The 56,966-nt window shown below is 59.1% G+C and carries 51 protein-coding genes, 1 tRNA gene and 1 pseudogene (2 of these 53 running past the window's edge); 31 read left to right on the forward strand and 22 right to left on the reverse strand.

Translation table 11 applies throughout. The features are described from left to right. The 5 genes from dnaG to CXP40_RS07130 form a co-directional block, all read left to right on the forward strand. Positions 1 to 1,259 carry the 3' portion of a DNA primase gene (gene dnaG, locus CXP40_RS07110; RefSeq protein WP_106733211.1) on the forward strand. 718 nt of this gene lie to the left of the window's left edge, so 1,259 of the gene's 1,977 nt are visible here — the last part of the coding sequence; its start codon lies beyond the left edge, outside the window; its stop codon occupies positions 1,257 to 1,259. 94 nt (positions 1,260 to 1,353) lie between these two features. After that, a complete protein-coding gene (gene rpoD, locus CXP40_RS07115; protein WP_106733212.1) occupies positions 1,354 to 3,201 on the forward strand; it encodes an RNA polymerase sigma factor RpoD in 1,848 nt (615 codons plus the stop codon). A 156-nt stretch (positions 3,202 to 3,357) separates the two neighbouring features. Then, positions 3,358 to 7,092 (forward strand): EAL domain-containing protein, encoded by a 3,735-nt coding sequence (locus CXP40_RS07120; protein ID WP_106733213.1) that lies wholly within the window; start codon positions 3,358 to 3,360, stop codon positions 7,090 to 7,092. Between the two features lie 16 nt (positions 7,093 to 7,108). Further along, positions 7,109 to 7,185: transfer RNA gene (locus CXP40_RS07125), tRNA-Ile, on the forward strand. Between the two features lie 376 nt (positions 7,186 to 7,561). Next, the gene (locus tag CXP40_RS07130; RefSeq protein ID WP_256579259.1) at positions 7,562 to 7,906 is read left to right on the forward strand and encodes a hypothetical protein; all 345 of its coding nucleotides are present in this window, start codon (positions 7,562 to 7,564) and stop codon (positions 7,904 to 7,906) included. A gap of 26 nt (positions 7,907 to 7,932) precedes the next feature. Here the strand turns inward: CXP40_RS07130 and CXP40_RS07135 are convergent, their stop codons facing one another. Then, a complete protein-coding gene (locus tag CXP40_RS07135) occupies positions 7,933 to 8,193 on the reverse strand; it encodes a helix-turn-helix domain-containing protein (protein WP_106733214.1) in 261 nt (86 codons plus the stop codon). Between the two features lie 96 nt (positions 8,194 to 8,289). Between CXP40_RS07135 and CXP40_RS07140 the strand changes: the two genes are divergently transcribed. From CXP40_RS07140 to CXP40_RS07160, 5 genes are all read left to right on the forward strand, one after another. Then, the gene (locus tag CXP40_RS07140) at positions 8,290 to 8,748 is read left to right on the forward strand and encodes a hypothetical protein (protein WP_106733215.1); all 459 of its coding nucleotides are present in this window, start codon (positions 8,290 to 8,292) and stop codon (positions 8,746 to 8,748) included. 4 nt (positions 8,749 to 8,752) lie between these two features. Further along, the gene (locus CXP40_RS07145) at positions 8,753 to 9,478 is read left to right on the forward strand and encodes a phage antirepressor N-terminal domain-containing protein (protein ID WP_177429636.1); all 726 of its coding nucleotides are present in this window, start codon (positions 8,753 to 8,755) and stop codon (positions 9,476 to 9,478) included. 3 nt (positions 9,479 to 9,481) lie between these two features. Next, positions 9,482 to 9,877: a hypothetical protein gene (locus CXP40_RS07150; protein ID WP_256579260.1), complete on the forward strand. Its 396-nt coding sequence runs from the start codon at positions 9,482 to 9,484 to the stop codon at positions 9,875 to 9,877. Between the two features lie 615 nt (positions 9,878 to 10,492). Then, on the forward strand, positions 10,493 to 10,777 hold the full coding sequence (locus tag CXP40_RS23640; RefSeq protein ID WP_148709463.1) for a hypothetical protein: 285 nt from the start codon (positions 10,493 to 10,495) through the stop codon (positions 10,775 to 10,777). A 197-nt stretch (positions 10,778 to 10,974) separates the two neighbouring features. Continuing rightward, a complete protein-coding gene (locus CXP40_RS07160; RefSeq protein WP_114584069.1) occupies positions 10,975 to 11,913 on the forward strand; it encodes a site-specific integrase in 939 nt (312 codons plus the stop codon). Positions 11,914 to 12,359: 446 nt separating this feature from the next. Here CXP40_RS07160 and CXP40_RS07165 read toward each other — a convergent pair. The 8 genes and pseudogenes from CXP40_RS07165 to CXP40_RS07200 all read right to left on the reverse strand — a co-directional run. Next, positions 12,360 to 12,965 (reverse strand): annotated as a pseudogene (locus tag CXP40_RS07165) (IS5-like element ISPst5 family transposase); the annotation flags it as partial. A 144-nt stretch (positions 12,966 to 13,109) separates the two neighbouring features. Then, a complete protein-coding gene (locus CXP40_RS07170; RefSeq protein WP_106733217.1) occupies positions 13,110 to 13,979 on the reverse strand; it encodes a LysR family transcriptional regulator in 870 nt (289 codons plus the stop codon). Next, entirely contained in the window at positions 13,973 to 14,983 is a 1,011-nt protein-coding gene (gene ptxD, locus CXP40_RS07175; RefSeq protein WP_106733218.1) for a phosphonate dehydrogenase PtxD, read from the reverse strand. The genes CXP40_RS07170 and ptxD overlap by 7 nt, the downstream gene beginning before the upstream one ends. Positions 14,984 to 14,991: 8 nt before the next feature. Beyond that, on the reverse strand, positions 14,992 to 15,819 hold the full coding sequence (gene phnE, locus CXP40_RS07180) for a phosphonate ABC transporter, permease protein PhnE (protein WP_003298907.1): 828 nt from the start codon (positions 15,817 to 15,819) through the stop codon (positions 14,992 to 14,994). Between the two features lie 8 nt (positions 15,820 to 15,827). Then, on the reverse strand, positions 15,828 to 16,691 hold the full coding sequence (phnD, locus tag CXP40_RS07185) for a phosphate/phosphite/phosphonate ABC transporter substrate-binding protein (protein WP_003117866.1): 864 nt from the start codon (positions 16,689 to 16,691) through the stop codon (positions 15,828 to 15,830). Then, positions 16,688 to 17,515 (reverse strand): phosphonate ABC transporter ATP-binding protein, encoded by an 828-nt coding sequence (gene phnC, locus CXP40_RS07190; protein ID WP_003117867.1) that lies wholly within the window; start codon positions 17,513 to 17,515, stop codon positions 16,688 to 16,690. The genes phnD and phnC overlap by 4 nt, the downstream gene beginning before the upstream one ends. A 335-nt stretch (positions 17,516 to 17,850) precedes the next feature. Continuing rightward, positions 17,851 to 18,519, reverse strand: a complete 669-nt coding sequence (locus CXP40_RS07195; RefSeq protein WP_106733219.1) for a transmembrane anchor protein — start codon at positions 18,517 to 18,519, stop codon at positions 17,851 to 17,853. Between the two features lie 12 nt (positions 18,520 to 18,531). Further along, on the reverse strand, positions 18,532 to 19,257 hold the full coding sequence (locus tag CXP40_RS07200; RefSeq protein WP_106733220.1) for a HupE/UreJ family protein: 726 nt from the start codon (positions 19,255 to 19,257) through the stop codon (positions 18,532 to 18,534). A 509-nt stretch (positions 19,258 to 19,766) separates the two neighbouring features. Between CXP40_RS07200 and CXP40_RS07205 the strand changes: the two genes are divergently transcribed. The 4 genes from CXP40_RS07205 to CXP40_RS07220 are packed head-to-tail and all read left to right on the forward strand — an operon-like array spanning position 19,767 to position 22,326. Next, positions 19,767 to 20,054 carry a metal-sensing transcriptional repressor gene (locus CXP40_RS07205; RefSeq protein ID WP_059392035.1) on the forward strand — a complete coding sequence of 96 codons (288 nt, stop codon included), beginning with the start codon at positions 19,767 to 19,769 and terminating at the stop codon, positions 20,052 to 20,054. Positions 20,055 to 20,064: 10 nt separating this feature from the next. Beyond that, the gene (locus tag CXP40_RS07210; protein WP_106733221.1) at positions 20,065 to 21,189 is read left to right on the forward strand and encodes a nickel/cobalt efflux protein RcnA; all 1,125 of its coding nucleotides are present in this window, start codon (positions 20,065 to 20,067) and stop codon (positions 21,187 to 21,189) included. 1 nt (position 21,190) lies between these two features. Further along, the gene (locus tag CXP40_RS07215; RefSeq protein WP_084310719.1) at positions 21,191 to 21,631 is read left to right on the forward strand and encodes a YqaA family protein; all 441 of its coding nucleotides are present in this window, start codon (positions 21,191 to 21,193) and stop codon (positions 21,629 to 21,631) included. Then, on the forward strand, positions 21,628 to 22,326 hold the full coding sequence (locus CXP40_RS07220) for a TraX family protein (protein WP_106733222.1): 699 nt from the start codon (positions 21,628 to 21,630) through the stop codon (positions 22,324 to 22,326). Before CXP40_RS07215 ends, CXP40_RS07220 begins: the two co-directional genes overlap by 4 nt. A 74-nt stretch (positions 22,327 to 22,400) precedes the next feature. Here CXP40_RS07220 and CXP40_RS07225 read toward each other — a convergent pair whose 3' ends face one another. Beyond that, complete coding sequence (locus CXP40_RS07225; protein WP_003118388.1) at positions 22,401 to 23,021, reverse strand: tyrosine-type recombinase/integrase; 621 nt, start codon at positions 23,019 to 23,021, stop codon at positions 22,401 to 22,403. 402 nt (positions 23,022 to 23,423) lie between these two features. Here CXP40_RS07225 and CXP40_RS07230 point away from each other — a divergent pair, with 402 nt between their 5' ends. From CXP40_RS07230 to CXP40_RS07245, 4 genes are all read left to right on the forward strand, one after another. Further along, positions 23,424 to 24,611: a dsDNA nuclease domain-containing protein gene (locus CXP40_RS07230; RefSeq protein ID WP_106733223.1), complete on the forward strand. Its 1,188-nt coding sequence runs from the start codon at positions 23,424 to 23,426 to the stop codon at positions 24,609 to 24,611. Further along, positions 24,608 to 25,087: a hypothetical protein gene (locus tag CXP40_RS07235; RefSeq protein WP_106733224.1), complete on the forward strand. Its 480-nt coding sequence runs from the start codon at positions 24,608 to 24,610 to the stop codon at positions 25,085 to 25,087. The genes CXP40_RS07230 and CXP40_RS07235 overlap by 4 nt, the downstream gene beginning before the upstream one ends. Then, positions 25,084 to 26,841, forward strand: a complete 1,758-nt coding sequence (locus CXP40_RS07240; protein WP_106733225.1) for a hypothetical protein — start codon at positions 25,084 to 25,086, stop codon at positions 26,839 to 26,841. Before CXP40_RS07235 ends, CXP40_RS07240 begins: the two co-directional genes overlap by 4 nt. A 442-nt stretch (positions 26,842 to 27,283) precedes the next feature. Then, a complete protein-coding gene (locus tag CXP40_RS07245) occupies positions 27,284 to 28,906 on the forward strand; it encodes a hypothetical protein (RefSeq protein ID WP_106733226.1) in 1,623 nt (540 codons plus the stop codon). Positions 28,907 to 29,124: 218 nt separating this feature from the next. Here CXP40_RS07245 and CXP40_RS07250 read toward each other — a convergent pair whose 3' ends face one another. The 4 genes from CXP40_RS07250 to CXP40_RS07265 form a co-directional block, all read right to left on the reverse strand. Beyond that, positions 29,125 to 30,495 carry a transposase gene (locus CXP40_RS07250; protein WP_092374357.1) on the reverse strand — a complete coding sequence of 457 codons (1,371 nt, stop codon included), beginning with the start codon at positions 30,493 to 30,495 and terminating at the stop codon, positions 29,125 to 29,127. A 159-nt stretch (positions 30,496 to 30,654) separates the two neighbouring features. Continuing rightward, positions 30,655 to 31,281: a hypothetical protein gene (locus tag CXP40_RS07255; protein ID WP_256579261.1), complete on the reverse strand. Its 627-nt coding sequence runs from the start codon at positions 31,279 to 31,281 to the stop codon at positions 30,655 to 30,657. A 253-nt stretch (positions 31,282 to 31,534) separates the two neighbouring features. Continuing rightward, the gene (locus tag CXP40_RS07260) at positions 31,535 to 31,753 is read right to left on the reverse strand and encodes an AlpA family phage regulatory protein (RefSeq protein WP_315972146.1); all 219 of its coding nucleotides are present in this window, start codon (positions 31,751 to 31,753) and stop codon (positions 31,535 to 31,537) included. 206 nt (positions 31,754 to 31,959) lie between these two features. Further along, on the reverse strand, positions 31,960 to 33,306 hold the full coding sequence (locus CXP40_RS07265; RefSeq protein WP_177429637.1) for a site-specific integrase: 1,347 nt from the start codon (positions 33,304 to 33,306) through the stop codon (positions 31,960 to 31,962). Positions 33,307 to 33,883: 577 nt separating this feature from the next. On the opposite strand from CXP40_RS07265, the gene CXP40_RS07270 reads away from it, so the two are divergent. From CXP40_RS07270 to egtD, 8 genes are all read left to right on the forward strand, one after another. Then, positions 33,884 to 34,144 carry a helix-turn-helix transcriptional regulator gene (locus tag CXP40_RS07270; RefSeq protein WP_099525845.1) on the forward strand — a complete coding sequence of 87 codons (261 nt, stop codon included), beginning with the start codon at positions 33,884 to 33,886 and terminating at the stop codon, positions 34,142 to 34,144. 2 nt (positions 34,145 to 34,146) lie between these two features. Continuing rightward, complete coding sequence (locus CXP40_RS07275; RefSeq protein ID WP_106733230.1) at positions 34,147 to 35,481, forward strand: type II toxin-antitoxin system HipA family toxin; 1,335 nt, start codon at positions 34,147 to 34,149, stop codon at positions 35,479 to 35,481. 330 nt (positions 35,482 to 35,811) lie between these two features. Further along, positions 35,812 to 36,582: a nuclease-related domain-containing protein gene (locus CXP40_RS07280; RefSeq protein ID WP_106733231.1), complete on the forward strand. Its 771-nt coding sequence runs from the start codon at positions 35,812 to 35,814 to the stop codon at positions 36,580 to 36,582. A gap of 31 nt (positions 36,583 to 36,613) precedes the next feature. Further along, entirely contained in the window at positions 36,614 to 37,015 is a 402-nt protein-coding gene (locus tag CXP40_RS07285) for a lysozyme inhibitor LprI family protein (protein WP_177429638.1), read from the forward strand. 206 nt (positions 37,016 to 37,221) lie between these two features. Continuing rightward, a complete protein-coding gene (locus CXP40_RS07290; protein WP_106733232.1) occupies positions 37,222 to 38,262 on the forward strand; it encodes a nucleoid-associated protein in 1,041 nt (346 codons plus the stop codon). Next, positions 38,240 to 39,478: a hypothetical protein gene (locus CXP40_RS07295; RefSeq protein ID WP_256579262.1), complete on the forward strand. Its 1,239-nt coding sequence runs from the start codon at positions 38,240 to 38,242 to the stop codon at positions 39,476 to 39,478. Before CXP40_RS07290 ends, CXP40_RS07295 begins: the two co-directional genes overlap by 23 nt. Positions 39,479 to 39,820: 342 nt before the next feature. Further along, positions 39,821 to 41,101 (forward strand): ergothioneine biosynthesis protein EgtB, encoded by a 1,281-nt coding sequence (egtB, locus tag CXP40_RS07300; RefSeq protein WP_106733234.1) that lies wholly within the window; start codon positions 39,821 to 39,823, stop codon positions 41,099 to 41,101. A 2-nt stretch (positions 41,102 to 41,103) separates the two neighbouring features. Continuing rightward, a complete protein-coding gene (gene egtD, locus CXP40_RS07305; protein ID WP_106733235.1) occupies positions 41,104 to 42,066 on the forward strand; it encodes an L-histidine N(alpha)-methyltransferase in 963 nt (320 codons plus the stop codon). Positions 42,067 to 42,298: 232 nt separating this feature from the next. Here egtD and CXP40_RS07310 read toward each other — a convergent pair whose 3' ends face one another. Next, on the reverse strand, positions 42,299 to 42,457 hold the full coding sequence (locus CXP40_RS07310; protein ID WP_003084988.1) for a YqaE/Pmp3 family membrane protein: 159 nt from the start codon (positions 42,455 to 42,457) through the stop codon (positions 42,299 to 42,301). A 160-nt stretch (positions 42,458 to 42,617) separates the two neighbouring features. Between CXP40_RS07310 and CXP40_RS07315 the strand changes: the two genes are divergently transcribed. Next, entirely contained in the window at positions 42,618 to 43,253 is a 636-nt protein-coding gene (locus CXP40_RS07315; RefSeq protein WP_106733236.1) for a response regulator transcription factor, read from the forward strand. A gap of 3 nt (positions 43,254 to 43,256) precedes the next feature. Here the strand turns inward: CXP40_RS07315 and CXP40_RS07320 are convergent, their stop codons facing one another. Continuing rightward, positions 43,257 to 44,888, reverse strand: a complete 1,632-nt coding sequence (locus CXP40_RS07320) for a hybrid sensor histidine kinase/response regulator (RefSeq protein ID WP_106733237.1) — start codon at positions 44,886 to 44,888, stop codon at positions 43,257 to 43,259. A 196-nt stretch (positions 44,889 to 45,084) separates the two neighbouring features. On the opposite strand from CXP40_RS07320, the gene CXP40_RS07325 reads away from it, so the two are divergent. Then, positions 45,085 to 45,453 (forward strand): hypothetical protein, encoded by a 369-nt coding sequence (locus CXP40_RS07325; RefSeq protein ID WP_106733238.1) that lies wholly within the window; start codon positions 45,085 to 45,087, stop codon positions 45,451 to 45,453. Positions 45,454 to 45,460: 7 nt separating this feature from the next. Here CXP40_RS07325 and CXP40_RS07330 read toward each other — a convergent pair whose 3' ends face one another. From CXP40_RS07330 to CXP40_RS07345, 4 genes are all read right to left on the reverse strand, one after another. Continuing rightward, positions 45,461 to 46,561, reverse strand: a complete 1,101-nt coding sequence (locus tag CXP40_RS07330) for a GGDEF domain-containing protein (RefSeq protein WP_106733239.1) — start codon at positions 46,559 to 46,561, stop codon at positions 45,461 to 45,463. Between the two features lie 83 nt (positions 46,562 to 46,644). Continuing rightward, on the reverse strand, positions 46,645 to 47,940 hold the full coding sequence (locus tag CXP40_RS07335) for a TRAP transporter large permease (protein ID WP_106733240.1): 1,296 nt from the start codon (positions 47,938 to 47,940) through the stop codon (positions 46,645 to 46,647). Next, on the reverse strand, positions 47,930 to 48,406 hold the full coding sequence (locus CXP40_RS07340) for a TRAP transporter small permease (protein ID WP_106733241.1): 477 nt from the start codon (positions 48,404 to 48,406) through the stop codon (positions 47,930 to 47,932). The genes CXP40_RS07335 and CXP40_RS07340 overlap by 11 nt, the downstream gene beginning before the upstream one ends. Before the next feature lie 162 nt (positions 48,407 to 48,568). Further along, the gene (locus CXP40_RS07345; RefSeq protein WP_106733242.1) at positions 48,569 to 49,570 is read right to left on the reverse strand and encodes a DctP family TRAP transporter solute-binding subunit; all 1,002 of its coding nucleotides are present in this window, start codon (positions 49,568 to 49,570) and stop codon (positions 48,569 to 48,571) included. Between the two features lie 299 nt (positions 49,571 to 49,869). Here CXP40_RS07345 and CXP40_RS07350 point away from each other — a divergent pair, with 299 nt between their 5' ends. The 3 genes from CXP40_RS07350 (at position 49,870) to CXP40_RS07360 (ending at position 54,930) form a co-directional block, all read left to right on the forward strand. Then, positions 49,870 to 51,330 carry a sigma-54-dependent Fis family transcriptional regulator gene (locus CXP40_RS07350; protein ID WP_106733243.1) on the forward strand — a complete coding sequence of 487 codons (1,461 nt, stop codon included), beginning with the start codon at positions 49,870 to 49,872 and terminating at the stop codon, positions 51,328 to 51,330. 562 nt (positions 51,331 to 51,892) lie between these two features. Then, on the forward strand, positions 51,893 to 53,278 hold the full coding sequence (locus CXP40_RS07355) for a GntP family permease (protein WP_106733244.1): 1,386 nt from the start codon (positions 51,893 to 51,895) through the stop codon (positions 53,276 to 53,278). Between the two features lie 98 nt (positions 53,279 to 53,376). Next, positions 53,377 to 54,930, forward strand: a complete 1,554-nt coding sequence (locus CXP40_RS07360; protein ID WP_106733245.1) for an acyl CoA:acetate/3-ketoacid CoA transferase — start codon at positions 53,377 to 53,379, stop codon at positions 54,928 to 54,930. A 103-nt stretch (positions 54,931 to 55,033) separates the two neighbouring features. On the opposite strand, the gene speB is transcribed toward CXP40_RS07360, so the two are convergent. Both speB and CXP40_RS07370 read right to left on the reverse strand, forming a co-directional pair. Next, positions 55,034 to 55,999, reverse strand: a complete 966-nt coding sequence (gene speB, locus CXP40_RS07365; RefSeq protein ID WP_106733246.1) for an agmatinase — start codon at positions 55,997 to 55,999, stop codon at positions 55,034 to 55,036. Between the two features lie 52 nt (positions 56,000 to 56,051). Next, positions 56,052 to 56,966 carry the 3' portion of an extracellular solute-binding protein gene (locus CXP40_RS07370; RefSeq protein ID WP_106733247.1) on the reverse strand. It continues 159 nt past the right edge of the window, so only the last 915 of its 1,074 coding nucleotides appear in the window; the start codon falls outside the window, past its right edge; the stop codon is at positions 56,052 to 56,054.

Genomic DNA, 56,966 nt, shown 5'->3' on the forward strand with positions numbered 1-56,966 from the left:
TGTTCCACAAGGGCCAGGAACTCTACGGCCTGTACGAGGCACGCAAGCACAACCGCGATCTCGACGAGATCATGGTGGTCGAAGGCTATATGGACGTCATCGCCCTGGCTCAGCAGGGCCTGCGCAATGCCGTGGCGACCCTGGGCACGGCCACCAGCGAAGAACACCTCAAGCGCCTGTTCCGTATCGTGCCCAGCGTACTGTTCTGCTTCGACGGCGACGCCGCTGGCCGCAACGCCGCCTGGCGCGCCCTGGAGTCCACGCTGTCGAGCCTGCAGGACGGCCGCCGCGCGCGTTTTCTGTTCCTGCCCGACGGCGAAGACCCGGATACCCTGGTACGCGCCGAAGGCACCGACGCCTTCCGCGCGCGCATCAACCAGCACGCACAACCGCTGGCCGACTACTTCTTCCAGCAACTGTGCGAAGAAGCCGACCCGCGCTCGCTGGAAGGCAAGGCGCATCTGGTGACCCTGGCCGCACCGCTGATCGACAAGATCCCCGGCAACAACCTGCGCGCCCTGATGCGCCAGCGCCTGAGCGAGATCACCGGCCTTTCCGGTGAAGCACTGAGCCAGGTCGCCAGCGCACCGCGCAGTCATGCGCCGAGCACCACCAGCCAGGCGCCCAGCAGCGACTACCCGGATTACGGCGACATCCCCGACAGCGCCTACTACGACAACCTGCCAGACGTCGGCGGCTACGAGCAGCCCGCCCCGCCTCACCAACAGCACTACGAGCGCAACAACGAAGGCGGCAAAGGCGGCTGGAAGAAAGACGGCGGCGGCAAGTGGAGCAAGAAGGGCAAAGGCGATTTCGCGCCACGTGCCCCGCGCACCGCGGTGAGCGTCGAATCACCGCACCTGATCGCCCTGCGCACACTGCTGCACCATCCGCAGCTTGCGCAAAAAGTCGAAGATGTCAGCCATTTCGCCGACGAAGACGACACCTACGCACAGCTTCTCGTGGCCTTGGTCGGTGCCCTGCAGAAAACGCCCAACCTGCGTTCACTGCAACTGATCGCCCGCTGGCACGGCACCGAGCAAGGCCGTCTGCTGCGGGCACTGGCGGAGAAGGAATGGCTGATCCAGGGCGACAACCTTGAACAGCAGTTTTTCGACACCATTACTACACTTGCAAACAGTCAATCGCAGAGGCGGCGTGAAAAGGCGCTCCGCAGCATCATTCATAAAAGCCCCAGCGAGCTCACCGACGAGGAAAAGACATTGCTCAGAGAGCACTACAGCCTGGCCTCCTCCTAGAGCAGCAAGTCCCCAACTGGCGCCTAAAGCCAAAACCGAGGTATAATCCTCGGCTTGTTTTCAGCCCGCCAAGACCTTCAGTGGATAGGGTGTTATGTCCGTAAAAGCGCAGCAGCAATCTCGTATCAAAGAGTTGATCACCCTGGGTCGTGAGCAGAAGTATCTGACTTACGCAGAGGTCAACGACCACTTGCCTGAGGACATTTCAGATCCTGAGCAGGTGGAAGACATCATCCGCATGATCAATGACATGGGGATCCCGGTACACGAGAGTGCTCCGGATGCAGACGCCCTGATGCTGGCCGATGCCGACACCGACGAGGCTGCAGCCGAAGAAGCCGCTGCCGCCCTCGCCGCTGTCGAGACCGATATCGGCCGCACCACTGACCCAGTGCGCATGTACATGCGTGAAATGGGCACCGTGGAACTGCTGACCCGCGAAGGCGAGATCGAAATCGCCAAACGCATCGAGGAAGGCATCCGCGAAGTCATGAGCGCCATCGCTCACTTCCCCGGCACCGTCGACGGCATCCTCGCCGAGTACACCCGCGTCACCACCGAGGGCGGCCGTCTGGCCGAAGTCCTCAGTGGCTACATCGACCCGGATGACGGCAGCGTGCCTGACGAAGCCGCCGCTCCCGTACCGGTAAAGGATGGCGCCGCCGCTGAAGAAAGCGACGACGACGAGGAAGACGGCGACAGCGACGACGAGGAAGAAGAAGGCGACGGCGGTCCGGACCCGGAAGAAGCCGCACGCCGCTTTGGTGCTGTCTCCGAGCAGCAGGACAAAGTCCAGAAAGCGCTGAAAAAGCACGGCCGTGGCAGCAAGCAGGCCACCGAAGAGCTGGCCACCCTGGCCGAGCTGTTCATGCCGATCAAGCTGGTGCCCAAGCAGTACGACGCCCTGGTCACCCAGGTGCGCGATGCTCTCGACCGTCTGCGTGCGCAAGAGCGCGCCATCATGCAGCTGTGCGTACGTGATGCGCGCATGCCGCGTGCCGACTTCCTGCGCCTGTTCCCGGGCAACGAAATCGACATGGACTGGTCCGCTGGCCTGGCCAAAGGCAAGGCGAAATACGCCGAAGCCCTGGGCAACCTGCAAGCTGACATCCAGCGCTGCCAGCAGAAGCTGGCTGATCTGGAAGCCGAGTGCAGCCTGAGCCTGGCCGAGATCAAGGACATCAACCGTCGCATGTCCATCGGTGAAGCGAAAGCTCGCCGCGCCAAGAAGGAAATGGTCGAGGCCAACCTGCGTCTGGTGATCTCCATCGCCAAGAAGTACACCAACCGCGGCCTGCAATTCCTCGATCTGATCCAGGAAGGCAACATCGGTCTGATGAAGGCGGTGGACAAGTTCGAATACCGTCGCGGCTACAAGTTCTCGACCTACGCCACCTGGTGGATTCGCCAGGCGATCACCCGCTCGATCGCCGACCAGGCGCGCACCATCCGTATTCCGGTGCACATGATCGAGACCATCAACAAGCTCAACCGCATCTCCCGTCAGATGCTGCAGGAAATGGGTCGTGAGCCCACTCCGGAAGAGCTGGGTGAGCGCATGGAAATGCCTGAGGACAAGATCCGCAAGGTATTGAAGATCGCCAAAGAGCCGATCTCCATGGAAACCCCGATTGGCGACGACGAAGATTCGCACCTGGGCGACTTCATCGAGGACAGCACCATGCAGTCCCCGATCGACGTAGCCACGGTCGAAAGCCTCAAGGAAGCCACTCGCGAAGTGCTGGCCGGCCTCACTGCCCGTGAAGCCAAGGTCCTGCGCATGCGCTTCGGTATCGACATGAACACCGACCACACCCTCGAGGAAGTGGGCAAGCAGTTCGATGTCACCCGTGAGCGTATTCGTCAGATCGAAGCCAAGGCGCTGCGCAAACTGCGCCACCCGACGCGAAGCGAGCATCTGCGCTCCTTCCTCGACGAGTGATACCAGAACCCCCGGCCCAGGCCGGGGGTTTTGCTTTCTGGGCAGTGCGCCTAATCACTCGCCAGCCACAGGCAAGCACGGGCACTGCAATCAAACTGCCATCCCGGCAATAGCCGATCTACACTAGAGCGATACTGATCTCGAAACGAGGCTGCTATGCCCCGCTTGCCGGCCATTGTGCTGTTGTGCCTGGCGTATTGGATGACCCCGGCCCTAGCCCTGACACTCAACGAGGACGAGCGCACCTGGCTGGCAGGCCACCCCGAACTACGCCTGGGTGTCGATGCATCCTGGCCCCCCTTCGAATTTCGTGACGAACAGGGCAACTACCACGGTCTGACCGCCAACTACGTGCGGCTGATCGAGGAGCGCCTTGGCGTCGAGCTGCAACCCGTCGAGCCCAGCAACTGGAGCGCGATACTGGAGCGAGCGCGCAGGGGCCAAGTCGACCTGCTTCCCGGCGTGATGTCGACACCCGAACGCCAGGAATACCTGACCTTCACCCGCCCCTACCTGGACTTCCCCATCATCATCCTGGCCCGCACTGGCGGACCACAGCCCAAGCAGCTCAAAGACCTCTACGGCCTCAAAGTCGCCGTCGTCAGCGATTACGCCCCGCACGAACTGCTGCGCCAACAACACCCTGACCTCAACCTGCTGCCCCTGCGCAATACCGCCGCTGCGCTGCAGGCGCTGGCGACCAACGAGGCTGATGCCATGGTCGGCGACCTCGCCTCCAGCGTCTGGAGCCTGCGCCAGCTCAAGCTCGACGGCCTCTATATCAGCGGCGAGACGCCCTATCGCTATCAGCTGGCAATGGCCGTACCCCGTGGGCAGACCATGCTGATCGGCATTCTCGACCGCCTCTTCGCCGAACTCAGCGCCGAAGAAATCGCCGACCTACAGGAACCCTGGGTCGGCAGCGTGCTGGACAAACGCAACGTCTGGCACGAAACCCTGCTCTACAGCCTGCCCGCTGTGCTTGGCCTGCTGGCGATCATCGCCATCATCCTGCGCATCAACCGCCGCCTGAAACGCGAGATGCGCAACCGCGAAGCGCTGGAGCAGGAGCTGCACAACCGCGAGCAGCACTTTCGCGACATGGTCGAAAGCCTCTCGGCCATCACCTGGGAGACCGAGTCCAGCGGGCTCACCTACACCTACGTCTCGCCCCATGCGGAAAAGCTGCTGGGCTATCCCCTGCACGAATGGCTGGAGCCCGGCTTCTGGCAACGCCATCTGCACCCGGACGATCACCAGCGCACCCTGCGCAACTGCCTGGAACAATGCGCAAGTGGTAACGACCACGCCCTGGAGTATCGCCTGCTGGCCGCCGACGGGCGCACGGTGTGGGTGCGCGATATCGTTACCCTGCTGCAGCGCGACGACCGCCAGGTGATTCGCGGTCTGATGGTCGACATCAGCGACGCCAAGCAGACCGAGCAGGCGCTGCGCCTGTCAGAACAGAAGTTCGCTTCGGTGTTCCAGCAATGCCCGGACATCCTGATCATCACCCGCCGTATCGACGGCGTACTGCTGGAGGTCAACAGCACCTTCGTCGAGCAGACGGGGTTCAGCGTCGAGCAATCCATCGGCAAGACCGCCACCGAACTCGACCTGTGGGGCGTGCCCGGCATTGGCCCGAGCCTGCTACTGCGCCTGCAGGACGAAAGCCTGCGCAACCTGGAGATGCCCTTCCGCCGCGCCGACGGCAGCCTGTTCACCGGCCTGCTTTCCGCCAGCCCCTTCGTCCTCGACAACACCCCCGCACTGGTCGTGGTGGTGCGCGACATCAGCCAGCTGAAGACCACCCAGCAAAAGCTGCAGATATCCGAGGAGAAGTTCGCCAAAGCCTTTCACGCCTCGCCTGACGGCCTGCTGATCACCCGCCTGCGTGACGGCCTGCTGGTGGAGGCCAACGAAGGCTTCAGCCGCATCACCGGCTACAGCCTCGAAGAGATAGCCGAACAAAGCACGCTCAGCCTGGGCATCTGGGCCGACCCGAAAGATCGGGAGCGCCTGGTGCAACGCATTCGCGAGCAAGGCAGCGTGCGCGACCTGATCGCCCCGGTGCGCACCAAGAGCGGCCACCTGCGCCTCTGCGAACTCTCCGCGCAGCCGCTGCCCATCGGCGGCGACGAATGCCTGCTGACCATCGCCCGCGACATCACCGAACGCCAGCAGATGCAGGAAGAACTGCAACAAGCCGCCACCGTTTTCGAAAGCACCGCCGAAGGCGTGATGATCACCGACCTCGAGCAGCGCATTACCGCGGTCAACCGTGCGTTCACCCAGATCACCGGTTATAGCGAGGCCGAAGCCCTCGGCCAGCGCCCCAGCCTGCTCGCCTCCGGGCAGCACGACCAGGCCTTCTACGCCGCCATGTGGCACAGCCTGGCGGCCAACGGTCACTGGCAGGGGGAAATCTGGAACCGGCGCAAGAACGGCGAGCTGTACCCCGAATGGCTGACCATCAGCGCCGTGCGCAACAGCGATAACCAGACCACCCACTTCGTCGGTGTGTTCGCCGACATCTCCAGCCTCAAGCACGCTCAGGCACGCCTCGACCACCAGGCCCACCATGACCCGCTGACCGGCCTGCCCAACCGCCTGCTGTTCGAGAATCGCCTGCGCAGTGCGCTGGATGGCTCACGCGCCGACGACCAACTGGGCGCCGTGCTGTTTCTCGACCTCGACCGCTTCAAGCAGATCAACGACAGCCTCGGCCACCCGGTCGGCGACCAGTTGCTCAAGGCCATCGCCGCGCGCCTGAAACTGCAGCTGCGCGATATCGACACCGTGGCCCGTCTCGGCGGCGACGAATTCATCATCCTGCTGCCCGGCCTGCAACAGCCGCAGGACGCCGAACAGGTCGCGCAGAAACTGCTCGAATGCTTCGGTGCGCCGTTCCAGCTCGACAACCACGAGTTCTTCATCAGCGCCAGCATCGGCATCAGCCTCTACCCCAAGGACGGCCTCGACGTCGCCACCCTGGTGAAGAACGCCGACGCGGCCATGTACCAATCCAAAGCCAAGGGCCGTAACCGCAGCGAGTTCTATACCCGCTCGCTGACCTTCCAGGTCAACGAACGCATGGCCATGGAACAGGAACTGCGCCGCGCCCTGGAACGCGACGAACTGTGCCTGTACTACCAACCCAAGTTCTGCCTGCGCAGCCAGAGCCTGGTCGGTGCCGAAGCACTGGTGCGCTGGCCGCACCCGGTGTTCGGCGACATCCCGCCGGATCGCTTCATTCCCGTCGCCGAAGAAAGCGGGCTGATCCTGCCGCTGGGCGATTGGGTGCTGGAGCAAGCCTGCCGCCAACTGCAGGACTGGCAGGAAAGTGGCCGCGGCTTCGGCACCCTCTCGGTCAACCTCGCCGGCGCCCAACTGCACCAGCCCAGCCTGCTGCCGCGTATCAGCGCCCTGCTACAGCGCTACAACCTGGCACCGGAGCTGCTGCAACTGGAGATCACCGAAAACTTCATCATGAACCAGGCCGGCGAAGCGCTGGATATCCTCCACCGCCTCAAACAGCTCGGCGTGCAACTGGCCATCGACGACTTCGGCACCGGCTACTCCTCGCTCAGCTACCTCAAGCGCCTGCCGCTGGACGTGCTAAAGATCGACCAGTCCTTCGTCCGTGGCCTGCCGGACGACCCACACGACCTGGCGATCACCCGCGCCATCATCGCCCTGGGCAACAGCATGCAACTGACGGTGATCGCCGAAGGCGTGGAAACCAAAGCGCAGGAACTCTGCCTGGCCGCCGAAGGCTGCCTGCAGATCCAGGGCTACGTGGTCAGTTGCCCGCTTTCTGCCGAGGCCTTCACCCGGAAATTTCTCCCGCCAGGTCAAGCGGTTGGCGCTGGCGAGAACGCGCCGGTATAATCCGCCGGCCTTCTGGGGGCCTATAGCTCAGTTGGTTAGAGCAGAGGACTCATAATCCTTTGGTCCACGGTTCGAGTCCGTGTGGGCCCACCAAATAAAACAACGACTTAGGTCAGCCACTGCGCTGGCCTTTTGTCGTTTTGGGGGGGCGGATAAAAAATTTGCGTACCGTTTTGCGTACCGTTTCATTTTTGCTGTTTTGGAACGCAGCAAAACGGCCCTTTCGCAGATTGACACTCAGACGGCACTCCAATAGGTTTGTGCTCCCCTTCTAAAGGGGCCGGAATTGGCGTTTCGGTCTGAGACAGGGCTAAGCAAGGCTTAGCTCTGAGCATGGCTGTGTCTTTATGGGCGGGCCGTGCGGGGCATCTTCGGATGCGCCGGCCCTCAGACCGGTACGCCAACCCGTGCGGTCTGCTCACCCAGTTGGCGTTGGGTGGCAGAACTATTCCGTTCTGAGGATCACACCATGAATGAAACCAACACCTCCCCTACCGAGACCACCAAGTCTTTTTCCGGCAGCAGTCATGCCGATACCGGCACAATCGATGGCTTCACCCCGCTGCATAGCAGTGACCCTCTCTGCGTTATCGGCTACCCCAGCAATACAGCTGCACCCGATCTTTACGATGCAGCAACGCATCGTCACTCCGCCGTCCTCGGGGTGCTTTGTCTACTCAGCACCGCACCAGACCTAAACGAGCTGAGCACCTCAAACCTGCAGAACTGCATCCAGGCAATTCGCATCCTCAGCGAAGATGCAGCAGCTCTATACGCCGGAGCCTGGCAAGCACTGCAGAACGAGCGCCGCTAGCCCCTCCCCTGCGGAAGGAGCAGGTACTACTCGCCTGCTCCTTTTGACGCCAGCTCGGCTTCAAATCGTTGTACGAATTCGACGAGGCCGATGTTCAACGCCAGGCAGATATCGCGCAGCTGGACGAGATCGATCCGGCGCAAGCCACGCTCGATATCGCTGGCAAATGACTGCGGACGCTCCAGTGCCTGGGCAAACTGAGATTGGGTTAGACCTGCCTCAACGCGGCACTGCTTCAGCAACCTGAGCAGAATCAGGTTCTCATCTCGATACACCGACTTTTCCACGTGACGCACCCGGCTCCTTGACAAGCTGCAAAGATATATCTAATCTTCGGATATCCGATTTACAGATATTCAGGTATTGCTTTACAGGAGCACTCAATGAAAAACCCAACTCGCCCCTCACCGGCCCGCGAAAATCTGCAGTTCCAGCTAGACCTGAAAACACAGGAAGTACTGATGGAGCTGAACTCCCTACTGCACTCGCTTGGCGTAACAACCATCCAGACTCAGGCTGCCATTGCTGAGTGGGAAGGCAGCATCCTGCTCAAAGAAGATCCTGAGACGAAGCTTCCGCTCCACTACCTGCCAGTTTCACTGATTCCAAAGTTCATTGATCAGATCCTAGATCAACTGACTGCTGGCTACAGAGCTGAAGCCATCCAGATGAGGGACGGAAGCCGCATCATGGAAAACGTAGTCCGCTTAGTCACCATGCTAAAGCTAGCCAACAAACCTGAAGCCGGTGGATTTGATCCAAGCCAACTGCTTCGTGACGTTATCGCCCTAAAACCTTCGCAGGGGCTTACTCCGGCCCACAACCCTCAGGGGGCCTTGTAAGTCCATGCGCACATCCACAATCAAAATCCAGGCGATGACTATTCCCTATCTGACTGACAGTAAGGGGGAGCGCTACTGGCCTATGCGTCCCTTGTGCGAAGCCATTGAACTGAACTGGCACAGTCAGGCCGCAAAACTACACCCCCCTCGATATACAGCTCGTGAGTACGACGTGTGTTTACCAGGGCAGACCCCGATGAAGCGGGCGCTCTGTTTGCCACAAGCAGAATTCGAGTTCTGGCTCAAAGGACTGAGCTTACGCAAAGTGAACCCCGCGGCACGATTGCGCGTGAATCAGCTGCGCGCACATTTCTTCGGAGATGCTTCAGCCGAGAAGAAGCACCAAGAGGGACTGGCAGCTGCTGCGCCTAAGGTCCTGAGCCGCATTCTGAGCTGGCGCCTACAGCAGACTGAGCCCTCTGACCGTTCGTACTTGGCCAAGCAGATCACTGGCCAGTTTCGCGAAAAGAACGGCTTTGAAATTGCTGAAGCCCAAGAGCATCAGCTGCGCGGTGCAGTCGCCTCGCTCAGCACGATCATCTATCAGCATGATCGCTCGAAAACGCCGAGCCAGATGCCAGTGTCGCAACGGGTCGATGCAATTATCAAGTCTATCGTTGACGCCCGCCCCCAGCGACTCCACTTGCTCGACTCGGACTTCGCGGCCCTACTGTGCAGTATTGAGCTTGAAGGGCAACACCATAGCATCGCTCAGCAGGAACAGCCTTAGACCATGGCCACACTTGAGGAAGTGATGGCCGTGCTGTACTCGGCAGGTGAGCCCATGAGCGGCAGCATCATGAGCGACGATGAGGCTCTGGCCTATGCCAGGCAGTCATTTCCTGACGGGAATTACTGCCTGGTGCGCAACTGGCGTTGGCTTGATCTGGATGTCACTGAAAGCCAGCGCCTACAACTGGCAAAGACTCGACGACAACCTGCTCTGGTCTATGCACACACAGTTGTCTATGACAGCGAGCGTCGCTGGGACATAGGGGACTTCGTCCGAACGTCGCCTCTGCACCAACATGATGGTTTTCATTTCAAAACACTCAACACCACCTATTTACTACTCGGACCTGGTACGCGTATCCAAGTCGACTCGGACGCCGTTGCGAGCATTTTCTGACCAGGCCGAAGCATTTACTTATCTGTCGCAGATTTATGTATACACACCCAATTCTGCAGAAGCTGCTTGAGCAGATCGACGATCTGCCCTTCAGCAGACCCGTCACGGGTTACCTGACCGACACATACATTAGAGGTTCTTGTGCTTATGGGATCAGCCACAAGCATGTGCAAGCAGACCGCTTCAGCGATGGCGATTCTATTCATACATCAGCCATTGTTCAGGTCGAGCGAGAGGGTCCGTTTTGGGTACTGCACACGCTAAGTGGCAGTTTCTACGTAATCCTGAGCTTCAACATTCTGAAAGGTGCACAATCGCTGGATGACTACCTGCATCGGCTGCTAACTATGGAGTATCCAGAGCCATGGCAGCTGCACTAGCAGAGCGATGGGATAGCCGGCGCGACATGGCATGCGTATCGCTGGAGAGGTACTGCGACACTCAGTGAGTGTCGCGGCCCTTATGCGACACACGTGGAGTGTCGTACACAGACGCTGCGACACGCTGGCCATGTCGCAGCGATACATCGTGTATGTCGCACCAAGGCTCTGCGACACTCGGATCGTGCCGTTAGCGGCAGTTTGAGTGCCCAATGCGGCGCTGGATCCAGCCAAAGTGGACAGCCAAGCTGCCAGTTACGGCACTAATAGCGCCAAAACTGGCACTCCTTTTTTTGGTTATATTATCGCTCAAGCCCCCGTAAACACTGACTTCGTCGACTTTTTTCATAACCAAACCATCACTGCGTGGCCAGCATTTTTGAATGCAACCATCTCAACGCGCCGGCCATGCACCGCACCGCCATCCCCGCCTCGCCACTTCAGCGCCATCGGCGCTGGCTGCTTTTTTGATTTTGATGACAAAAGGCTTGCGCGCGCTTTTACTCCACGCGCACGCTGAATGTAGATGAAGCGGGCGCGAGTAGAAGCGCGCACCCCATACTCGCGGCGCGAGTATGGGGGCGGTGGAGTAGTTCAGACGTAACGGGAAAACATGGAGCGAAGGCGGAATGGTTTCAGTGAAGACTGAGCTGCTTCACCGCCCTTCGCGTAGCGGCTTAGCTTTGTCATCAAAAACAACAAAAAGAGATGACTACCATGCAAACCATTACCCTACAGAAGTACCAAATCCGAGCCCGCAATTTCTATCGGGAGCACTGCAAATCGGAGGCCCCGGATTCAGCGCAAATATGCGCGGCTTTGCTGGCCCAAGCCAGCCAGTACAGGCCAAACAGCTTCGGCACGCTGAAGAGCGCCCTTGCGCACGATCAAAAGGCTCGCGGGAATCACCATGCAACCAAAGCCATCAAGCAGCTCATCAACCCAGTAACGGCGCAAGGCTCAACACTTCCCAAGAAACCCAAACTCAAGCAAATCCGCTCGATCTCTGAAGAAGACTACAGAGAGCTTCAGGAGCATCTGTTAGCGCGTGAATTCATGGACGAGGCCTGGTCGCTAGTACTGGCCTATTACTTGGGGGTACGCCCCTGTGAGATGCGCTCGATCACAGTGACGGGCAATCACGTTCATATCATCGGCGGCAAAAAAAACGCTCCGCAGGATAGGGGCGCCGACAGAACACTGGTCATTGACGACCCTGCCGTGCTCCAGGTTGTGGCTGGCGCCGCGAAATGGATGCGTATCTGCCCTCGTACCAATACAGCTATTCGGGATCGCCTGCGCAAGGAGTGCCGCGCTCTGTGGCCACGACGCAAACAGCAGCCGACCCTGAAAAGCTTCAGGCACCAGATGGGTTCGAACCTGAAAGCGTCAGGTGAAAGCGATGAAGCTCTTGCTTACATGATGGGGCACCAATCCATCGAATCCATCAGCGTCTATGGGAACCGTCGATCTGGGACTGGTCACAGATTGCATATCAGACCTGCACAGGACGCTGACTTATCAAAAATTCGCCAACCTAAGCAGCCTGCTGTTTTTGGTCGGGAACGAGTGGTAGGGCGTATCGAGGTGCCAACACGCCTGGTACACCCACAAATAACCACACAGCCTGCCGAATCCGGGCCACAAGGTGCTTAGCGACTTCAGATAGCGACCAGCATTCGGCCAACTCCGAAATGGTTAGACGGGCTCTGAGCGGCCAAGAGCAGACAACCTTCTACGGAGTTGGTTGGGTCATCCGTTCCGTTAATCAACTCCACTAGCTAAGCCTTGTTCGCTCTTGTGTTGGCACTGATGGGGAGCTAGCAGATCCTTAACGCCTAATCAGGCCATGCCTGGCGACATGTCAATTTACAGAGCAGGTTCCGTCGAGAGGTCAGGCCAAGAGACCGTTTTTTGATTAGAATTACGGATTGCATCCAAGACCCAGATTATCTCGGCATCAGGTGCACGTATCCCACATTCCCACAGCTCTATCACCCGCCACCCCGATGCCAGTAACACAGCCTTGTTCCTGGTATCTCGGGCGACGTTTTGGTCAAATTTTCTCTGCCAGAAGTCCAACCGGGTCTTGGGGCTAGTAGCGTAACGTCAGCAACGTTGGCTGCCGTCCCCACCACGCTGTGCACCAGGCCAGACTCGGCATCCGCGCCGATGTGGGCCTTCATGCCGAAGTAATACTGATTGCCCTTCTTGGTCTGGTGCATTTGCGGGTCACGCTTACCGTCCTTGTTCTTGGTCGAACTCGGCGCATGGATCAGCGTGGCATCGACGATGGTGCCCTGGCGCAGCGACAGGCCCCGATCGCCCAGGTAACCATTGATCACCGCCAGAATCCCGGCCGCCAACTCGTGCTTCTCCAGCAGGCGACGGAAATTGAGGATGGTAGTTTCGTCGGGAATACGCTCTAGGTTCAGCCCGGCAAACTGGCGCAAGATTGTGGTCTCGTACAGCGCCTCCTCCATCGCCGGATCGCTGTAGCCGAACCAGTTCTGCATCAAATGTACGCGCAGCATCGCCATCAGCGGATACGCCGGACGACCACCTTCACCCTTGGGGTAGTGCGGCTCGATCAGGGCAATCAAACCCTTCCACGGCACCACCTGATCCATCTCGATCAGGAACAACTCTTTGCGGGTCTGCTTGCGCTTGCCGGCGTACTCGGCGTCGGCGAAGGTCATTTGCTTCATCGGAGAACTCGGCGGGTGGAGCGGGTGGAGTCCGGACATTTTGCCAAAATCAGGAAGTCTTCTTCAGAGTTTCCCTAAGCCGTGTTTCAGCAACCTTCTCTCTAGGCTGACAAGCCAAGCGCTGGATCGCAACCATCCATCACCTTATCCAGCTAGATCTGCCTCTTCCAATAAGTGCCGCACAAATCCCGGCGGGTGCAGATTTCCGGGCGGTTTGCGCCAGATCAGTTGGAGACGCTTTTCAAGCCCCGGGATGGGAAGAGCTACCAGCGCGCCACTGCGAACTTCGTCTTGTACTGCGGAAGCCATCACCAACGACACGCCGAGTCCCGCCCTGACTGCTTGTTTGACTGCCTCGGTGCTGCCTAGCTGCATACCGCTGCGAGGCACGCCCAGCTCGCCAAAGTATTCGGTCAGAAGCCGTCCGGTACCGCTACACGGTTCACCTCCCAGCATCGGCAGGTCCACCAGACGATCGCGTTCTATGCACCCTGCTTCAGCCAGCGGATGGTCGGGGCTGACGATAAGTACCAGCGGCTCGACCCGCCAGAGGCGGTGTTCGAAGTCGGGGTGAGGTAGCCACCATTCCATGATCGCGGCGTCGAGCTGGCCCGCCAGTAGCTGGTCGGCCACATCCGGGTTGGCGGCGATGCGCAGATCCACCTCGCCCCTCTCATTTGCGGTCGTCAGATAGCTGCGCACGAATGGCTGGAGAAGGTAGGTGCCGATGTTGGAGCTGGCCCCGACGCGCTCACTATTTCCATGCAGGGCTTCTAGCGCCCGGGCGTGCATGTCGAGCAAGGCGGTCGCATGCGGCATGAAGGCCAGCGCACGTGTGGTAGGCTGGCAGCCGCTACGACTGCGCTGCACCAGCGTTACGCCGACCTGCTCTTCAAGCTTCTGCAAGTGCTGCGACACCGTCGGCTGGGCCAGCCCCAACGCCCTCGCCGCGCTCTGAAAACTGCCTGTTTGAACGATCGCTACCAGGCTCTTCAGCCAGACCGGATTCAACATGCGGCAGGTTCGGCCTGGGGCAGACGGTTCGCAGCGTTGATTGGGCGCGCACCTGCCAACGCCTGGATGATGCTCTGCGCTGCACAACGTTCAATCTCCAGGCGCACCGCGCGCACTGCCGACCCTATGTGCGGAGTGAAGAGCGTATTCGGATGCGCGAGCAGCGCAGGATCGATCAGCCGCGGCCGGTCCGCGCGAGCCCAGTCTTCCATTTCGAATACATCCGCCGCATACCCGCCGAGCTGGCCTCGCTCAAGCGCCGCGAGCACGGCGGCTTCATCCACTACCGAACCACGACAGGGGTTTACAAGCAGAGCGCCCGGCCGTACGAGGGCAAGCAGCTCGGCGTTGACCAGATGCTCAGTATCGGCATTCAAGGGAAGCGCCAGCAGGATGAAGTCCGAGCTGGCGAAGAGTTCGCTGCACGCCACCTGGCGCAGGCCGAGCCGTTGCTCGGTTTGTGTATCCAGAGCCTTCGCCTCGTGGTACTGCAGGGTCGCGCCCCATCCCTGCAAGCGCTCAGCCATGGCCTGTCCGATGGCGCCCATGCCAAGGATGCCGACCGTCGCGTTATCCAGCCCCGTGCCGTAGAACTGTGGTTGCCAGCCCTGGAACTCGCCAGAGCGGACGAACGCATCTGCTGCGCGCAGATGCCGCCCCAGCCCCACCGCCAGTCCGATCGCCAGCTCGGCAGTCGGGACCGTCAACAGATCAGGCACGAAGGTCAACCAGACCCCGCGGGCAGTACAGGCGTCCACATCGAAATTGTCGAAGCCCTTGAGCGCGCAGCCGACCACACGCAGCTCGGGGCAGGCTTGGAGAAATTCTGCATCGACCCGATCGGGCATGAACGCCATCATCGCCTGAGCATCGCGGCAGCGGCGCAGAATTTCCTCGCGCGTCAGCGTGCTGTCGCTCTGGTTGGTCACCAGCTCGCAATGTGGCGCCAGCAGTTGCAGGATCTCATCGTGTACTCGGTGAGTTATAACGAGTTTCGGCAGCATGGTTTGTCCTATTTGAAACGTTTGCGCAGCACGCCACTGAAGGCGTCTACTAGCGTGACCATGGCCAGGATGACCAGCAGGATTGCTGCAACCTCCTGGTACTGCATGATGCGCAGCGAGCCCATGAGTTCGAAGCCGATACCGCCGGCGCCAACCATGCCCATCACGGTGGAGGCGCGAAAGTTGTATTCCCAGCGGTAGATCGCCACGTCGGCGAACTGCGGAGTCACCTGTGGCAAAACCGCGTGCAGCAGCACTTGCATCGGCGTAGCCCCCGCCGCCCGAGCGGCTTCCACCGGCGCTTCGTCGACGTGCTCGATGGCCTCGGCGAAGAACTTGCCGACCATGCCGATCGAATGCAGACCCAGGGCAAGCACGCCCGGCAAGGCGCCGAACCCTACGGCTGCAACGAAGATGATGCCCATGATCAGCTCCGGCACCGACCGCAGGGCATTGAGCAGCACCCGGGCAACACCGAACACAAGGGGGTGCGGCGCCGTATTGCGCGCTGCAACGAAGGCCACCACCAGCGAGAACACCACTGCGATGGCCGTGCCGGCGATGCTCATCGCCAGCGTGTCGATCAACGGGCGAATCCAGCTTCGATAGCCCGAAAAGTCTGGCGGCATGGCCTCGCCTGCCAGGGTCGCGATGGAGGGCAGCCCGTTCAGCAGCGTGGTGGCATCGAGCAGCCCCACGTACCAGCAGGCCAACAGCACCACTCCGAGTACAATTGCCACCTGCCCCAGCTGGCGCCACCAACCGAGGCCGAAGCCTCGAAGGATGTGCTCGCGTTGCTCTGCAGGCAGCGCCTGCACGTCATGATGAGTAGACATATCGGTGCTCACATCGTGGCGAAGTCGAGGCCGAGCAGCGATCCCATGTTGCGAATCACATCGTAGTCGGCGTCGGTGATTGGCGCGAAGGCCTCGGCTTTGAAGTTGCGCAGCACTTCGGGATCGTCGATACCGACGAATACATCCCGCACCTTGGTTTTCAGCTCGGGGCTCAGGTTCGAGCGCATCGCCCAGGGGTATTGGGGATATTCGCCGCTGTAACCAAGTACTTTCACCTTGCTCGGATCGATTAGGCCACGTTCGGCTACTTGATTGAAAATTACCTCCGACAGCCCACCCGCATCGGCGTTTCCGTTCGCCACGTTGACGGCAACGGCGTCATGCGTGCCCACAAAATGTTGTTCGTAGTCCTGCCCACCCGTCAGCTCGGCCGTCTCAAGAAGCACGGTTTTGGGAATCAGATGGCTGGACGTCGATGCCCGGTCACCATAGGCCATCTTCTTGCCCTTAAGGTCGGCATACTCATTCACGCCTGACGCCACATTGGCGATAATCACTGAGCGATAGGTCGGCTTGCCGTCGATGACCATGGCAGCGAAGGGCTCGATGTCGCTTTTGCTTTTGGCCATGACGTAGGACAGCGGACCGAAATACGCCAGGTCGATACGGCCAAAGCGCATCGCCTCAATCATCGAGGAATAGTCGGTGGTTACGATCAGCTGCACCTTCTTGTCCAGATGCTCTTCCAGATAATCCTTCAGCGGCTGGTTTCGCTTGATCAACTCCGAGGCGTTTTCGTCCGGCAGCAGCGCAACCTTTAGCACATCCGGATCGGCATCGGCCGCTACGGCGGACAGACTTGAAACAGCGGACAGCAAACAGGTCAATAAGAGAGCGGATAAGCGTTTCATCGGGACATCTCCAGTGAAGGTGCGAGCATGACAGGGGTTTCAGCCGGAGCAGTTGCTGGCTGAGTCGTAGAGCGGCCTGCATAGATGCGCTCAAGCTGCGCATCGGTGAGTTCCGAGGGCGCGGCATCGAAAACGATCTGAGAATCGGCCAGCCCGACGACGCGATCGGCGAAGCGGCGGGCATATTCGAGTTGATGCAGCGAAACGATGGCGGTGATGCCGTCTTCCTTGCAGATGTCGCGCAGCAGTCCGAGAACACGGACCGAAGTGGCCGGGTCGAGACTGGCTACCGGCTCATCGGCAAGAATGATCGCGGGCTGTTGCGCTAGCGCACGCGCGATGCCTACCCGCTGCTGCTGGCCACCGGACAGTTTGTCCACCCGGCTTAGCGCCTTGTCTGCCAGACCGACCCGAGCGAGGCAACTGAGCGCAATCTCCTGATCGGCACGCGGCAGAGGAAACAGCGAGCGGAGCGTGTTGTGAAAGGCCAGCCGACCGGTAAGCACATTAGCCAGTGCGCTTTGACGTTCGATTAGCTGGTGGTGCTGAAAGATCATGGCGGTACGCCGACGATGCTGACGCAAGGCCGAGCCGCTGCCGAGCTCACCGAGCTCGCTGGTGACACTGCCGCGAGTGGGCGTGACGAGTCGATTGAGGCTACGGAGCAAGGTCGACTTGCCTGCGCCCGAGAGACCAAGCAGCACGGTGAACTCACCACGCCGAAATGCAATCGAGGTATCGCGTAGGGCTGTCACGCCGCCTGGGTAGACGACGCTCAACCGGTCGACCCGCAGCACGGCGTCCTGTATCGGATGGGGCGTCATTTGATCACCTTTCGCAATATTGCTGGCCGCACAATTGCGGTTCGCGATGCAAAGGGTAGAAATTCCTTGTTAACGCACTGCTTCTAAATGATGACATTTCGATGAATGCTTCGAATCTGCCGTAGCGGGGCGGCAAGCGAAGCCGTGGAAGAACGGGCGCAACGTAGCGTCTTTCTTCACGCGGGATACAGGAGGCTTTGATTGATACTGCTGCGGATTCGCTACAGTAACGTTGGGCCAGAACGTAATGCCATCCAAGCAAGAGAGCGCACACTAGCGGCCAGAAGCGGACTTCGGCGAGGGCTGTGCAAACCAGCACAGCCCCCTTTTTAACGTCAGATCACGCGCTTGATCGCGATGTACTCACCCTCGGTGCGCAGCGTCACGGTTACCGGTTTATTAGTGCGGTTACGCCAGAACCAGCCGTGCTTCCCGTCGAAGGCCGCCTCCAATACGCCCTTGTCTTCCGGGGTGAAACGACCCTTGCCGTAGCCATGGTAGAAGTCACGCGGTGCGTTGTAGGGATCACCGTGGGTGTCGTAGTTGACCTGGCCACCATTGGCCGTCCAGAAGTAGTTCACCTTGGCGCCCTTGAGCATCTCCAGCTTGATTTCGGCGCCCTGGCCGGGAGCCAGTTCAATGCTCATCTCGTGCTTCAGACCTGCCACTTCCGGCGCTGCTGGCACTACGGGCGCGGACGGCTGGGCAACTTCGGCCACCACCACCTCGGGGGCTGGCTGCGCGCTGGGCTGAACCACCGCAGGCGCCTGCGCGACCGGGGGGGCGTTCTCGGCGGCGGCTTCTTCGGCCAGTTGTTGCTTGATCTCGCCCATTTGGGTCAGGCCCAGCATGCGGCCCACGCCGGTCGGGTCGACGGCGTATTCCGACGGCATCACCACGGTGACCAGCAGGGCCATCGCGACGATCAGGGCGATGACGGTGGAACGCAGCAACTGCTGGCTGCTCGGCAGTTCGTTGAGGCTTGGGGCTTTGCTATTGAACATGGGGGGAATTCCTTACTGGGAGACGATCAGGCCGGTGAGCTGGTAACCCATCAACAGGAAACCGGCGCTCATCATGGCGACATTGGCGGTGTATGCATGGCGCCAGAAGCTGACGGTGCGCCGCCAGTAGCCCATCAGAATGAGGATGGTGCCGAGGGCCAGCAGCTGGCCGATTTCGACGCCGACATTGAAGGCGATCAGGTTGGCGATCAGGCCATCCGGCGAGATCTCGAACTCCTGGATCTTGGTCGCCAGGCCGAAGCCATGCAGCAGGCCGAAGATCAGCGTGGCCGCGCGCGTATCGGGCTGATAGCCGAACCAGCGCTGGAAGGCGCCCAGGTTATCGAGCGCCTTGTACACCACCGAGAAGCCGATGATGGCGTCGATCACGTAGGGACTGATGCTGATATTGCTCAGCACCCCGAACAGCAGGGTGATCGAGTGGCCGAACGCGAACAGCGTGACATACAGCCCAACATCCTTGAGGCGGTAGAGGAAGAAGATCACCCCGAACAGGAAAAGCAGGTGGTCGTAGCCGGTGATCATGTGCTTGGCGCCCATGTACACGAACGGCATCAGCAGCACGCCGCTGCTTTCTTGGATGAAACCCTTGTCGCCTTCGGGCACGCCATGGGCGAGCGCCTCGGGCGTGCCTATCAGCAGCAGAACGAAAGCCAGCAGGGGCAATAGAAACGGTCGACGCAGGGCGCCGTGACCGCGAAGTGGTAGCGATTGCATAAGGAGATCCTGAGTTGATGAGGTCTGGGCCACGAGGGCCAGAGTCAGAACACCCGTCAGGATCGTGGAGGGCGCTCTATGCGCGTGCGGGGGCCGTGGGCCAGCCGCTGGTCATAGGCAAACGCGGGCTGCCCTGCGGGCACACGCCCAGGCGCTGGCAGCCAGGCGCTCAGGTGCGGCGTTTCATGCACATGATCGGCCATCAGTGATGAGTGCTGGTGTTCTCCCCACAGCTGAAAATCCTGTCCGAACGAGTCGTCGTGACTGTACGGATGGTCGTCGTAATTCACTTGCACAGCCGATCCATTGCCTGCGGCATAGCCCGATAGCGCATGCCCCGTCCACAACAATAGCGACAGCAGTGCCAGGACGGAAAGGGATCGACAGGTAGCGATTTGGCTCAGCATCGACGGACAAATTACGACTCGACAGGGGAGAGCGTCTGGTTTGACGCATCCCCCCCAGGGGGATAGGATGCGACGGCAATTATCCTTGCATGAGACTCGGCGATGGGCAAGCACGAACACGAACATCAGCACCAAAGTCATAAGGAAATCATCAAAAGGTTGAAGCGTGCCGAGGGCCACCTGCGCAGCATCGTCGGCATGATCGAGGACGGGCGCGCCTGCGTGGACATTGCCCAGCAACTGCATGCGGTCGAGAAAGCGGTGTGTCAGGCCAAACGCACGCTGATCCAGGATCACATCGACCACTGCCTGGAACACACGGTCGGCGCCCTTACCAACGGTGAGCGAGCGCCACTGGAAGAATTCAAGCAGATCACCAAGTACCTTTGAGCACCCTGTCATGTCGTCCTTCGCCGAAATTCTCCAGCAAGGGGCCTCGCAGGCCTGGCTGTATGTCCCCACCGCCATCCTGCTGGGCGCGCTGCACGGCCTGGAGCCCGGTCACTCGAAAACCATGATGGCCGCCTTCATCGTGGCCATTCGCGGCACGGTGCGCCAAGCCATCCTGCTTGGCCTGGCCGCTACGGCCTCGCACACCGCCGTGGTCTGGCTGGTTGCCATCGGTGGCATGTACCTCGGGCAGAACCTCGACGGCCAGACCACCGAGCCTTACTTCCAGGTCGCCTCGGCGGTGCTGATCATCGCCATCGCCCTGTGGATGCTCTGGCGCACCTGGCGCGGCGAGCAGATGTGGCGTTTCGAGCAGGGCGATGATCATCATCACGCGCATGACCATGCGCACGACGAAAGCCGCCGCATCGACACGGGGCATGGGCGTATCGAGCTGTCGATTTTCGAGGAAGGGGTAGCGCCGCGCTGGCGGCTGCACACCCTCAGTGGTCACCCGCGGCAAGCCACCGATGTCGTCCTGCAGACCACCCGCGAGGATGGCAGCATGCGCCGCTTCGCCTTTGCCCAACGCGACGACTACCTGGAGTCCGTGGATGAAATTCCCGAGCCGCACGCGTTCAACGTGCGCCTGAGCCTCGGTCATAGCGGCCACTCCCACGACTACGACCTGGAGTTCCATGAGCATGACCACGCGCATGCCGAGCTAGAAGGTTTGGAGCTGTCGCTGGAGGGCTACCAGGACGCCCACGAACGGGCTCACGCCAATGACATCCGGCGCCGTTTCGCAAGCCGTAACGTCAGCACTGGCCAGGTCATTCTGTTCGGTTTGACGGGTGGGCTGATTCCCTGCCCAGCGGCCATCACCGTGCTGTTGCTCTGTCTGCAGGTCAAGGAGGTCACGCTGGGTGCCGTGCTAGTGCTCAGCTTCAGTGTCGGTCTGGCCTTGACCCTGGTTGCGGTGGGCGTCGCCGCCGCCATTGGCACTCGCCATGCCTCCAATCGTTGGCCATGGCTGGGCGTGGTGGCGCGTCGCGCGCCCTACTTATCGAGCCTGCTGATCATCGCCGTGGGCATCTATGTCGGCCTGCACGGCTGGGCCGGGCTGAACGTCTGAAGTGTGGGACTTCTCCGCCTACCTGGGGTTGTTCGTCGCAGCCTTCGGTGCCGCCACCCTGCTGCCGCTGCAGTCCGAGGCGGTGCTGACCAGCCTGCTGCTGGCTGCCAAGCAACCAGCGGCCATGCTGCTGTTGGTGGCCACGCTCGGTAACGTGCTCGGCTCGGTGGTCAATTGGCTACTGGGCCGCTACATCGAGCACTTTCGCCACAAACGCTGGTTCCCAGTGCCAGAGGACAAGCTGCAACGCGCCCAGCAGGCCTACCATCGCTACGGGCGCTGGTCACTGCTGCTGAGCTGGGTGCCGATCATCGGCGACCCGCTGACCGTCATCGCCGGCACCCTACGCGAGCCGTTCTGGAGCTTCCTGCTGATCGTGCTGGTAGCCAAGGCCGGACGTTATCTAGCACTGGCCGCGTTGACGCTTGGGCTGCTGGGATGAAGCGCGACGCCGGGCTCGATTTGGTCAAGTGGCTGGCCATACTCAGCATGCTGATTGACCACTTGCGTTATTTGTGGCCGGACGCCTATGGCCTGTTCGTCATCGGCCGCCTTGCGTTTCCGCTGTTCTGCCTGGGCATCGCCACTAACGTGGTCAGAACTCAATCCGGCGAGTTGTTCAGCGAGAGCAATGCGCGCTACCTCGGTTGGTTGCTGGCCTTCTCCCTGCTCTCGGAGCTGCCCTACCGCCTGCTCTCGCCGGAGAGCGCGACGCTCAACGTGATGCCGACCCTGTCACTTGGCCTGCTGGTGGCCTGGGGCGTTCACCATGCAGATCGCAAAAGTCTGCTCTTAGCTACCAGTGCGCTGGTCGTCGCCCTGTTGCTGCATCGGCAGCTGATGTATGGGGTGATCGGTGTGATGTTGCCTGCTGCCTCTGTTATTGGGCTAAAGGCTGTACGCTGGTGGCCATTGCCTGTCGCCCTGGCGGTATTAGCTAATAGCCGCAACCGCTGGTTGGTGGAGTGGGGAATAGGGCCGGAGACCCTGGCCATGCTCGCCATGGCTGGCGGAGCCGTAGTGCTGGGGCTGGCCCTGTTGCGCCAACCCATGCCCTGCACCGTCTGGCCTGTTGGCCGCTGGGGCTATTGGTTCTACCCAGGACACTTGGCAGCGATATACCTTATGAAAACCTAGAGACTGATCAAGACGAAATCAGTCCGCTTTTGGCCGGTTAGCGACGGCCTGACTTTGGCCGTCGCTACACATGGTCACACTTCGGTCTGTTCCGCCATTTCCAAGGCGTCATCGACCTCAATTCCCAGATATCGAACGGTGCTCTCCAGCTTCGTATGGCCGAGCAGCAGTTGAACGGCCCGCAGGTTCTTCGTCCTGCGATAGATCAGTGATGCCTTCGTGCGTCTCATTGTGTGAGTGCCATACATGGCTGGGTCAAGGCCAATGGCTTTCACCCAGCCTTTGACGATACGGGCGTACTGACGAGTGGATAGATGGTCTGAGTTATGCAGTCGACTCGGGAACAGGTAGTCCTCGCCGCGGAGCTGTACTTGATGTATCCAAGCCGCGAGCGCCGCCCGAGTTTGCTCAGTGATCTCGAACTGCACTGGCCGCTGTGTTTTCTGCTGCATCACTATTGCTCGTGATGACACCTGCTCACCATGGGCAACGTCCCGCACACGGAGCTTGGTTAAGTCGCAGGCTCGAAGCTTGCTGTCGATGGCCAGGTCGAAGAGAGCCAGATCCCGAGTTCTTTCTGCAATTTGAAGCCTTACTCGGATGGCCCAGATATCTCTCAGTCGGAGTGGGGTTTTCTGTCCGACCAGTTTTCCTTTGTTCCAGGGCTGGCGGCTGCAGGTAGCGATGATGTTCATAGCAAGTCCTCCACGTGTGGGAGGACAAGAATGGCTAGCCTGAACGGTGGTCGCTAACCGGCCAAAAGCGGCCCCTTAAGCAATCTGTGGAAGCTAGGTAGATTCAACCCTGTGATCAATCCATGAGCGTATCGGTGACCATGAAGGTTCTGCTTTAAAGGCTCGCCTTCATAAATGCAACTTGCACGCTTTCAGGCCATTGGTTAACGTCCAGACTGGTGTCAGGTGGCCATCAAGCTAATTGATGCGCCGAGTATCATCTATCATGATCGCTAGCTCCACCATGAAACTAAAATTAAAGCGGAACCTTAAAAGAGCTTTAGCTCTCACCAACTAGCCGCCCATCATGAGCTCCCTTTTTTAGACGCGTGAGCTTAGTGGGAAGATCTGCATGGAAGGGTTATGGACGACATTGATGAATTTTATACCACCAAACCCAGAGAACAAGTAGGCAGGGATACCTTCGCAAGATACAAGGCGCAGGTGAGAGCTGCAGGTCTTGCTGCGTTAGAAATACTGGAAGGTGGCGAGGTTGATCGCATCTATTGTGACTATCATGATGATTTCGTTGTTAGGAAAAAACACAACGGTACTTATCGGTATGAATTCTTTCAGGTTAAAACCCGAGCTAAAGCTAGTCAGAATTGGAAGCTTAATGAGATATTTGGACTGAAGACTCAAAAGAAACACCAGCTAGATCAAAAAACTGACGATGTAAAAAATAGCTACGCCGGAAAACTACTGCAGCACACGGTTACTTTTTCAAGCTCATGTGATCAAGTTGTGTTTATGACCAATGCGCACTTGGACGATATTGTCGAAAAAATGTCTGAAAGCATGGCTGAGTGCGACACAAAAAATCAGTATGTAAAATTTTTAGCTGACAATTTTAATGAATGCTTCATAGTAAGCAGCGACGCGAAGCTGGCTGAATCAGAGATACTTAAGAGAATTGCAAAATTCAGATTCGAAGTTGATGTTCAGTGCATTAAGGAAAAAAACAACAGTTTTGAATCAGATGCGCGCACAAGGATATACCAGTTTAGCGAAATTGATCTAGAGTTCAATGAGACAAGGCAAATTCTTGTTAGCTTGCTTGAACTGGTTTCAAAGAAAACCTCCGGCGTAGTAACGAGCTTCAACGAGACCGTTATTGATAGCCAAACCAGTATTGATATAAACGACCTACTAGACCTGTTAAGTATATCGAGAGAGGCATATAGATCTCTAGTGGCGGGAGGTGATGCTCATGCAATCAAATCGGCCTCTGTCATCCAGCGTACTATGTCCGCATCCGGTGCCAGCAGTGAGGAGATTGAGTATTCATCGAGGTGCAAGACCGATTGGGATGTATGGTTGCGAGACAATAGAAATAAGCTTTCCGATTTCGACCTACTCTCAATAACATCGAAAATTGATGCTTTACTTGCAACCATGCTAGGTAACAGGAAGAGTCTCAAGCTCGGAGAACTTCATCCAATGCTGAAGCAATTAATGGCCGAGTTAATTGAAAGTGATTTGGCTTTTGATATCACGCCACCACTTTTGCTCGGTGGATTTATCTCCGCCTTAGTGAGATACAAAGCATGAACTATGACCAGTTTTTCGAAAGCGTAACCAAACGCAATATATCAATAGCCATATCCGAAAAAGACAGCCAGAAAAATTACCAGCTGAATAATGAGGCTCTATTTCAACTTCCCTTGATAGCAATGATCGTTCTTTTGCTCTCAAAAGATCGGCGAAAGCCCGTCGTGACCGAAATTGGGCAATTGGTAGGGGAGTCAATTGAGGACGCATTAATTGGATTTAAAGGCTCTTCTCAATACTTAGGGTGGTCTGCCATTCTGCGTATCCGAACTGTAAAAGCAATCGGCTTTCTAGAGAGATCAGGAATGATCGAGATGCGCAAGAGTGATAATCGGATAGTTGCAACTAACCTAGGTAAAAAGGTAATTGACCGAGCATTATCCGGTGATGACGATCTATCTTACAATCTGTCTTTGATTCGACGATCCTACCGGAATATTTGTGTTAACAATCAGATGGACCTGGAGCTTGTATGAGATTAGTTAGACTTCAAATATTCCCGCGAGGCGAGAGAGGCTGGGCCTCGGAGGCACTAACATTTGGGAAAGATGTAACACAGCTATTCGGCCCTAATGGCTGTGGAAAATCGCCATTAATCAAGGCGATTATGTATTGCCTAGGGTATCCCAGCAAATTCCGGGATGACATTTTAGAAAATTGCCGGTGCGCGGAGTTAGAGTTTGAAGTCGAATGCGGTCGTTACATTGCCCGCCGGGCGTTTAAAGAAGGAGTTGATATAGAGCTAGCTGATCCTGATGGAGCCACTCATGAATTCTCAAATGAACTGGACTACTCAAAGTATATTTTTGGCTTGCTGGGTTTAGAAATGCCAATTTTGGTGTCTGGCGACGAAAAAAAAGCCGCCAACCCATATCTTTCCACACTGCTTCCAATTTATTATTTAGATCAGGAGGAAGGGTATAGAAGATTTTATAGTCCGGCAGCATCTTTTATAAAAGACCAACTATCTGAAACCATAAGAATCATATTAGGAATACCGCCAAAGAATGCTTTTAATGCAAAGAAAAGGCTAATTGAAGCCAAGCGCGAACTAGAACTAAGAGATAAGCATGTCTACACATTAAAAAAGGACTACGAGGCTGCGAAAAACGTTTACGGCTCTGTAAGCCGTGAGGGTATAGACTTAGAACTCCAAGAGCTCTATCGAAGGCTTGAAGAACTGAAGGGTGGTTCGGCCGATAAAACAGCCTCAACCGATGCCATCGATGAGATAATAGGTTCAAACAACGAACTCATAAGAGGCTTAGATAGAGAGCTTGGCGATATATCTAAGCGTGATCGAAGTTTTCAGAAAATTCACGCGGAAATTCAGACCGAAATTAATACTCTCAGTCTAAATGAGGAGGCAAAAAGAGTGTTTGCTTCCTTTGAGGAGATTTGCAGCTCCCCAGGATGCCAGCTCTTTTCTTTCAGCACCGAGTCGTACGGAAAAAATCTACTTTACCTCAAGGACCAACTTAAAGATCTTGAGCGCAATGTTGAAATAGGTCGAATGCGAGCAGAGCAACTAATCATTCGTCGGGATGAACTGGTCGCTCAAACCAAGACTCTGACTGAGCGTCGAAACTCCTTAGTGAACACCTCTGAAATAAAGATACTAGTTGAGGCCATTACACAAATTACGTCAAAAATATTTGGTCTAGAGCAGGATAAGAAGGCTCTAGACACCCTTGAGGACCTCTCCAATCGTTATGTCGCCGCTTTAACTGCCAGAGACGAGGCGATTAGCCAGAGAGAGGAGCTAGAGAAAACGGGGCAAGGTCATCCTACGATCATTAAATTCCGAAGCATGCTAAGGGATAACATGCTCAAGTGGATGGACATACTAGACACCAATAACGTTTCAAGCGAGATAAGGTTTGAAGGGGACTTCATACCACTTCTAGGTAATGAAAAATTAAGTCAGCTTGGTGGAAGTACGCGCCTCCGTGTCATTCTTGCTTATCACGCAGCACTATTGGAATGCTTCCGGGCGCTAAATAGAAATAAAATATCCTTCATAATTTTCGATACGCCTAAACAGCACGAAATGCATGGAGTTGACCTCGAGCGCTATGTAAATGCTCTGAAAGTTTTTTCGACTGCAACTGGAACTCAAATTGTCATATCGGGCACTGAGTATCGATACACAGGAAATGAAAGAGACATTGATTGGGAGCCAAAATTTCCAGGAGCAAAGCAGAAAATGTTCCTAAAACAAGGGCAATAATAACCATCCAAGTTATATATAGGTGGGGCACTTGTCGGAGATTTTTGTCAATTTCGCGCAGCAAATTTGTATCCGCACTGAGCGTTGGTGGCTATCGACTCTAGGCGTTTGCATGCAAGGTACGCGTTGTAAAGCTATCAACAACGAACGACCACTTCTGGCCACTTCGCGCCAGTCGTATCAGGCGGAGTCGGCCAAAAAACGCCTGACGTCAGCGCCTGCTTTCGGGGGAAGCTTTAAACTTACGGCAGCATCAAAGCCCCAGTCGTGCGAGACTTTTGGGGCTAACACCACCCCAGACGAACAGTATTATGGTCTGTGAGGGGAAAGTGCATGGCTATGTCATCGGCGTGGCCGTAACGACGGTGCAGCTCCGTAATTGCACAACTGCTTAAGCAAAACCCTTGGCCCCTTTCAGCTATTCCTAAAGTTGGATCACCCTATGAACTCTGCGGGCATCGACACTAGCGCACTACTCACTATGCTGGGCTTGATTGCCGCGGTGTGGGCGATCGTGCCCAGCACTGCCAGGCTAAGCTTTCGATTGAGCCTGAACTGGTTCGACTGGCTGGTCATCTGGTCAGCGTTGCTTATCATCCATGGGTTCTTCTTCCAGCCTGTACTTACCAGGCTTGGGGTTCCTACCTTTGGTCCCTGGTTGTGGGGCTTCGACAAGAGCGCGACCCAGTACCTACTGTTCTTGCTTCTCGCTGGGTTTGTCTACTGGCGGTCGCGCAGGACGAGGCTTACGCGGTGGAACCTCGGGCTTTTCGATGATCTGACTACGTCACTCTTGCATGCAGGGAAGCTTGAGGAACTCGCCGACTTGCTACATCGCCATCTCGCATCGGCGCTGAATTTGGCGGCGTCGAAGAGCGTGCGAAGCCGCTTGGCCAGCGCTATTCGCCCACCGCGTCCCGACTTCCAAGTCGTCTTCCGAGACGACGGGTCCATCTCGATAGGAGAAGGTGCTCCGGCGAACTGGCTATTTCGCAAATGGTTCAGTTTTCGCGAGTGGCTTGCCGACATGGTTGGCCCTTCGCAGCGGGTGCAGCGCCGTGCCGCCATCGTCGTAAAGCGGCTGCTGTCATCCCGTCGCCTTATCGGACACCTCGCCATCGCTCGACCATACCTCTGCATGGAGGTCATGGAGCGCGCAACGCACTTTGTGGAAGACTTCCAAGACGAGTTCTTCGACGCACTATTGGCCAATGAGGCCAGCGTCATCTACAGCGAGCTCAAGAATAACGATAACTTCGGCGGGGGCGGGCGCCGCTTGGCGCTGCCTGATGAGAACCGCATCTTGCGGTTCTACTTTGCAGATGTTGATGTGGCAGCCCGTCTCGGGGTTTTCCGGTCTGTCGGCGAGGCCGTACTCGCACGGATTGATGCAGATGAAGCTCTCGAAAAGAAACTCAACGGGCGGCTGCTGACCTTTAAAGAAGTTGGGAAGCACCGCGACCCGATTTATGCGGGTATCTGGTTCTTCAGGATCATGGTTCTGGAAGGCCTACATCAGCGTGTCGCCGACCACTTGTGGCTTCACTACATGCCTCATTTCGCTAGCCGCCTAGTCGACCGTGCTCGCGAAGTGCGACCTGAAGACGAGAACTATGAGTTTCCAACGCCGCTGGGCTACCTGCTGTACGAAATCGTTGACGCTACTGCGGTGTGGGTGAGGGATGCCGAGGCTTTGACGAAGCCTGGCGACGTGCTGCATCCCAACCAGCTCGAAGGCAATCACATTCACATTTCCTTCGAAGCTGCAGAAGCCATCGGCCGTGTTATCCAGGCCATCTTGATGTCGCCGCGCGTGCCCCGCCGACTCAAGGACGAATTACTTGGTGTGGCGCTCACCACCCTGCGGGACTTGGAGCAGCATGCGCACTTGGCGCCGTTGGCCAGGGTGATGCGTGCGCACCTCATCGAACCCTATGGCTTCAGAGAACATAACAACTATCTGTATATCCTTAAGCAATGCTTCGATGAACAGGACCATGTGCTTCGGGCTTACCTGGGGCGCTTTAATGAGGAGCTCAACTCTGCTCGTGAAGCTGCGCTCTAAGAACTATGTTGGGCAGAGGGGGCAGAATTATTCAACGGGAAGACGGCCGCTTTTGGCCGATTCTGTTGAAAAAGTAGCTTCAGCGGCAGCCTGCCGATCAAGTGTGCCTGCTGTCGAAGTGGCTGCAAGCCACTTCAAGTTGTCTTCCGGCGTTTCGCTGAGCGTCCTTGCTCAGGTTTGGGGGGTAATTTGAGGGTTTCTGCTTGCAGCAGGCGTACCTATCCCGTTAATGGTGGCCCTTGAGGCAAAAGCTTGGCCATGCGTCGCAGGTTCTGCACCGTCGCCGCCAAAGTGAATTCGTCAGTGGCACCTGTCAGGCCACGCAGTCGTAAACGGTCGAGTTTCATGATCCGTTTGAGGTGGGCGAAAAGCATCTCCACCTTCTTTCGTTCGCAGCGAGAGACGAGGTACTCCGGTGTCTTGGCGATGCGTCGAGCCACGTCGCGGGCAGCCTCATGGATGCTGCGGACGATCTTCCGACTTGGCGTGTTGGGACAGCATTTCGCTTTCAACGGGCAGGTGGCGCAGTCGGTTTGGCTGGAGCGATAAATGATGGTGTTGGCCTTGGTCACCCGCGATCTTTTATGGGTGAAGGCGCGCCATTCACTGCGTAGTGGTTTACCGGCTGGGCAGCGGTATTCATTGGCTTCCTGATTCCAGTGAAAGTCGTTACTGGAGAGGCTGTCGTCCTTGCGCTCGGTCTTGTCCCACACCGGCACATGCGGCTCGATGTCCTTTTCTTCGACCATCCAGGCCAGCATCGGGGCGGTGCCATAAGCGGTATCGCCGATAAGGCGTTCCGGTGTGAGATCGAACTGCGCTTCGACACGTTCGACCATCGTCCTGGTCGAATCGACTTCGGCGGTACGGTGCGCCGGGGTAGCTTCCACGTCCATGATCACACCGTGCTCAGTGTCGATCAGGTAATTCGTGGAGTAGGCAAAAAAGGCCGGCCCACCTGGCGCTGCTGTCCAACGGGACAGAGGATCGGTGAGCGAAATTTTCTTGGGAAGAGTTTCTGCCAGCGCCTCTTCATCAAGGGCTTCGAGGTACTCGCGCACTGCGCGGCTGCTGAGCTTTGGATCGTTCCAATCGACCTCATCACCCGCCACGCCACGTTGGCGGCTAGCGTCGGCCTTGATGATGCTGGCGTCCACAGCGAAGCCTTCGCCTTTGACCAGTCCGGTCGCCATGCAGCGGCGCAGCACTTCATTGAACAACCAGCGGAACAGATCGCTGTCGCGGAAACGTCCATGGCGATTCTTTGAGAAGGTGGAGTGATTGGGTACTTCGTCTTCCAGACCCAACCGGCAGAACCAGCGATAGGCCAAGTTCAGGTGCACCTCTTCGCACAATCGCCGCTCGGAACGGATGCCATAGCAGTAGCCAACGACCAGCATGCGCACCATTAATTCCGGGTCAATCGAGGGTCGCCCGATGGGGCTATAGAAATCCGCCAGGTAGGCGCGCAGATCACTGAGATCCAGGCACTGATCGATGCTACGCAGGAGATGCTGGGCTGGGACGTGATCTTCCAGGTTGAACGAGTAGAACAGGCGATGCTGTCCTCCCGGTAACTGTCCCATCATGCTGTTTGCCCCCACGCTCGCTGACAGAGCAATTTTGCCAACGGCATGGGGTGACAGCTACTTTTTCAACAGAGTCGGCCGATTGCAGCCGATCATCGTTTCGCACCAAGTGCCCGGACCTTAGGACTGAAAATCCTATAGTCCGCAGTTCCAACACACTCAGAGGTCCTTCACCTTCTTCAACGCATGCAACCCATGCAGCGCTTCATCCCAAAGGTAACCACCCAGCTTCGAGATACTCGTAAACCACTCACTGCGTGCGCCATCAATCAGCAGAATAACTCGACGATTACTGACGAAATCGCCATCAAAACTCATGGAGTAGTCGTCAATCTGGAGCCTGCCTCCTGGCTCGATCACCGAAGAAGCGGCAATACCATCAGCAAAGGCATTGCCAGCGGTTTGGTATTCATCAATACCTTCGTCCGTGCTGGCGTATGCATACAACTGCCTACGCAGGTAAGTGACAGACTGAGCGGTGCGATTCAGCAACCAAACCGGCTGCTTATCCGAGCACCGTGAAAAGAACGGAATAGCTAAGTAAAGCCCTTCAGGCGCTTCCTGCTCATAGGCATGTAAATTCGCATGGGCGATAAAGTCCGCCACCTGCGAGCGGCGCCTGGCAAGCACATCAAAAGCATCGTCATCCATTCTGGGGCGGCACCCGCTAAAAGACTCCAGGGCGGTGCAGGCCGACGTCAGCCGCGCATACCGAGCCAGCTCTTCTGCATGCTGCTGCGCCACTTGCGGATGGCATTGCTGCGCAAGGCGCGAGGCCAGGCCCATAACCTCATCGTGAATGGGTCTACGAAACACTTGATACTCCTTGATACCCAGCGCTCAAATCAGGCAACGCCTGAATAGGCATGCGCTAGATCTATGCAGAACGATACTGGTAGTACCCAGCCTTTGTTACTGATTCTGGCTCAAGCGGTCGACACAATATCTATCAGACCAGTACTGCAGAAAGGATCATAGGATCAAAAGTCCTATGATCCTTTCAAGCAAAAAAATGCCGGTCATATGACCGGCCTCTTTACTATCTCGCTGCAGCTGCACTGGCTATCCAGTCGTCGACTTCGTGCTGAAGCCAGCGGCTTGCTCGGCCTATCTTCACCTGTTTCGGGAAGTCACCCTCTCGGATACGGCAGTAGATAGTTTTACGACTCAATCCGACTTTGCGGCTAACCGCATTGAAGTCCAGAAGGATCATCTCAGACATAACCCACCTCCCAGAAAGAGAGGCTGCTGGATTCATGTGGGCACTGCGGTGGTAATGCGTTCCTCATAGCTGACTGCTCTGCCGGATCATGCCTTCCAGGCATTAGTTCTACTTTTCCAATTCCACTGCGCATCAAGTAGACAACGTCACAGCAGCAAACCTAGAGGCTCCGGATAACCTCACGCCTGTATATTTACACAGCAATCTAGGCCGCACAACAAAATACTTGACTTCCCTGAAACTTATCCGTTCTCGAACAAATCCAGCTGCTCAGCCTGATGCTCATCCTCATCAGGACTATCGAGCAGGCGGCTAAGCGCGGCATCGAAAGCCTCCATGGTCGGGCGTATCTGAGGCAATTTCGCTTCAGGGTTATTGCGATAGTGCGTAACGACAACACCTGTTTGTCCGTGTGACTGCAACGCGTCACTATCGAAATCCTTGATGCCGTTACGCTGCATGAACTGCGTGCATGTGCGCCGAATATCACGTGGGCTAAATTTTGGGATGGACTGGCCGTTCATTTTGGCGTAGTCAGTAGCGAGCCACTCGCTCACAGCATGAGACAAACTGGACGCGTGAATTGGCTTTTGTCCACCAACACTCCAAGGGTATACGGCTCCTGGAGGCTGCAGGGCACGAACCTGTTCGAGTACCTGCAAGGCCCTGCGGCTTAAGGGAACGAAGTGAGCACGTTTTTTACTGCCACGCCCTTTGCTATCGATGATCTTCAAGTACTTCTTTTGAAGGTTGTAGCTGGTCCAGGGCTCACGAATGAACTGGAGGGGACGCTGCCCTGCAGTAGCAAAAGCAAAGTGAAAGACACGCGCCATAATCGCACCAACCGAATCGACCTTGGTGATGGTGTACCAAAATTGCTTAAGTTCCTTATCAGTGAGGGCGCGCTCGCCAGGTTTTGACGTGTTCGGGACAGTCACTGGATCCGCAGGATTCATCTGAAGCCCGTAGCTTTTAGTACTACTTCGGTCGATATGATGCTCCGCTTTTAGACCAAAATTGAAAGCAGCAACGAGAAACGAACGAACCTTGCCTGCCTGACGCCTAGCTCCCCTGTCCCAGATTGGTTTCAGCAGAAGATTCACATGCTCAGGCCTGACATCCTTGGCCTTCATATTCATGATGTCGAGCCGTTCCTCTAGGCCTTCCTTGCTCACGGCTACAACTTTCTCGCCTTCCAGATCCTTAGACAGCACACGCTCGAAATCCTTGATCTGCGCAGCTGAAACACCATCACGGCGACGGTCTTCGATGTAATCCCGGAACAATTCGGACAAAGTGCCTTTTGAAGCCTCTATTGCAGCAAGTCGCTGCTGCTCATGCAGCTGGCGCTGGCGTTCGGCTTGCTCGACCTCTTCCTCGGCAGCACATCTGGCTAGGTAAGCCTTGATGTCACCATGCTCTGCCGCGATCTTTGCATAACGTACCGCTTGCTCGCGAAGTTCAGTAAGTGAGAGGCCGGGGCTTTTCGGTGTTTTCTTGAAGACACCCAGCTTAATCTTCTGCTGACCTCCTTCATCACGGCGGCGGTAGTAGGCCTCGACAGCCCCAGAGGCACGGCAATCGAACAAGATTGATCCACTACCTCGGCCTGGCAGTGAATCGGTGGCAGTCTGACCAGGCTTAAGCGCCTTCAGCTCCACATCTGTCAGAAATTTCCTACTACTCGCCTTGCCCGATGCCTCTGCCATTTTTGCGTACCGTTTTGCGTACCGTTTCTTAGGGCATGACCGGCCATACCCAGAACCAAGGGGAAACACCTAACCCCTTGATTTCAGGATAACGCGCTAAATCGGCTTTTTTCGGGAGACGCTGGGAAACGACCAGAAACGTGCTTTTTACTGTCTCATAATCCTTTGGTCCACGGTTCGAGTCCGTGTGGGCCCACCACCTTCAAAGCCGTGCATTGCGCGGCTTTTGTGTTTCTGCACATCTCATATGTAATGCGCCGGCAGCCACCCAGCCCCCGGGAAAGCTGCGAAGCTATTGCCTACATCCCAACATGTAGCCCAAGAGCCACAAAAAACGATTAGTAGGCGTATCTTGTAGCCCAAAAGACACAAAAATGAATCAGGCTGCTTGTATAGCTGTAGCCCACGAGCTACATTTTTCTGCATTACCTGTATTTTTGATGCCCAGGGGCTACAAATGACCTCTCTCCACGACGTTTCCGAAATGCTGAAACAGGCGCGCGGTGACGCAAAACTGAGCCAGGAAGCGCTGGCCAGTCGTGCTGGCGTCTCGCGCACCACCGTAGCCCGTATGGAAACCCTGGCCAAAGGCGATATGAGTGTCTCGGCGCTGGTTCGGCTATTGGAAGCGGCAGGTTACGACCTGAAGCTGGTCAAGGCCGGACACCAACGCACGGTCGAAGACATCCTCGACGAGCAACGCTCAGGGAGTGCTTGAGCATGATCCTCGACGTCCACGTCAGCTCACGGCGGGTGGCCAAGCTCTATCGGGAGCGCGATGAATATGTGCTGAAGTACCTGCCGGGCACAGCAGCGGAAGACTTTGTCAGCCTGACGATGCCGGTACGGGAAGAAGCTTGGCGCTGGCCGCGCGACCTCTTCCCGTTCTTCCGGCAGAACCTGCCCGAGGGGTATCTGCTGGGCGTTATCCGCGAAGAATTTGGCCCGCTGCTCGATGGTACCGACCTGTCCCTGCTGGGCGTGGTGGGCGGCACCGGCATCGGCAGAGTCTCGGTCACGCCAGAGGGTGTTGAGCCCGGCGTCGAAATGGCGCCGCTGGAGATAGAACACCTGCTCAAAGCGGAAAACACCAGCGAACGGTTCGCCGCACTGGTGCGGCAATACGCTCGGGTCGCCGTATCGGGGGTCGTGCCAAAATTCATTGCCACTGACGCCATCGACCCTCGTGAGCCGCTGGGCAAGCCGACCCTGCGCACCGGCTTTCACATCATCAAGGGCTCTGACGAAACCACCCCTTTTCTGGGCTTCAACGAGTTCTACACCATGCGCGTACTGGAGCGACTGAACGTCGTGCCGGTCGCTGCCTGCCGCATGTCTGACGACGGCAAGGTCCTGGTAGTGGATCGCTTCGACGTGGACGAACACGGCATCCCCCGCTATGGCGTTGAGGATGCCTGCGGGCTGCTGGGTTTACCGCCCCATGAAAAGTACGCTCCCACCACCGAGCGGGTTTGGAATGCCACACGCGCCTACATCCCCGCTGACCGCCTGCAAGCGCAGCGCGAGCACCTGGGCTGGCATCTGCTCACCAACTACGTGGTACGCAATGCCGACTGCCACGCGAAGAACATCGCGCTGTTCTACTCCTCCCTATCTGACGTGGGCTTCACGCCGGTCTATGACCTGGTGACCACTCAGGCCTACCCGCGCTTTGCCAGCAACCCGCCAGGCCTGTCCGTTGGAGGCAGGCAAACCTGGACACCGGGTCGATCCCTGGAAACTTTCTTCAAGGCCGTACTGGGCATTGCCCCGAGCAAATACGCAGCCATGCTCGAGCAACTCTGCGAGTCCGCCATAGAGGTCGGCAACGAAGTGATCGAAGCCGCGAAGAACGAGCCCGCCTGGCGCGACGTAGCCAAGCATATGGTGCATGCCTGGAACGAAGGCATGGAAACAGTCCGCAGCCCCAAAGCCGCCGCACACTTTCGTGGCCTGGATAGCGCCATCGAAGACGCCGGCTTCTCCGGCCCGCGCAAACCTGAGCGCAGCAGAGAAGTGATTGGCCGCTCCGAATTGCTGGCGAAGAAGCGCTGACCAGCAAGCGACACGGCAGCCCAACGAACGTCAGGTGAGAACACGGTGAGCCAGATAGCCCTTATTCGGCTCACCAAATGAGCCGAATAGGTGCGCTAATCGGCTCATGAACAAAAAGGGCAACTCCCTTGTGGGCCGCACTCAGCCCTGGGCAATGCCCCCAAACCTGGCGTAACCGCCTAGCGGCCATAGGACAATGGTCGCGATCCCCCTTGAGCGATTGAAAGCAATTAGCCATTATCCAGACCAGTGCCAGGCATCTGGATTTCGGCACGCCTGCTCGCTCGTACAAAGAGCGCCACTCAAGCGGCTTTGCTCACGGAAGAAAATATGGACGTCGGCCTTATTCTTCGCCCGCTTATAGACAGCCTGTTCTGGCTGATCCCAGCGGCCCTGCTGATCGGCCTGCTCAAATCGCCCTGGGCCAAGGGACAGATCGGTGAACTGCTGGTGCGCCTGTTCGCCCATTGGCAGCTGGACCAGCAGACCTACCGCCGCCTGCATAACGTCACCCTGAACACACCAGACGGCACCACGCAGATCGACCACGTTTTCCTCTCGCCCTACGGCATATTCGTGCTGGAAACGAAGAACATGAGCGGCTGGATCTTCGGCAGCGAGAAGCAGGCGCAGTGGACGCAGAAGCTCTACAAACGCACCTTCAAGTTCCAGAACCCGCTGCGGCAGAACTACAAACACCTCAAAGCACTGGAAGCCACCCTTGGCGTCAGCCCCGAGCACCTGCACTCGGTCATCACCTTTGTCGGCGGCAGCACCTTCAAGACCGAAGTGCCGGCCAACGTGACCCAGGGCATCGGCTTTATCCGCTATATAAAGTCATTCCAGCAGGTGGTCTTCAACGAGGCTGAAGTCGGCGCCATGCTGCACGCACTGCGAACCGGCCGCCGCGCGCCGACCCTCGCCACCCATCGCGAGCATGTACAGAACCTCAAGCGCCGGAGTGATCCGACAGCCGAACGGCAATGCCCGAAATGCGGTAATGCGCTGCTGATCCGCACGGTGAAGACAGGGCCGAAGGCGGGACAACAGTTTTGGGGGTGTTCGGGGTTTCCCAAGTGCCGAACTATGCAAAGCTTTTAACAGCCATCCATTCATACGCAGGACGCTCATCATGCAATCAAGCAAAAACTGGCTGCTGGCGATTGCCGTCACCGCGCTCAGCGCGGGCGCGCACGCAGTAGAAGATGGCTACAGCACCACCTACAGCGCCTGCATGGATGAGTCCGGCGGCGTGACGGTAAATATGCTCAATTGCATGGGCAGCGAGACGGAACAGCAAGACGCCCGCCTGAACCAAAACTACAAAGCCGCCATGCAAGCGCTAACACCCGCACAGCAAGCACAACTACGCGACGCACAGCGGCTATGGATCAAATTCCGTGATGCTGATTGTGCCCTGCTCGGTAGCTTGACTGGAGGCACCATCGACAGCGTCAACAGCGCCTCGTGCTTTCTGGATATGACCAAAAAACGTGCCGATGACCTTGCAAGATTGGGCGAGTCGAGCCTGTGACTAGACAGCAGATAATCGAAAATAAATCTGTCCCCTTTTCGCTTGTCCCCTTTTCGCTGAGACTTAGAGACTTACGAACGGCCGCGGATGTGGTGGCGTTTTGCTTGCCTGTAGGAGGCCTAGATCGTAGGCTTTGCCTCCAAATAAGACAGCCGTAGGTCGCCAAGCGCATCAGAATCACGGAATTTAGCAGGGAGTTTTTAGCGATGGAAATCAGAGAGTCGATCATTCACGGGGTTTTGAAAGCTAAAGAAACAAACGGTGCGGACTCTATCACCATGCGCCGCCGGCCTGTTGTTTTGCCACTAGATGATCGACTCAACACGTTGTGTACAGATGTTCTGGCTCTCTACACAAAGCTGAGCAACGGTTATGGGACTTTTGGACAGGGCGCCGCTCATCCATTCCCAAACATTATGCAAGACTATTCCAACGCAGACTCTGACATTATTGCATTCAGCAATACATCTTGTGACCTAATTGCCGACCGAATGAAAGACCAGTTCATGGCCACTACGAGTTGGCCTCTATTTGTCCGATATACGAACCAAGGGCGAGACTGGCTTTTAATTGCAATGCTTAAGCTCAAGGAGGGCGTAGGCATTGATGAGGAAACCCTTGATCTTAATAACTCCCTCTCGTTCGATATCAGCCACCTACATGAAGCCGCACGCGTTGATATCGAAAAATGGCAAAACAACCAGCAACCTTACTTGTCTTTTATAAAGCGCAGGGCCGGCGAGTCTGAAATCACTCAATATTTCAGAGCAGCCATATCTTGCACAGAATACACTGACGCAAAGCACAACACAGAAATCGCTGTAAAAGCCATGGAAGATTACTGCATAGCGCAAGGATGGGATGCGGATCGTTGCCAACTGACTCGAGACAGACTTTACAACTTCTGCAATGAGCGAAAACAAGAAGAAGCTCCCGTAAACCTGACAGCACTTTCCGCGCACATAAACGAACAAGACCCAGAAAGCTTTGTGCAATACGTCAGAGAAAACAATTACGAAGTAAGTGAGATCTTTTCTCCAAACCCTGCAACTTACAAGAAGCTCATGCGAGTCAGCCGTCGCTTTGGTTCCATTAGCGTGAGTTTTGATGTGAACGACCTGCGCACTGAAACCGTTTATTACGACCCAGACGCCGACTCCATCATAATTAAACGCCCTCCAGCAGAGCTTATCAGGGATATGAAGAAGGCTCTTGGGGAGTTAGATGATGCCGAAGAGCAGGCTTGAAATATCAACAGAATCATTTAGATCTCTCGACAATAGAGAAGTATCGCGCGGGCGAGTAAGTGGCACAGCAGCAGAACCTAGCTTCTCTATAATTACAGGAGACCTAGAGCAAGCTGGACTACTGATTTCGTCAACCCCAGAGACTGGGGTTATAGTTTTCCGCGCCCCCTCTGCGGCCAACGAATATTTTGCACAATCACTGACTGATCTACTCACCGCCCCATCAAGAAGGAAAAAGTGTCCAGAAGAGTTCTACATTGCGGATTTAGACTATCTCTACAGCCCGACAGACTCGACTCGCCCTGCGGCTATCCAAGCCTATCTAGATACGGTTTTAGTTGTAGACTCTTTGAGCAAGCTCGCAGAGCACGGCACAGAACCGACATCAACAAAGCTTATTTTTTTTCACAAAGAAAAAATTGAACTCCATATAAATTATGATGCAGACAAAATAAAGCCAATCCAGGGCCTGCAGGAATTCATTGAACGCTACGTAACCGATGACATCCATGCCGAACAAAAGAAAACAATCATAAAGTCCGTACTCCTTGAACTATCCAAGGAATTCGAAGGCCGCACTCTGGACATAGGACTCCTAAATGAGAAATTTGAAGAATTCAAACGTCGCGTATCATCCGGATACCAGCTGTATGTCTCTGAGTTTTCATTTCAAAAAATAAAAGCAGAAATTGAAAAAAGCAAATTTGAATTCATAACAAAAATAAACAAAGTATTTTCCGACATTCAAAACCAGCTACTTACCGTGCCCGCTGCATTAATAATAGCAGGGAGCCAGTTTGAATCCTCCGATCATATAACCCTAAAAAATTTCTTGATCTTATCCGGGGCCATGGCCTTCACCATATTCATGCTCTTACTAATCATGAATCAACGCAATACCCTGCAATCCATATACAATGAAATTGATAACGAATGGGAGCTGATCAAGAAAAAACACAACGCGATCAAAGAACAGTTCGACACACAATACAGGGCTCTAGAGTCAAGATACAAGCATCAATACGTGCTGCTTGAAGTCGTAGCACTCATAGTGATTTTGGCTTGTATGGCAACCGTCCTTCTATTCAACTACAACTCCGCAAGCCAGAAAATCTCGGTAGAACTGGCTATGTTACTGGTATTCTTTTTTATTATTTACATCGCATGCAGAGCTTATACCGTTATTTCCAAGGTACTACTCCCAAGAAGCACTTAACCGCAAACAAGAGGCGTGATAAATTCGGACACGCCTGCCGAGACTCTGGGAAAAAGAGGACAGATTTATTTTCTTTGTGGTACGCCGTTCTGAGTAACAATCGTGGACAGACCACGATTACTTCAGACGGAGATACGCCCCAGATGGCCAATTCTTTTTCCCAAAACTGTGCATGATCGGGTCAGCGCACACCTGATTGCTGCCATCAGAAAGGGGGTATGAAGTAGCCCTCCTCCACCCGCAGCCATGTAACCGCCTCATTTTTCCCTGAACCTTTGCCCTTATTGCCCGGTCGGCTTTAAGTACCGTCGCGCTCCGCGGCGCCAGCAAAGGATGCGTGTTATGCGAGACCGCACCAGCAGGATCGCCGTTTCACCGCCACACCTCGAACAGCTATGGCAGCGTTACCAGCGGGTGCGTGCTGCCAGTGAGCGGCTCTGTGAGCCGCTGGAAGCTGAAGATTATGTGATCCAGAGCATGGCGGACGTCAGCCCGCCGAAGTGGCATCTGGCGCATGTCACCTGGTTCTTCGAGGCCTTCGTGCTGCAGCCTTTTCTGCCGGGCTATCGCCCGCTGGATGAGCGCTACGACCATCTGTTCAACTCCTACTACAAGACCCACGGCACGCCCTTCGAGCGCGCGCGGCGCGGGTTGTTGTCGCGGCCGACGGTAAGCGAGGTGTACGCCTATCGCAGCCATGTCGATATGGCCATGGCGCAGTTGCTCCAGTCAGGCAGTGAACTTGCCGACGAGGTGCTGCAGCGGGTCGAGCTAGGGTTGGAGCACGAGCAGCAGCATCAGGAGCTGCTGCTGATGGATATCAAGCACATCCTGGCGCAGAACCCGTTGCGACCGGTTTACCGGCATGACCTCAAGCCAGGCGGCGCTAACGCAAGCGAGCTGCGCTGGATTCAGTTCCCCGCCGGGCTGCGGCATGTCGGCCACACCGGCGATGGCTTTGCCTTCGATTGCGAGCGGCCGCGCCATCGGGTGTTCGTCGAGGCCTTTCAGCTGGCCAGCCGACCGGTAAGCAATGGCGAGTACCTAGAGTTCATCCGCGATGGCGGTTATCGCAGCACAGCGCTGTGGCTGGCGGACGGTTGGGACCATATCCAGCGCGCTGGCTGGCAGGCGCCGCTGTACTGGCAACGCGAGGGCGACGACTGGCTGGAGCTGACCCTGGGCGGCCCGCGCGAGCTGGATCTGCATGCGCCGGTCTGTCACTTGAGCTACTTCGAGGCCGAGGCTTTCGCCACCTGGGCACATGCGCGTTTGCCACGCGAAGAGGAATGGGAAGTGGCCGCGCAGGACGAACCACTATGGGGCAATTTCGTCGAGAACGATCACCTGCAACCGGTGGCTGCGGGCGCGGGCGATGGCCTGCAGCAACTCTACGGCGATGTCTGGGAATGGACCGCCAGCGCCTACCGGCCCTACCCCGGCTTTCGGCCTCTGGGCGGTAGCCTGGGTGAGTACAACGGCAAGTTCATGTCCGGGCAGATGGTGTTGCGTGGCGGCAGCTGCGCCACGCCTGAAGACCACGTGCGCTCCACCTATCGCAACTTCTTCTACCCCACCATGCGCTGGCAGTTCTCCGGCCTGCGCCTGGCCAAGGAGCTCTGAGCATGGCATTGGCAATCCGTACCCACGAACAATCCCTGAGCCCGGAACAGGAAAGCCTGCGCGAAGAAGCGCTGCGCGGCTTCGCGGCCAGCCCAAAGACGATGTCACCGAAGTTCTTTTACGATCATCGCGGCTCGCAGCTGTTCGAGCTGATCTGTCAGCAACCGGAGTACTACCCGACGCACACCGAAGAAACCATCCTGCGCCTGGCAGCCAACGATATCGCCGAGCTGGCTGGGCGCAACGCCAGCCTGGTGGAGCTGGGCAGCGGCGCCAGTCGCAAGATCCGCCTGATGCTCGAAGCACTGCGCCCGGCGCGTTACCTGGGCATCGATATTTCCCGTGAGTTTCTGGATATCTGCACCCGCCGTCTGGCCGCCGACTATCGCTGGCTCGATGTGCACGCGCTGTGCGCCGACTTCAGCCAGCCGCTGAAACTGCCCGCTGAGGCGCTGGGGCAACGGCCCTTGGCGTTCTTTCCCGGTTCCAGCATCGGCAATTTCGATCCGCATGAAGCCCGCGCCTTTTTGCGCAACCTGCATCGGGCGCTACCAGCCGGCAGTGGCTTGCTGATCGGCGTGGATCTGGTCAAGGACCGTCAGGTGCTGGAGCGCGCCTACAACGATGCGGCCGGGGTGACTGCACTGTTCAACCTCAACCTGCTCGAGCGCATTCGCAACGAGCTGGACAGCGATATCGACCCGCGCCGCTTTCAGCACCGGGCCTTTTACAACGAAGCCGAGTCACGCATCGAGATGCATCTGGTCAGCCGGCAGGCGCAGCGGGTGCGCATCGAGGATCGCGTGTTCGACTTCGCCGCTGGCGAAACCCTGCACACGGAGAACTCCTACAAGTACACGCCGAGTGGCTTTCGTGAGTTGGCGGGTGAATGCGGCTTCGCCTCGGTCGCCATGTGGCGCGACCCGGCACAGCTGTTCAGCGTGCATTTTTTGCGGCGGGAGTGAGAGGGATTCGTCAGGGAGAAATGGCGAACCGTCGCCGGGGGCGGGATAACCAACTTGCTGCGCGATCTTCTGCCCTCTCCCCCAGCCCCCACCCTGTGCCCCAGCCCTTCGCAGAGCTCAGGTCGCGACAGCGGGCGAAGCAGTGCTTCGCTGTTTCCGCTGTCGCCCCGCAAGCGGGAGAGGGGAGCAAAGCGCGTTCGACATAGGCAGGCGAATGCGCTCGGGACAGGCCTCAGCGTTTGGCGATGATGTATACCGCGTGCACGATGCCGGGGATGTAGCCGAGCAAGGTGAGCAGGATGTTCAGCCAGAAGGCGCCGCCGAAACCGACCTGAAGAAATACGCCCAGCGGCGGCAGCAGGATGGCGATGAGGATACGGATAAGGTCCATGCGGTACTCCTTTACATTCCATAACGGGGTACCTGAATAGACTCTGAGCAGCGCCTGGCAGTTCAGTCGCGGCGAGCAAGTCAGCGGCAATACTGAGAACCAGACGCTGGCGTCGCCAGGGATATGACTTTAGTCTGGCGCCAAGATGGAAGCGCCCCACATGCCTGAACAATCACAACAAGAACGCATCATCGTCGCCGACGACCACCCGGTTTTCCGCGACGGCCTGTGTCGTATCGCCCAGCGCGTCTTCCCTATGGCGTGCATTCTCGAAGCCGGTGACATGGATGAAGTGCTGAGCCTGGCGAAAGCCAGCACGGCGCCAAGCCTGTTCATGCTCGACCTGCTGTTCCCCGGCCAATCACCGCAGGCCATCAGCGCGTTGCGCCAGACCTTTGCGCGCAGCTCGATCGTGATCGTGTCGATGGTCGATAACCGCGAGTTGATCGATGAAGTGATGAACGCAGGGGCGGACGGCTTCATCGGCAAGGCGACACCGCCGGATGAAATCGCCGATGCGTTACTGGCCGTGCGCGCCGGCGAGTTCGTCCTGACCTTAGGCCCGTCCGGCGTGCCGGCCTTCGCCGAGGACCGTCATCTGCTGGAGCAGCTGACGCCGCGTCAGCAGGAGGTCTTGCTGCTGGTGGTGCGCGGCCTGTCGAACAAGGAAATCGCCCGCGAGCTGGCGATCTCGCCCTTTACCGTGCGCATCCATGTGTCCTCGCTGCTGCGCACGCTGGATGTCAGCACCCGCGCAGCGGCCGCCGCCAAGGGTGCCAAAGCCGGGCTGGTGTGAGCATCACGCGGCCTTGAGCTTGAGTTTCAAGGCCACCAACAGCGAACGCAGTTCGGCGGGCTGTACCGGTTTCGACAGGATCGGGATATCGCTGTCGCCCACCTGCTCCTGCACGCGGCGCACATCGTGCCCGGTCATGATGATCGCAGGCACCTTACGCCCACTGCTGCGCCGCACGTGCTGGATGCAGTCGGCCCCCGAAGCCTCGGTGCCGAGGTCGAAATCCGTCACCACCAGATCGAAATGCGCAGAGGCGTCGGGCAGCGTGCTGAAGGTGGCAACTTCGCAGCCCCATTTCTGCAGCAAGGTGGCGGTGGCCAGCAGCACGTTCTGGTCATCCTCGATCAGGCACACACGCAAGCCATCGAGCATGCGCGGCGCCTGCAGGGTGCTGCGTTTGGCGGAGGACGGCTCGCTCGGCGCCTCGACGCGTTGCAGGCCGTCGATGACCGCCCGCGTACCGCGCTTCTCCACGGAGCGAATGCTGACGCGCATGTCCATCAGCGTGCCCAGGCGTCTGACGATGGCCAGGCCCAGGCCCATTCCCTCGACGTCGCTGTCGCGCTGCTGGCGAACGCGGTAGAACTCCTCGAACACGCTGTCGAGATGGCCGGCGGCGATGCCGCGCCCCTTGTCGTAGACCTCGATGGCGACGCCCGGGCCACGACGCCGGCAGGCGATCAACAGCGGTTTGCCCGGTGCATATTTCAGGGCATTGGACAGCAGGTTCTGCAGCATGGTGGTGAGCAGCACCGGGTCAGCACGCACATGCAGCGGCGGGCAGCGCAGGCGCATCTCGACTCCGGCCCAGCGCGCCGCTTCGGCATTCTGCTGGATGAGCTGCTGCAGCAGGCTGCGTAGCTCCAGCGACTCCAGATGCGGCACCACCTTACCGCTGTCGAGCGAGTACATATCGAGAATGGTGCGGAACAGGCGTGCGACGCTGTGCAGCGATTTGTCGATGTTCTCCACCAGGCGCCGCTGCTCGGTGCCCAGGCTGCTGTCGCGCAGGCAGGCGGTGAACAGACTGATGGAATGAATGGGTTGCCGCAGGTCATGGCTGGCCTGAGCGAGAAACTGCGACTTGGCGCGGTTGGCGGCCTGCTCGGCCTCGGCCGCCTGGCGCGAGCGCTTGAGCAGGACATGCATATAGGTCGGCGCCATCAGGGTGGTGAGCAGCAGCGTGACGATCAGGTAGGGCTGGGACTGCCAGTACGCCGACAGGCTGGCGACCAGCGTCAGCGACAGCAACGCCATCAGGGTGGCCAGCAGCAAGTAGCCGGAACCGTAGCGCAAGCCATAGCCGATGGTGACCCACAGCAGAATCGCGTAGACCGGCAGCATGGCCGTGCCGCCGCATGTCAGGACCACCGTGATACCGGCATAGTCGGTGAGCATGGTGATCAGCCGGCGCCCACGATAGTTGCCGGGACGCCGCCTGATATCGAACCAGATCAGCGTGGCGACAACGCTGAAGACGCACTCCAGGACGAAGATCTTCCATACCAGCGCCGGGTTGATCAGCGAGAAATGGTAGAGGATCACGATGTAGCAGGCCGCGACCGACATGAAGATCAGCCGCACCCCGGCCTGGGCGCGTTCGGTGTCGTAAGCGGTGGTGGCGGTCCCGGACATGACGTTTCCCTGCTGATTACAGCTCATGTTGTGCTGCCGGCACCTTAGGCCGGAGCCTGCAGCCGGCGCAAGGAACTGGTTGGCAGGCACAGCGACACTAGTACACCCGCACTATTTCGCACGGTCCCACCCCTTCCTAAAATCCGGGCAACGCCTCGGCACTGGGTCGAGGACCGGTCATTGAAGGGAATGTCTGATGAACATCAAAGGAACCCTGGGAGCCCTCATGAGCGCTGCCGTGCTGGCCTCGCTGAGCGGATGCCTGGCGCAGAACACGCAAACCCAGGGGCTGCAGAACACTCAGTTGGCTAACGATCCATGCGCGCCGAGCGCCACCAGCAATCTGATCGCCACCGGACGCAGCCTGTTGGATATGGCCAATACCGTGCTGGAAACTCAGCAGAGCTTCAATGGCAACTCGGCGACCTATGCGAAACGCATGGAAGTGGCGGAGAACGCGCAGAAGGTCAACCAGGGCAACAACGTGCTGAATAACATCGAAAACCTGGCCGGTGCCGGCCAGCAGCCCTGCGCGCCAGCCGCACCGGCCAGCGCAGCACGCTAGCCCGCACTCACAGCCGCACGTCGAATTTGTCCAGTAGCAGCTCGGTTGGTATGTCGGTGCTGACCAGTTGATTGCGGCCGCGCTGCTTGCCGCTGTATAGGCGGCGGTCAGCGGCGCGGTAAAGCTCGGCGGCGCTGCGACCGTCTCTGGGCCAGGTGGCCAGACCGAAGGTGGCGGACAGCGTGATCTGCTCGCCGTCGTAGTCCAGCGGCTGTTCGGCAATCTGCTTGCGCAACTTATCTACCAGCGGGTCGGCGCCGGTGTTGTCGGTGTGACTGAGCAGCAGGCCGAACTCCTCCCCTCCCAGGCGACCAAGAAAGTCGGTCACGCGCAGGCGTTGCTGGAGGATCTGGCAGATGTGTTGCAGCGCCATATCACCCGCCTCGTGCCCCCATTGGTCGTTGACCTGCTTGAAGTGGTCGACATCGAGCAGCACCAGAACCAGATGCCCGCTACTGCGTTCAGCCTCCTGAATGCTGCGTTGCAGCGCGTGCTGAAAGCTGCCGCGGCTGGCCACGCCGGTCAGTGAGTCGGTCTGCGCCAGGCGCTCCAGCTCCTCGTAGGCCTGCATGCGCAAGCCGTCGTAGATGTGCACGAACACCAGGATCAGCACGCCGCACAGGGCGGCGTTGCCCAGGTCGATCAGGCCGCGGGTGTCCAGGGTCAGGTGATTGTCGGCGAAGTACAGCAAAAGTCCGGCAAGCATGAACGGCGCGGTGAGCAGGAAGGCACGCTGCTTGCCCAGCAGCAGGTAAGCCAGCAGCGGGATCATGTACAGCCAGACGAATGCCGCTGATGAGGCATCCGGCATGACGATGATGTAGAGGATGAAGCAGAAGGTCGGGATCAGGTACAGGTAGATCCACAGGTACAGATGGCGGGCGCGTTCGATGCGCCAGGCGCCGAACAGTAGCAAGGCGGTGCACAGCACTTCGAGGATGGCGAAGGGATAGTTGCCGGCGAGGGCCTGCAGCACGGCAAAGCCGCCCAGGGTCAGGCCGGTGGCGAGCAGGATGGTGCGCATCAGCGCACGCTTGCCTGATTCGCGCAGCCCTTCGCAGTGCCCCGCCCCTACGTCCCTGTGATCGTTATAGTTGCCGTCGCCCATTTTATTGCCCAGCGCCGCCGCCCTCAGCGGTACGCAGCCCCCCGCTGCGCACCATCAGGCAACTATAGACGGCCTTGCCTGTTTTACACCGCATAACCCAGCACACGCGGCAGCCACAGGGCAATTTCCGGGAAGATCGCCACCAACAGCAGGGCACTGGACATCACCACGACGAACAGCGCGGCCCAGCCGACGGTTTGTTCCAGGCGTATCTTGGCGACCTCGGCCGTGACCATCAGGTTGATCGCCACCGGTGGGGTGAACTGGCCGATGGCGATGTTCATCGCCAGCAGGATGCCGAACCACACCGGGTTCCAGCCGAAGTGCTGCATCACCGGAATCAGGATAGGCATCAGGATCAGGTAGATGGAGATGGCATCGAGCAGCATGCCGGCCAGCAGCACCGCGAGCATCACCAGCGCCAGCAACACCCAGCCGTTATCCGACAGCGAAATCAGCCATTCGGCCATATGGCGGAAGGTGCCAAGCATGGTGCCGGCCCAGGCGAAGATGCCGGCCAGGGCGATGATCAGCATGACCACGCCGGAGATCACGCCCGCCTCACCGCACAGGCGCCAGAGGCTGCGCCAGTCCAGCTCGCGGGTGACGAACAGGCCGACCAGCACGCCATAGGCCACGCCGACCACAGCGGCTTCCGTAGGAGTGAACAGGCCGCTGCGCAGGCCGCCGAGGATCAGTATCGGAGCGAACAGCGCCGGCAGCGCCTGCTTGAAGCTCTCACCCAGCGGCGGGCGCTCGCCCTGCTCCGGGGACTCCCAACCATAGCGGCGCGACAGCAGCCAGGCCGGCAGCAACAGCACCAGGCCGGCGAGAATGCCGGGGAACAGGCCGGCGGCGAACAGCGCGCGCAGATCGACGCCTGGCACCACGATGGAGTAGAGAATCAGCGCGATGGACGGTGGAATCAGGATCGCCGTCGAAGCCGAGGCGGCGATCAGCGTGGCAGAAAACGGCTTGGGATAACCCGCCTTGGTCATGCTCGGCAGCATCACCATGGCCACGGCGGCGGCATCGGCCGGGCCGGAGCCGCTCATGCCGCCCATGATCAGACAGACCAGCACCGCGACCATGGCCAGGCCACCATGACGCGGCCCGATCAAGGCCTGGGCGAAGCGCACCAGCCGCAGCGCCACGCCCGCTTTCTCGAACACCAGGCCGGTGAGGATGAACAGCGGAATGGCGATCAGCGGGTACTTGGCGACGCCGTTGTAGGTGTTGGTGCCCAGGGTCGCGAGCATGTCTGGCGACAGGCCGGCGATGATGCCGATGGCGCCGGACAGGCCGAGGGCGAAGGCCACCGGCACACCGAGCGCGAGCAGTACGACGAAGCTGAAGATCAGCCAGAGATCAGGGCTCATCGCTGATTCTCCCGCGCAGACGATCCAGGGTGACCTGGGTCAGGCGCACGAATACCAGCAGCGCCAGAATCGGTAGCCAGATAACGTACCACCAGTTGGGCAGGCCCAAACCTGGCGACTCGGAATCCCACTGGAATTCCTCCCAGGCGAATTGACCGCCGTACCAGCACACCAGCCCCAGCACCAGCGCACCAGCCAGCCACTGCAGCAGGATCAACGGCGTGCGCAGGCGCGGGAACAGGCGCTCGAGCAGGCCGATACGAATATGTCGGTTGCTGCGCATGGCCACCGAAGCACCGGCGAAGGTGAGGATGACCAGCAGGAACACCGAGATTTCCTCGGTGAAGGCGAAAGAGGCATCGGTGAAATAACGCACCACGACGTTGGCCAGGCTGATCAGGCTGATGATCACCAGGGCCAGTGTGGCGAGCACGCGCTCCAGCGGCGCGTCGACTTGCTTGCTCATAAGAACCTCGAATGACCGACTTGGCGTTGTTCAGCGCAAGTGCCGCTGGCCCTCTCCCCCAGCCCCTCTCCCATAAATGGGAGAGGGGAGCGGATCGGTGTCGCGCGACAAACTGGCAGCATTACGCCCGAAACCCATGGGTTTCCGGTCAGATGAAACGAATCAGGGCTGGGCCACGGCCTTGCGTGCGGCGTCCATCAGCTTATCGCCGATGCGCGGTGCCCATTTCTCATGCACGCTGGTAGTGGCTTCGACGAAGGCGGCACGCTCGGCGTCGCTCAGTTCGATCACTTCCACACCGCGCTCACGTACGTCGACCAGGCGCTGCGCCTGGGCGCCGCGCGACAGTTCGATCTCCCACTTGCCGGCGTCGATGGCAGCCTGGCTGAGCAGCTCACGATCTTCCTCGGGCAGGGATTGCCATACGCGCTGGTTGACGGCGAACACCAGCGGGTCGGCCATGTAGTCCCACAGGGTCAGGTACTTCTGGCCGACTTGGTCGACACGCGCCACGTCGAAGACCGACAGCGGGTTTTCCTGGCCGTCCACCGCGCCGGTGGTCAGCGCCGGTTTGGCGTCGGCCCAGCTCATTTGCGTGGGGTTGGCGCCGAGGGCATTGAAGGTGTCCTGGAACAGCGGCGAGCCGACCACGCGGATCTTCAGGCCGGCCATGTCAGCCGGGCTACGCACCGGCTTGGCCGAGTTGGACAGCTGGCGGAAGCCGTTCTCGCCCCAGGCCAGCGGCACGATGCCGCGCTGCTCGATGGCGGCGAAGGCCAGCTTGCCAGCCTCACCCTGGGTGATGGCGTCGAGGTCGGCGTCGTTCTTCATCAAGAACGGCAGGGAAAACAGGTTGAGCTCCGGCACCTGCGGTGACCAGTTGATGGTCGAGCCCACGGCCATGTCGATCAGGCCGGAGCGCATGGCGGAAAATTCCTTGGTCTGGTCGCCAGCGACCAGTTGCGCGTTGGGATACACGCGCAGGGTGATGCGCCCTTCGGAGCGCTCGTTGACCAGATCGGCCCACTTCTGCGCGGCCTGACCCCAGGGGAAGGCATCCGAAAGTACGGTGGAAACGGAGTATTCACGCGCCTGCGCGGTGGCGCACAGCGCGGTCAGCGCAGCGCCAGCGGCGAGCGCGGAGAAGAGTCGCTTGAGTTTCATCGGGGCGTCCTTGTATGGATCTTGGTCATTGTCGTTGTGGCACCGGCAAAGCGGTGCGGATCCAGCGGCGAGCGGGTGGCTCGCCTGGCGCGCCTGGTCGGCACGCAAAAGGGACACGGCAGGTGTCACGACTGCCGGGCAGGCCTTGTGGGCGATCGGCAGGTGCCGGCGGGTTACGCGCAGCCGCCCAACTATTCCAGAAGCGCGCGGCGAATGCCATTGTCTGATGACTGTTGACGTTGCCCGCCCCGATCCGCGCTGCCCATAATCACCGGCATCTCATTTCCGGACCCTCGCCCATGGCCATCTCCCGCGACGACCTCGACCAGCATGGTCTGATCATCGGCGTGTCGCCCGAGCGCTTTCGCGCGGTGGCCATGCCGCTGTTGTTCGATCACCTCGACGCGCAGTGCGAGGGCACCATCGCGGTCAATCGCCAGGCGCGTATCGTCTGGATCAACGACAAGTACGCGCAGAAGGTCGGCATCGCCGATGCGCGCACGGCGCTGGGCAAGGAAATCGAGGAGGTGCTGCCAGCCAGCCGCCTGCGTGAGGTGGTGGAAAGCGGCCAGCCGAGCATGCTCGACCTGATGGCCTTCGGCAGCGAGCACTTCGTGGTGACCCGCATTCCGCTGCGTGACGAAGACGGCACCCTGGTCGGCGCGCTGGGCTTCGTCCTGTTCGACCGCGCCCGCCATCTCAAGCCGCTGATGGCCAAGTACAACAACCTGCAGACGCAACTGCTCGCCACCCAGCACGAACTGGCCAAGGCACGCCGTGCGCGTTACACCATCGCCGGCTTCATCGGCGCCAGCGCCGCGGCCAGCGAGGTAAAGCGCAAGGCCCGTCGCGCCGCACAGCTCGATGCCACGGTGCTGATCCGTGGCGAAACCGGCACCGGCAAGGAGCTGCTGGCGCAGGGCATTCACAACCTGTCGCCACGCGCCAACGGGCCATTCGTCGCGGTCAACGTCGCGGCGATTCCGGAGACCCTGGTCGAGGCCGAACTGTTCGGCACCGCACCCGGCGCCTTTACCGGCGCCGACCGCAAGGCGCGCATCGGCAAGTTCGAAGTGGCTAACGGCGGCACCCTGTTTCTCGATGAAATCGGCGACCTGCCGCTGCCGTTGCAGGCCAAGCTGCTGCGCGTGCTGCAGGAGCAGGAGGTTGAGCCGCTCGGCTCCAACCAGGTCAAGCCGCTCAACGTGCGGGTGATCGCGGCGACCCATATCGACCTGGAAGCCAAGGTGGCAGCCGGGCAGTTCCGCGATGATCTCTACTACCGCCTCAACGTCCTGGCCCTGCGCGTGCCGCCGTTGCGCGAACGTGCCAGCGACATTCCCGCGCTGATCGAACACCTGCTCGATGACCTGGCCAACCGCTCCGGCCTGGCGCCCATGGAGCTGACGGACGATGCCCTCGCCCTGCTCTGCGCACAGCCGTGGAAGGGCAACGTGCGTGAGCTGCGCAACCTGCTGGAGCGGGCGCAACTGGCGGTCGATGGGCGCTTGGATGGCGAGGCCTTGCGCGGTTTGCTGGTCGACCCGGTAACGCCGAGTGCACCGATGCCCGCTGCGCCAGTGATGATGAGCACGGCGCAGACGCTGGCCGAACAGCTGGCGCAGGCCGAGCGCCAGGCGCTGCAGGCGGCACTGGCGGCATGCGACGGTAATCGCCAGTTAGCTGCCGAACGTCTGGGGATTTCCCGCGCCGGGTTCTACGCCAAGCTGGCGCAGCATGGGCTGGGGCGGAGGGGCTGAACACTGGTCGCTGGTCGTAGGAACGGCTGGGCGGCATTCCGCTTCAGCCGCGATTATCACCGAACCGGAAATCGCTTCGCGGCTAAAGCCGCTCCTACAGAGACCGTCGCTCACCACAATTGCGTAGCCAGGATGAAATCCGGGGATCAGGCGCCGCAAAACCTCGGATTACATCCGGGCTGCGGTTCGGGAGTAGGGTGGATCACGCTTTATCGTTCCACCATTGGCTACACCGCTGAACGCAACGGTGGAAATGAACAGCGATTTCCATCCTACGAAACGCTCCTTTCGTCTAGAAACCTAGACATGTTACCCACCATAAAATCCATAGATCTGGATTAATTCCAATTTTATGGACAAACGATTCTCCACCCCAGACTCCACGTCTACCCCCAAACTGGCCTGAAAAGCCCGCCTAGTAGGGCTTCCCGCACTATCGACCAAAGTCTCACCCCAGCCTGGCACGACTCTGGCTCTATATCCGGCAAAGGCGCACTGCCGCATCCGCGCCTTCTCGATAAACGGCCCTGAGCCGGTAGAACAACAACAAAAGGAACCACCCATGGGTACCCTCGGTATTCTGATTTCCCTCGCATTGTTGATGTACCTCGCCTATCGCGGCATCAACGTCCTGATACTCGCCCCGCTGCTGGCCCTGCTGGCGTTGCTGTTCGCCGGCGACATCGCCCTGCTGCTGCCCACCTACACCCAGGTGTTCATGAAGGCCATGGGCGGCTACGTGATCCAGTTCTTCCCGCTGTTCCTGCTCGGCGCATTGTTCGGCAAGTTAATGGACGACTCAGGATCAGCGCGCGCCATCGCCCACGGCATCGTCGCCAAGGTCGGCAGTGAGCGCGCGATCCTGGCCATCGTGCTGGCCTGCGGCATCCTCACCTACGGCGGCGTATCGCTGTTCGTGGTGGCCTTCGCCGTGTACCCGATCGGCGCCGCGCTGTTCCGCGAGGCGGGCATTCCCAAGCGCCTGATCCCCGGCGCCATCGCCCTCGGCTCGTTCACCTTCACCATGACCGCGCTGCCCGGCACGCCGGCTATTCAGAACGCCATCCCCAACCCCTTCTTCGGCACCGACGCCTTCGCCGCGCCGGGCCTGGGCGTCATCGCTGGCCTGATCATGTTCGGCCTCGGCACCTGGTGGCTCACCGCGCAGTCGCGCAAGTTGATGGCCGCCGGCGAAGGCTACGGCGAGCACCGCGATGACCCGGTCGTCGAAGAGCGCCGCGATATTCCCGGCTTCTGGCTGGCGCTGCTGCCGATTTTCGTGGTGATCGCGCTGAACTTCCTGATGGCCAAGCAGATTCTGCCGGCCGTCGACACCAGCTACCTGGCCAAACCGGAATACGGCGGTCTGCAGGATGCCAAGTCGCTGATCGGTATCTGGTCGATCATCGTCGCCCTGGGCGCCGCCATCGTGCTGCTGATCGCCATGCACTGGAAGCGCTGGATGGACCTGAAGAAGAGCGTCAACGACGGCGCCTTCGGCTCCATGCTGCCGATCCTCAACACTGCCGCCGAGGTGGGTTACGGCACGGTGATCGCCTCCCTGGCCGGCTTCGTCATCATCCGTGACCTGGTGCTGGGCGTCTCCAGCAACCCGCTGATCTCTGAAGCAGTGGCGGTGAACATCCTCGCCGGTATCACCGGTTCCGCCTCCGGCGGTATGTCGATCGCCCTGAAGACCCTCGGCGAGCAGTACCTGACCATGGCCACCGCCGCCGGCATCAGCCCCGAGTTGCTGCACCGCGTCGCCGCCATGGCCTCGGGCTGCATGGACACCCTGCCGCACAACGGCGCGGTGATCTCGCTGCTGGCGATCTGCAAGCTCACTCACCGTGAGTCGTACAAGTTCATCTTCGTCAACACCGTGGCCTTCCCGCTGGTGGCGCTGGTGGTGGTGATCACCCTGGGCACGATGTTCGGAAGCTTCTGACGTTCTCTGTAGGAGCGGCTTCAGCCACGATCTTCGCGGCTGAAGCGGAACGCCGCCCGGCCGCGCCTACAGCCCTCTGCAATTCACGAGTACCCGCAATGAGCAAGATCATGACCGCCGCCGAAGCCGTGGCGCGCATTCCGGATAACGCCAACCTGGCCACCGGTGGCTTCGTCGGCATCGGTTTCGCCGAACAGATAGCCATCGCCCTGGAACAGCGTTTCGTGGCTGAACAAGCGCCGCGCGATCTGACCCTGGTGTATGCCGCCGGCCAAGGCGACGGCAAGGGTCGCGGCCTCAATCACCTGGCCCATGAAGGCCTGGTGCGCCGAGTGATCGGCGGCCACTGGGGACTGGTACCGGGCCTGCAGAAGCTAGCGGTGGACAATCGCATCGAGGCCTACAACCTGCCGCAGGGGGTGATCTCCCAGCTGTTCCGCGATATTGCCGCCGGCAAGCCGGGGCAACTGTCGCGCGTCGGCCTGGGCACTTATGTCGACCCGCGTCATGGCGGCGGCAAGCTCAATGCGCGCACCACTGCCGATCTGGTGCGGCTGATGCCCATCGATGGCGAAGACTACCTGTTCTACCCGACCTTTCCGATCAACGTCGGCATCGTTCGCGCCACCAGCGCCGACCCTGACGGCAACCTCAGTTTCGAGCGCGAGGCGCTGACCATCGAGAGCCTGGCCATCGCCATGGCCGCGCGCAACAGTGGCGGGCTGGTGATCGCCCAGGTCGAGCGCATCGTCGAGCGCGGCTCGCTCAACCCGCGCCAGGTGAAGATTCCCGGCATTCTGGTGGATTGCGTGGTGGTGGCCGAACCGGCCAACCATCAGCAAACCTTCGCCACCGCCTACAACCCGGCCTTCGCCGCCGAGACACGCGTACCGGTGGACAGCCTGACGCCCATGCCGCTGGACGTACGCAAGCTGATCGCCCGCCGCGCGGCGCTGGAGCTGAAAGCGGACGCGGTGGTCAATCTCGGCATCGGCATGCCCGAGGGTGTGGCGGCGGTGGCCGCCGAAGAAGGCGTGATCGAGCGCCTGACCCTGACCGCCGAGCCTGGCGTGATCGGCGGCGTCCCGGCCTCGGGCCTGGACTTCGGCGCGGCGAGCAACCACAGCGCCCTGCTCGACCAGCCTTACCAGTTCGACTTCTACGACGGCGGCGGCCTGGACATCGCCTTCCTTGGGCTGGCCCAGGCCGATGCGGCGGGCAACCTCAACGTGTCCAAGTTCGGCAGTCGCCTGTCGGGGGCTGGCGGCTTTATCAACATCAGCCAGAACGCCAAGCAGGTGGTGTTCGTCGGCACCTTCAGCGCCGGCAAACAGGACATCCGCATCGAAGACGGCCAACTGCGCATCGTCGAGGACGGCGAGCTACGCAAGTTCGTCGCCGAGGTGGAGCACCGCACCTTCGCCGGTCGCCTGGCCGCCGAGCGTGGCCAGCCGGTGCTCTACGTCACCGAGCGCTGCGTGCTGCGCCTGAGTGTCGAAGGGCTGGAACTGATCGAAGTGGCGCCGGGCGTGGATATCGAGCGCGACATCCTCGCGCGCATGGACTTCGCCCCCATCGTGCGCCAGCCGAAGCTGATGGACGGACGACTGTTCCGCCCCGAGCCCATCGGCCTGGGGCAATGCCTGGACTAGCGCCAGGCCACTCTTTGAGCGTGAACTTACGGGCCTGAACAGGCCCGTTTTTTTGTCCGCAATCCAGCGCAAACCGGAACAATGCCCATCGGCGCGTCCCACCCTACGTCTTTTCCCCCAGCTTATGCCGCGCGGCGTACAGGCAGATCATCTCCATCGCCAGGGTGGCGCCGGCCAGCGCGGTGACCTCGGCGTTGTCGTAGGGCGGCGCCACTTCCACCACGTCCATGCCGATCAGGTTGATGCCGCGCAGCCCGCGCAGGATTTCCAGCGCCTGATGGCTGGAAAGGCCGCCACACACCGGTGTGCCGGTGCCGGGGGCGAAGGCCGGGTCGAGGCAGTCGATGTCGAAGGTCAGGTACACCGGATGCTCGCCCACCCGCGCGCGAATGCGCTCGGCGATCTGCTCCGGCGTGCTGCGGTGCACCTCGCGGGCATCGAGCACCTGGAAGCCCATCACGTCGTCGTTGGTGGTGCGCAGGCCGACCTGCACCGAGCGCGCCGGATCGACCAGCCCTTCGCGCGCGGCGTGATAGAACATGGTGCCGTGGTCGATGCGTTTGCCCTCCTCGTCCGGCCAAGTGTCGCTGTGCGCGTCGAAGTGGATCAGCGCCAGCTTGCCGTGCTTCCTGGCATGCGCCTTGAGCAGCGGGTAGCTGATGAAATGATCGCCGCCCAAGGTCAGCAACGCGCTACCGGCTTCTAGAATGCGCGTGGCATGCGCCTCGATCACCTCCGGGGTGTCCTGTGGCGTGCCGTGGTCGAACAGGCAATCGCCATAATCGACGCAGGCGAGCACATCGAAGGGGTCGAACTCCCAGGGGAAATGCCGCGCCCAGGCTGACTGGATCGAGGCGGCACGGATCGCCCGCGGGCCGAAGCGGCTGCCGGGCCGGTTGGTGGTGGCGGTGTCGAACGGCACGCCGCTGATGGCCAGGTCCACGCCGGTGAGGTCACGGCTGTAGCGCCGGCGCATGAAGCTGGTGATGCCGGCGTAGGTGGGTTCGGCGGCAGTGCCGTAGAGGCTGGCGCGGGTGATAGCCTGGTCGTTGTCGAAGGCTTGATCCATGGTCGGGTACTCGTTTCGGTGATGTTCGCGAGCAGAGCTCGCTCCTACAGACTCAGTACTGGCTGCGGAAGGCCGTCCACAGACGGGTGCGCTGACGCTGCTCGCGCAGGCTCAGCACTTCTTCGGCGAACAGGCGCTCGCGCACGGCTTCGGGCGGGTAGATGTCCGGGTCGCCACTCACCGCCTCGTCCAGCAACGGCGTGGCCGCGTGGTTGGCGTTGGCGAAGAACAGTTCGTTGGTCAGCTCGGCAATGGCTTCGGGCTGCAGCATGAAGTCGATGAACGCGCGGGCGTTGCCTGGGTGCGGCGCATCGGCGGGAATGGCCATGGTGTCGAACCAGATCAGTGTGCCTTCGCGTGGAATGCGGTAGAGCACTTCGAAGGGTTGCCCGGCCTCGGCAGCACGCGCAGCGGCCATGCCGGCATCGCCGGTGTAGGTCAGCGCCAGGCAGGTTTCGCCCTTGGCCAGATCATCGATCTGCCGGGCATTGCCGATGTAGCGCAGGTTCGGTTGTAGCGCGGCGAGCAAGGCGCTGGCTGCGTCCAGATCAGCGGCCTTGGCACTGTAGGGCGGCTTGCCCAGGTAGTTGAGGGTGATGGCGATCACCTCTTGCGGCGAGTCGAGCACGGAGATGCCGCAGTCCTTGAGCTTGCTGGCGTACTCGGGCTTGAACAGCAGGTCGAGGCTGTCCAGCGCCACACCGGGTAGGCGCTGTTCGACGGCCTGCTTGTTGATCGCCAGGCCCACGGTACCCCAGGTGTACGGCACGCCGTACTGGTTGCCGGGGTCGACGCTGGCCAGCTTGGCCAGCAGTTCGGGGTCGAGGTTGCTGGCGTTTTTCAGCGCCCCCACTGGTTGCAGCGCCTTGGCCTGGATCGCCCGCGACAGGCCGCTGGAAGCGGGAAAGACCACGTCATAACCACTGCCCCCGGTCATCAGCTTGCTCTCCAGCACATCGGTGCTGTC

Source organism: Pseudomonas sp. YY-1 (genome assembly GCF_002843095.1).
GTDB classification, from domain to species: domain Bacteria; phylum Pseudomonadota; class Gammaproteobacteria; order Pseudomonadales; family Pseudomonadaceae; genus Aquipseudomonas; species Aquipseudomonas sediminis_A.

Excerpts from the sequence above, each read along its gene's own strand:
- rpoD (WP_106733212.1), top strand. The coding sequence starts at position 1,354 with ATGTCCGTAAAAGCGCAGCAGCAATCTCGTATCAAAGAGTTGATCACC.
- CXP40_RS07120 (WP_106733213.1), top strand. The coding sequence starts at position 3,358 with ATGCCCCGCTTGCCGGCCATTGTGCTGTTGTGCCTGGCGTATTGGATG.
- CXP40_RS07130 (WP_256579259.1), top strand. The coding sequence starts at position 7,562 with ATGAATGAAACCAACACCTCCCCTACCGAGACCACCAAGTCTTTTTCC.
- CXP40_RS07140 (WP_106733215.1), top strand. The coding sequence starts at position 8,290 with ATGAAAAACCCAACTCGCCCCTCACCGGCCCGCGAAAATCTGCAGTTC.
- CXP40_RS07145 (WP_177429636.1), top strand. The coding sequence starts at position 8,753 with ATGCGCACATCCACAATCAAAATCCAGGCGATGACTATTCCCTATCTG.
- CXP40_RS07150 (WP_256579260.1), top strand. The coding sequence starts at position 9,482 with ATGGCCACACTTGAGGAAGTGATGGCCGTGCTGTACTCGGCAGGTGAG.
- CXP40_RS07160 (WP_114584069.1), top strand. The coding sequence starts at position 10,975 with ATGCAAACCATTACCCTACAGAAGTACCAAATCCGAGCCCGCAATTTC.
- CXP40_RS07170 (WP_106733217.1), bottom strand. The coding sequence starts at position 13,979 with ATGTTGAATCCGGTCTGGCTGAAGAGCCTGGTAGCGATCGTTCAAACA.
- ptxD (WP_106733218.1), bottom strand. The coding sequence starts at position 14,983 with ATGCTGCCGAAACTCGTTATAACTCACCGAGTACACGATGAGATCCTG.
- phnE (WP_003298907.1), bottom strand. The coding sequence starts at position 15,819 with ATGTCTACTCATCATGACGTGCAGGCGCTGCCTGCAGAGCAACGCGAG.
- phnD (WP_003117866.1), bottom strand. The coding sequence starts at position 16,691 with ATGAAACGCTTATCCGCTCTCTTATTGACCTGTTTGCTGTCCGCTGTT.
- phnC (WP_003117867.1), bottom strand. The coding sequence starts at position 17,515 with ATGACGCCCCATCCGATACAGGACGCCGTGCTGCGGGTCGACCGGTTG.
- CXP40_RS07195 (WP_106733219.1), bottom strand. The coding sequence starts at position 18,519 with ATGTTCAATAGCAAAGCCCCAAGCCTCAACGAACTGCCGAGCAGCCAG.
- CXP40_RS07200 (WP_106733220.1), bottom strand. The coding sequence starts at position 19,257 with ATGCAATCGCTACCACTTCGCGGTCACGGCGCCCTGCGTCGACCGTTT.
- CXP40_RS07205 (WP_059392035.1), top strand. The coding sequence starts at position 19,767 with ATGGGCAAGCACGAACACGAACATCAGCACCAAAGTCATAAGGAAATC.
- CXP40_RS07210 (WP_106733221.1), top strand. The coding sequence starts at position 20,065 with ATGTCGTCCTTCGCCGAAATTCTCCAGCAAGGGGCCTCGCAGGCCTGG.
- CXP40_RS07220 (WP_106733222.1), top strand. The coding sequence starts at position 21,628 with ATGAAGCGCGACGCCGGGCTCGATTTGGTCAAGTGGCTGGCCATACTC.
- CXP40_RS07225 (WP_003118388.1), bottom strand. The coding sequence starts at position 23,021 with ATGAACATCATCGCTACCTGCAGCCGCCAGCCCTGGAACAAAGGAAAA.
- CXP40_RS07230 (WP_106733223.1), top strand. The coding sequence starts at position 23,424 with ATGGACGACATTGATGAATTTTATACCACCAAACCCAGAGAACAAGTA.
- CXP40_RS07235 (WP_106733224.1), top strand. The coding sequence starts at position 24,608 with ATGAACTATGACCAGTTTTTCGAAAGCGTAACCAAACGCAATATATCA.
- CXP40_RS07240 (WP_106733225.1), top strand. The coding sequence starts at position 25,084 with ATGAGATTAGTTAGACTTCAAATATTCCCGCGAGGCGAGAGAGGCTGG.
- CXP40_RS07245 (WP_106733226.1), top strand. The coding sequence starts at position 27,284 with ATGAACTCTGCGGGCATCGACACTAGCGCACTACTCACTATGCTGGGC.
- CXP40_RS07250 (WP_092374357.1), bottom strand. The coding sequence starts at position 30,495 with ATGATGGGACAGTTACCGGGAGGACAGCATCGCCTGTTCTACTCGTTC.
- CXP40_RS07255 (WP_256579261.1), bottom strand. The coding sequence starts at position 31,281 with ATGGGCCTGGCCTCGCGCCTTGCGCAGCAATGCCATCCGCAAGTGGCG.
- CXP40_RS07260 (WP_315972146.1), bottom strand. The coding sequence starts at position 31,753 with ATGAATCCAGCAGCCTCTCTTTCTGGGAGGTGGGTTATGTCTGAGATG.
- CXP40_RS07270 (WP_099525845.1), top strand. The coding sequence starts at position 33,884 with ATGACCTCTCTCCACGACGTTTCCGAAATGCTGAAACAGGCGCGCGGT.
- CXP40_RS07275 (WP_106733230.1), top strand. The coding sequence starts at position 34,147 with ATGATCCTCGACGTCCACGTCAGCTCACGGCGGGTGGCCAAGCTCTAT.
- CXP40_RS07280 (WP_106733231.1), top strand. The coding sequence starts at position 35,812 with ATGGACGTCGGCCTTATTCTTCGCCCGCTTATAGACAGCCTGTTCTGG.
- CXP40_RS07285 (WP_177429638.1), top strand. The coding sequence starts at position 36,614 with ATGCAATCAAGCAAAAACTGGCTGCTGGCGATTGCCGTCACCGCGCTC.
- CXP40_RS07290 (WP_106733232.1), top strand. The coding sequence starts at position 37,222 with ATGGAAATCAGAGAGTCGATCATTCACGGGGTTTTGAAAGCTAAAGAA.
- CXP40_RS07295 (WP_256579262.1), top strand. The coding sequence starts at position 38,240 with ATGATGCCGAAGAGCAGGCTTGAAATATCAACAGAATCATTTAGATCT.
- egtB (WP_106733234.1), top strand. The coding sequence starts at position 39,821 with ATGCGAGACCGCACCAGCAGGATCGCCGTTTCACCGCCACACCTCGAA.
- egtD (WP_106733235.1), top strand. The coding sequence starts at position 41,104 with ATGGCATTGGCAATCCGTACCCACGAACAATCCCTGAGCCCGGAACAG.
- CXP40_RS07310 (WP_003084988.1), bottom strand. The coding sequence starts at position 42,457 with ATGGACCTTATCCGTATCCTCATCGCCATCCTGCTGCCGCCGCTGGGC.
- CXP40_RS07315 (WP_106733236.1), top strand. The coding sequence starts at position 42,618 with ATGCCTGAACAATCACAACAAGAACGCATCATCGTCGCCGACGACCAC.
- CXP40_RS07320 (WP_106733237.1), bottom strand. The coding sequence starts at position 44,888 with ATGTCCGGGACCGCCACCACCGCTTACGACACCGAACGCGCCCAGGCC.
- CXP40_RS07325 (WP_106733238.1), top strand. The coding sequence starts at position 45,085 with ATGAACATCAAAGGAACCCTGGGAGCCCTCATGAGCGCTGCCGTGCTG.
- CXP40_RS07330 (WP_106733239.1), bottom strand. The coding sequence starts at position 46,561 with ATGGGCGACGGCAACTATAACGATCACAGGGACGTAGGGGCGGGGCAC.
- CXP40_RS07335 (WP_106733240.1), bottom strand. The coding sequence starts at position 47,940 with ATGAGCCCTGATCTCTGGCTGATCTTCAGCTTCGTCGTACTGCTCGCG.
- CXP40_RS07340 (WP_106733241.1), bottom strand. The coding sequence starts at position 48,406 with ATGAGCAAGCAAGTCGACGCGCCGCTGGAGCGCGTGCTCGCCACACTG.
- CXP40_RS07345 (WP_106733242.1), bottom strand. The coding sequence starts at position 49,570 with ATGAAACTCAAGCGACTCTTCTCCGCGCTCGCCGCTGGCGCTGCGCTG.
- CXP40_RS07350 (WP_106733243.1), top strand. The coding sequence starts at position 49,870 with ATGGCCATCTCCCGCGACGACCTCGACCAGCATGGTCTGATCATCGGC.
- CXP40_RS07355 (WP_106733244.1), top strand. The coding sequence starts at position 51,893 with ATGGGTACCCTCGGTATTCTGATTTCCCTCGCATTGTTGATGTACCTC.
- CXP40_RS07360 (WP_106733245.1), top strand. The coding sequence starts at position 53,377 with ATGAGCAAGATCATGACCGCCGCCGAAGCCGTGGCGCGCATTCCGGAT.
- speB (WP_106733246.1), bottom strand. The coding sequence starts at position 55,999 with ATGGATCAAGCCTTCGACAACGACCAGGCTATCACCCGCGCCAGCCTC.